Source organism: Kitasatospora sp. NPDC059599, assembly GCF_042735125.1.
Classification (GTDB): Bacteria; Actinomycetota; Actinomycetes; order Streptomycetales; family Streptomycetaceae; genus Kitasatospora.
Genome location: NZ_JBHWCL010000030.1, coordinates 4,777 through 60,909 on the forward strand (window position 1 = coordinate 4,777; position 56,133 = coordinate 60,909).

Sequence of the window (56,133 nt, forward strand, 5' to 3'; positions counted from 1 at the left end):
CCTGCCCGACCCGGGCGGGGGGGGGGGCGACCGCGGGGCGGGGGCCGCCCGCGGCGCGGAGCGGGGGGCGGGCCGTCCCGTCCCCTGTGCGGAACGGACCGCCGCCGACTCCCCGAACTCCCGTGCTGCTTCGGCTGCTTCGGTTACTTCGGTTACTTCAGCAGGAAGTCGTACACGGCCTGCCGTCCGGCCGGGTTCGCCGCCCGGGTCTGCACCGAGTGCGCCGCCCCGGGCACGATCACGATCTGCGGGTCGTGCGCCGACTCGGCCTGCTGGTACAGCCATTCGTTGGGCGTGGACAGGTCCCGGTCGCCGCCGAGCAGCAGCACCGGCACGTTCGGCAGCTTGCGGTGCGCCGGCGGTGTCGGCGGGACCTGCTCGCGCGGCCAGTCCAGGCAGACCAGCAGGCTGCCGAGGCCGGTCGCGGTCGCCGGGTCGTACGGCCAGGTCTGTTCGGCGGTCAGCCGCTGCCGGGTGCGCTCCAGCGCCGTCGCGCGTCCCGCGACCGGGGTGTCGGTGGTGCCCCACGGGAAGTGCGAGTCGGCGCACACCGTGGCGGCGTGCAGTCCCTGGCTGAGCAGGTTCGCGGGGGCGGCGTCGCCCTGGTGGACGGTGTCGATGAAGGCCTGGAGTTTGGCTGGCTGCCCGGCGGCGGCCTCGTGCAGGGCCTGCGCGACACCGCCGTAGTTCGGGTCGGTGAACTCGTAGCTGGTGAGGGCGTCCAGGATCTGCGCCCCGTTGCCGTACTGCCGGACGGTGGCGGCGAGGTCGGCGGCCGGGTCGGTGGTGCAGCCGGTGGCCTGGCAGGCGGCGCGCAGGACGCGGGCGCTGGCGGGCAGTGCGGCCAGGTCCAAGGGGTCGTAACCCTGTTGCGGCACCACCGAGTCGAGCACCAGCCTGGCCACGTGCGCCGGGTGGGCGAGGGCGTAGCGTTCGGCGACGAAGGTGCCGTAGGAGACGCCGTCCAGGGTGAGGCGCCGGTCGCCGAGGGCGCGGCGCAGCAGGTCGATGTCGGCGACGGTGTCCGCGGTGCCGTAGTGGCGGGCGTTCGGGCCGAGGGTGGCGGCGCAGTCGGCGATGGACTGCTTGCGGGGCGCGGAGAGGTCGGAGGAGCCCATGTCCTCCTGGAGGCCCGGGCATTGGAGCGCGCCGCCTCCGGTGCCGCGCTGGTCGTACATGACCAGGCGGTAGTCCTTCAGGACGGGCTCCATCTTGCCCGCGATCCGCTTCATCAGCGGGACACCGGGCTGGCCGGGGCCGCCGGTGAGGAACAGCAGGTCGCCCTTGGGGGCCTTGGTGTTGCCGGTGACGGCCACCGCGAGGTCGAGGGTGCCGGGGGTGGCGCCGCTGTGGTCGAGCGGGACGGTGAGGGTCCCGCAGGTGAACTCGGGTGCGTCCGGGCAGGGCGCCTGCCCGGTGATCCCGCCGCCGGGTCCGGCCTGGTCGGCCGCGGCAACGACATCGGCGGCGGGGCCGCCGGAGGCGACGGCGGGGGTGGCCAGGGTGGTTCCGGCGACCACCGCGACGGCACCCAGCAGGGCGGCGAAACGGCCGCGCGTGCTCGTCATGTTCGTCCTTCCGCTCGCACCGCGTCCGTACTGACGCGGTCACGGAAGTAGCCTGCGCCCCGGGAGACTTCGATGGCGAGCACGGGCACCGGGATTCGTCCAGGGTCGAATCCTGGTCCCCCGGAAGGCGGACGAAACCGCCCCGATCGGTCGTGGCCGGAACGGCCAGGGCGCGGACCGCCTCGTACGGGCAGCGGCTCGACCCGGGCCCGCGGCGGACCGCCTCGTACGGGCAGCGGCTCGCTTCCCGCGCGCCGCGGCGCGGTCCGTCACGCCAGCACGCGCGGAAGGACCACCCGCACCCAGTCCTCCGGCCGCGACAGGTGCGGGGCGTGGCCGCCGCCCGGGTACAGGTGCCGCTCCGCCTTCGGCAGCGCGAGGTCGATGAGGTCGAGCACCTCGCCGAACATCGGCGCGCTGTCGTCGCTCTGCGTGAGCAGCGCCGGGTCGGTGAAGCGAGCCAGTCCGGTGAGGTCGAGGTCGAGCGCGTCCGGGTCGCGCAGTTCGTCCAGGTAGGTGGGCGCGTTGCGGATGTAGGTGTGCCGGATGGGCGCGGGCAACTGCTCCCACGCGCCCGGTCCGTAGGCGAGGCTGTCCACGTACAGTTCGGCGGCCGCGGCCGACTCGGCCTGCTCCAGCAACTCCCGGACGGCGGCGATCCGGTCGGCGAAGGCCGTGCCGATCGGGCGCAGGTCGGGGTCGGCGAGCAGGATGCCGGTGCCGGGCGGCTCGTGCACGGCGATCCCCCGGAGCAGGTCGGGAATGGCGGAGGCGAGCCGGAGGGTGACCAGCGCGCCGTAGGAGTCGCCGTAGACGAAGGCCGGGGCGAGGCCGAGCTCCCGGATCAGCCCGGCCAGGTCGGCCGCGTCCTCGTACACCGAACCCTGGGTGAGCGGGTCCTCGCTGCGGCTGTGCCCCCGGCGGTCGTAGACGACGGTGGTGGCGGACTCCGCCAGGCCCGGAACCACCCGCGCCCAGGAGTCCCCGTCGCTCCACGAGCCGTGCACCAGGACGACGCCGGGTCCCTCGCCGCGGACCTCGTAGTGCAGCGCCACCCCGTTCACCCTGATCTCGGCCATCACGAGCCTCCCGATCTCTGCGGTGCTCCCCCACCAGCCTGACACAACCGCCTGGAAGGCTCAGATCCGCCGGTCCGGGCGGCTGCGGTACCCCGCCACCGGGCCTCCGGGAGGTGCGCGGGGGCCGTGATGCGGGCCGTCATGCAGGCCGTCATGCAGGCCGTCAAGACGGCAGAACCCAGGACCGGGCCGAGGACCGGGACGGGACCGGGACGGGACCGGGGCCGAACCCGGGGTCCGGCCGAGGACCGGGGCGGGATCGGGCCGAAGATCATCCTCACGCGTGATCCCGCCGCCCGGCGACCGTGCCAGGCTCGACGCATGCACTACGCCGTACGCCGGATCGCCGCCGAGGAATGGCGGGAACTCCGCGAGATCACCCTGGAGGCGCTCCGGGACTCCCCCGACGCCTTCAGCCTGTCCTACGCCGACGCGGCCGCCCGCCCCGACGGCTACTGGCAGCAGCACGCCGCCGCCGAGGCCACCTCCGGGGACTGCGCCACCTTCACGGTCCGTGACGACCACGGCGCCGTGGTCGGGATCGCCGGCGTCGAACCCATCCCGCACGTCCCCGACACCGCGCACGTCCACGCCGTCTACGTCGCCCCGGCGCACCGCGGTGCCGCCGGCCCCGCCGCCGACCTGGTGAACGCAACCATCCGCCACGCGCGCGACCACATCGACGTGCGGTGGCTGACCCTCGGCGTCAACGAGAGCAACGGGCGCGCGCTGGCCTTCTACCGGCGGCTCGGCTTCGAGGACACCGGCAAGGTGATCCCCTACGTCCGGAACCCGGCCGAGAAGGTCTTCATCCTGGGCTATCCGGGCTTCCGCGACGCCCCCCGGTAGGACGGGCCGCAGCCGCACTCCCGGCCGCTGCGCGTGCGGGTGCGGGTGCGGGTCCGGGTACGGGTCCGGGTGCGCGTGCGGGTGCGGGTCCGGGTGCGCGGGCTCGTGCGGGCGCGGGTGCGGCCCGTGCGGGTGGCGACGGAACGTCCGACGCTCAGCCCATCCCGCGCACCGGCGGCTCGTCCCGGGTGCCGTCCTCCGCCACCACCGTGAACCGCCCGGGCCCCGACGCCGACAGGTCGACCGGGTACAGCGACGCCGTCCCGTTCACGTCCATCTCCGCGCTCCGCCGTCCCGTCGCGGTGTCGACCCGGGTGATCCTGGTGCGGGTCATCGCCCACACTGCCGTCCCGTCCACCACCAGGCCGGTGACCTGGTCGTCCAGCCCCGCCGTCCAGCGCTGCCCGCCGTCCACGAGCGAGTAGGCCACCAGCCGCCCGGTCGCGCTGCGACTCGGGTGCTTGCCGCCGCTGATGCTGACGTCCCCGGGCTTCTCCCCCGGCACGATGAACAGGTCCCCCACGACCACCCCGCCGAACAGCGGCCGGGCATCGAACTCGTCGAAGGCGTGCAGCCCGCCCAGCATGACGTCCAGGTCGTACTCCTCCCCGGAGACCGGGATCGACGCCCGCGGCCGCCCGGCCCGGTCGTAGCTGAGCACGGCGTGCGTCCCGCGCTCGCCCTGGGCGTCCACCCACACCGCGAGCGGGTCGACCGACACCACCGCGAGGTTCTTCAGCCCGCCCTCCACCGGCAGCGCGATCCGCGACCGTTCCTGCCCGTCCGCGGCCACCAGCGACCGCAGGACCGGCGGCGCCTCGCCGCACTGCGCCACCGCCACCACATCCGCCGCCCCGCCCGCGACCTGCAGCGGGGAGCAGCCGGCGTCGACCGCGGTGCGCCACACGGCCCCGCCGTCGGTCAGCCGCACCGCCCGCCAGCCGCCCTTCTCCTGCAGGACGGCCTGCTGTCCGGCGACGACGACCACGTCCGGTGCGGCCGCGTCCCCGTCCCGGGCGGGCGCGTCGACGGCGGCGGTCCAGCCCTCACGGCCGTCGACGAGGTCGAGCGCGGTCACCGCCGCGCAGGGCTTGTCGTGCGGCGAGTGGCCGATCAGCCCGACGCCGCCGGTCGCGGCACCGTCCTGCCCGGCCCCGGGTTGTCCCGCCCCGGGTTGTCCCGCCCCGGGCTGTCCCGCCCCGCCCGGCCCGGTCCCGCCCTGCCCGATCCCCCGGCTCATCGCGCACACCGAGTCGTTCCCCGGCGGCGACCAGCGCCAGACGACGGCGCCGGTGCCACTGCGGTACGCCACCACCAGATCCGGCCGGACCCGCACGACCAGGCCTCCCGCCGTCCAACTGCCCAGCGCGCGGGTCGTGGACGGGCGGTCCAGTGGCGCCTTCCAGGAGTCGTTGAGGCCGTCACCGGCGAAGAGGACGAATATTCCGAACCCCAGCAGTGCCCCCAGGGCTGCCGACGGAAGCCCGCGCCGGGGGTGGATCAGTGCCCAGACGAAGCCCGCACCGCACGGCATCAGCCCGAGGATGCTGATGATGCCCATATAGGCGAGGCTGTCGCCGCCGAACCCGTTCCCGGGCCCGAACAGCACCGCCAGCCCCATGGTCGCGAACATGGCTCCCAGCACACCGCCGGAGACCACCATCCAGGTCTCCTTGTTCCAGGCGGACCTGACACCCCACCCCGCCCGGACCACGCTGTCCTCGGGCCCAACGGCCATGCCGGTCTCTCCCCTGCGACGCGCCGCCCACCGCGACAGAACGACGATCACCGGATCGTCGCAGAGCCCCACCATGATCCGAAACAAAGAGCAGGGAAAACCCCGGCCATCACCTGCACATGAGAGGCGCGGAATCAGGCGTTCGTCACGAATCCTCCTGCGGTCCCGGCGCCGGACCAGCACGGGCCAATCGTGGCCCTTCACTTCCATCCGCTTCCGTCCACATCCGCCACTCCCCCCATCCCCACCACCCCGGCCCCGCCGACCACCCCAGCCTCTCCGGCCACCGCGGCCCCGCCGTCGCCCCGAACCCCGTCCCGCCGACCGGGTCCGCGCCGGGTCCACGGCTTACCGCTCCCCCTCCGGCTAAACTGTCGCGCTCCACCGCCGAGGGGAGTCACCGATGAGCGACCCCGCCCAGCCCGACCGCGGCAACACCGGCGACAGCAGGGACACCGGCAACACCGGGGACAGCAGGGACAGCGGGGACACTGCGCCGGAGCAGCCCGCAGCCCCCACCCGAACCACCCTCGACGCCCCGACCGTCCGCGCCCTGCTCCAGGAACAGCACCCGGACCTCGCCGCACTCCCGCTGCACCCGGTCACCGGCGGCTGGGACAACCAACTCTGGCGGCTCGGCGACGAGTTCGCCGTCCGGGTGCCGTGCACCGGGCGCGCGTCGGAACTGCTGCGCAAGGAACTGCACTGGCTCCCCCGACTCGCCCCCGACCTCCCGCTCCCGGTCCCCCGGCCGTTGCGGGCGGGCACGCCGTCCGAGCGCTTCCCCCGCCCGTGGGCCGTCACCACCTGGATCCCGGGCGAGCCGAGCGACCGCGCCGCCATCACCCGCCCCGCGCACGCCGCCGACACCCTGGCCCGCTTCCTCCTGGCCCTGCACCGCCCCGCCCCGGCCGACGCCCCGCCCGGCACCGGCCGCGGCACGCCCCTCGCCGAGGAACAAGACCTGTTCGACCACCGGATCCGGATCCTCGGACCCGCCGGCCTCGCCGCCGACTCCCCATCGGTCCGGTCACTGTGGAAGGACGCGAGCTCCGCGCCCGAGTACCGGGGCCCGCGGCTCTGGCTGCACGGCGACCTGCACCCCGCCAACGTCGTGGTCACCGACGGCACCCTCTCCGGCGTGCTCGACTTCGGGGACCTCTCCACCGGCGACCCGGCCGCCGACCTCGCCGCCGCCTGGGTCCTCCTGCCCGTCGGCTCGGCAACGCGGCTCTTCGACGCCTACGGCCCCGTCGACCGGGCGACGGTCCGCCGGGCCCGCGGCCGGGCGCTGCTCTGCGCCCTCTCGCTGATCTCCGTCGGCCTGGCCTGGGAGCGCGGCCTGCCCGGCGGTCAGCCGACCTGGGGTCCGGCGGGCAGGGCGGCACTGGAGCGCGTCCTGGCGTCCGCCTGACGGGCACCCGACCGCCGGCCGGCCCCACCGCCGACCCGCCGCGGACCCGCCGACCCGCTCACCGGCCCGCCGCCCGCCGCCCGCCGCCCGCCGCCCGCCGCCCGCCGGGGATCACACCAACAGCCTTGGTCGACAGCCCAGTTGAGGACGGGGAAGGCTCGACCCGCGACGCGGATCCGCCGCACCCCGGCCCCTTGATCACCCGACCGGGTGAGCCTCGCCACCCGGCAGTACGCGCCCGCAGGGGCGGCTCGTTCTGTTGTACGTGACTCCCCTGCTCCTCACACCTGCGCCATCACCCGTGCACGGCGTCGCACCGAGGCTCCCGTGGCCGTGGCCGTGATCGGCCGGGCGACGGCGGCGGTGATCTCCCTGGCGATCCTGCTCGTCCCGACGGCGGTCACACCGGGCGGCGAACGGTCGCCCGAGATCGGAGCCGGCCGGTGGGCGGGGACGTGGTGGAGGTCGTGGACACCTGGACCTCACCGCTCGGCACCCGCCGGGCCCAGGTCATGGTGACGCCCACCCGGGTCACCGGCTGGGTGCCGTGGTCCCTGCTCGCGCACCGCGACCCGTCACCGGAACCGTAGAATCCGACCGTCCACACCAGGGAGGATCACGCGTGTTCCGAGCGCACCGTCCGCGCACACCAGAGCTGACCCCGCGACAGGGGGACGAGCCGGTCAACGGCGTCGCCCTGCTGCTGCCCGGCGGGTTCCTCCGCAGCCGCCGGGGGCCGTTGAAGGTCGCCGAGCTGGGCCTGCGGGAGCTGGCCGGCGAGCTCACCGAACGCGGCCGGCCGCACGGCCTCGCCGTGCACCTGCTGCGCTACCGCTACAGCGGCTGGAACGGCGACGACGCCGACACCGCCGTCGACACCCACTGGGCGCTCGACGAACTCGCCCGGCGGTACGACGGCGCACCGGTGGTCCTGATCGGCAACTCGCTCGGCGGACGCGCCGCCTTCTGGTGCGCCGGTCACCCCTCCGTCGCCGGCGTCGCCGGAATCGCCCCCTGGCTGCCCAGCGGCGACCCGGTCGACCAGTTGGCCGGACGCCGGGTGCTGATCGTCCACGGCACCGGCGACCGCAGCGCGGCCAACGCCACCCAGTCGCTGGAGTACGCGCTGCGCGCCCGGCCGGTCGTCCCGGACCTCGCCCGCTACGAGATCCCGGGCGCCAACCACTACCTGATTCGCGAGACCCGCGCCGTCAGCGCCCTCACCACCGCCTTCACCCTCGCCACGCTCGCGGCCGAACCCGCCGCACTCGCCACCGGCGCTGTCTGCACCCGCCTCCCGGTACGGGTGTAGCGCGCTCGGAGACCCCTCCCCGGTCGGGGCACCGCCCGGTGCACCGACCGGGCTCCGCGACCCGTACCCGGACGGGGCGCACGGCGGCACGCGGCCCCTGCGGGGCGCACGGCGGACGGACTCGGTCGTTCGCCGGGTCCCGGGGGTGTGGGCCCCGGGAACGGGCCCCTCGCGAAGGGTGTTCCCGGGCACGGGTTCTCCGGACACGAGTTCTCCGGACACGGGTTCTCCGGACACGGATTCCCTCGGCTCAGGGGTGCCCATCGGCAGGGCAGCCCGGTGACGTTCCCCCTGATTCCTGCCGATCGGCACATGCACGATCGAGGCCCGGGCGACCACTCTTGGAGTCACCGAACGGCGGCCGTCCGAGCCGCCGGAGAAGGGAGTCTCCACCGTGGTCCGCATCCGCGCCGCCCACAGGCAATCGGCCCGGCGTCACATCCGTGCGGCCCGCCGGGGGTCGCGCCACCCCGCCGCCATCGCGCTCATCCGCCCGTCACCTCACCGTCCACCCCAGCCCCGCGCCTCACGGCCCCGCGCCTCACGGCCGCACGGCCCTCCGGCAGCGTCACACCCACGCCGCCCGCCGCCCGCCTTCCCCGTCACCCGCACCCCCGTCAGTCGCACACCGGCCCGGCCGCAGGCAGGCCGGGGTTGACGCGGGCCTGCTCGGCGAGCAGGTCGGCGAAGGCCACGGTGAGTGGGTCGGGGCGGGTGCGGGTGTAGGCGGTGAGGGTCCGGCGGATCGGCGGGTCCGGGCGGAGCACGACGCCGTCGAAGTGCGCCGGGACGATGTTGGCGGGCACCAGGGCCGGGCCGAGGCCGGCCGCGGCCAGCAGCGGTGCGGCGGAGGTCTGTTCGGCGCGGACGGCCGCCCGGGGGTGGAAGCCGGCCCGGGCCGCGACACGGTCGAGCAGGTCGGCGAGGCCGTTGTCGGGGGCGTAGTGGACCCAGGCGCGGTCGGCGAGTCCGGCCAGCGCGACCGTACCGGTGGGGCTGTCGGCCAGCGGGTCGTCGGCGGGCAGGACGACGGCGAACTCCTCGACGCCGAGTTCGCGGATCGGACCGTCCCAGTCGGCCGGCCCGGGTCCGATGGCGACGTCGGCGTGGCCGGCGGCCATCGCGGCCTGGAGGCGGTCGGCGTGCGGGTACTCGCGCAGCCGGATCCGGACACCGGGGTGCCGTCGGCGCCAGACGCGCAGGACGGGCGGCAGGATGCCGAGGCTGACGGAGTAGATGGCCGCGACCTCCAGCTCGCCCTCCTCCAGTCCGGCCGTACGCCGGGCCACCGTGTGCAGGCGGTCGGCCTCGGCGAGCGCGGCACGGGCGTGCGGCAGGACCGCCCGGCCCATCGGGGTGAGCCGCACGGAGCGCGGCAGGCGTTCGAGCAGCGGTCCGCCGACGGCCTTCTCCAGGGCCCGCATCTGGTGGGAGAGCGCGGGCTGGGTGACGTGCAGTTGCTCGGCCGCACGGGTGAAGGAGCCGGTGTCGACCACCGTGACCAGGTACTGGAACTGCCGAAGCGTTGCCATGAACGGATTTTATCGCTGCCGTAGAAAACAAGCCTTGGACTCATCACACCAGCTCAGGAGAGGGTCGTGGTGTGGCCGCAACAGTACGCGACAGGCGGCCGATCCCCCCTCTGCCACCAAGGAGCACCCTCATGTCCGATGACAGTTCTCTCAAGGGCCGACGCCTCGTCGTGGTCGGCGCGGGTTCGCACACCGGGCGGGCACTCGCCAAGGCCGCTTCGGCCGCCGGTGCCGAGCTCGTGCTGGCCGGTCCGGACCCGCGCAAGCTGGAGTGGACGGCCGGTGAGCTGTCCGGGCCGTCCGAGGTGCTCGCGGTCGACCTGGCGGACGAGCGGTCGATCGCCGAACTCGCGGCCCGGGTCGGCCGGTTCGACCACCTGGTGTCCACCGCCGCGATGCCGGCCAACGGCCCGCTGCGGGACCTCGACGCAGCCGATGTACAGCGGGCGTTCTCGGCGAAGGTGATCGGGCCGATGCTGCTGGCCAAGCACCTGGCCGACCGGGTCTCCGGGAGCGGCTCGTTCACGTTCTTCTCCGGTGTGGCCGCCTGGCGTCCGGCGCCCGGCCGCACGGTGATGGCCACGACCAACGGCGCGCTCGCCTTCCTGGTGCAGGCGCTGGCGGTGGAGATCGCGCCGGTCCGGGTCAACGCGGTGTCCCCCGGCATCGTCGACACCGGTTCCTGGGACGGCCTCGGTGCCGACAAGGAGGCGTTCCTGCGGGGCGTCGCCGAGCGCAATCCGGCCCGTCGCGTGGGCAGCACCGAGGACCTGGTCAGGGCCGTGCGCTACGCGATCGACAACCCGTACGTCACCGGCACCGTGCTGCACGTCGACGGGGGCGGTCGCCTTGTCTGAGACCCGACCCCGGGGAGCGGTCCGTCCCCGCGCCCTGACCCGCACCGCCGCCGTCGCCGCCGCGCTGGCCGCACTGGCGGGCGGCACCGCCGCGGCCGCGCCCGTCCACGACGCCGGGCGCCACCCCGTCCCGCACGCCTGGCCGGAGCGCCTGGTCGACCGCTCACCCGGTCTGGTCCAGCCGAAGGCGCTCACGGTGGACCGTTCGATCGGCGCCCGGCGCGCGGCACAGGAGGTCCACCTGGCCCAGCAGTTGTACACGTTCTGGAACACCGGACAGCAGCAGTACCTGGACGCGGCGATCAGTCCGCGGTTCCGGGACAACACCCTGCCTCCGGGCCGTCCGCAGGGCCCGGCGGGCCCGGCGCTCGCCTCGCGCACCTTCCGCACCGCCGTTCCGGACCTGACCTGCGAGCTGTCCGACGTCCTGGTCACCGGTGACGAGATCACCGCGAGGCTGGTCTTCCGCGGCCACTTCACCGGAACCTTCGACGGTGTCCACGGCCGCGGCCAGGCCGTCGAGTTCAACGCCATCGACATCCTGCACGTCGGCACCGACCGGATCGTCGAGGACTGGCACATCGAGGACAACACCGCCCTGCTCGCCCAACTGGGCGTCCACGGCTGAGGTCCGTCGCCAAGCCGAGGGGCCGCCGACCGCCGACGCCCGGAAATCACGTTGGCGGTCGGCGACCCCTCCTGCCTATCGTCGGGGGATGACCACCCGAACCTTCCGCATCATGGTGCGTGGCGTCTTCGACGGCCTCACCGACGGGCAGCGCGCCGAGCTCCTCGCCGCCGCGCCCGAGCACGACGTCCTGCACGCGGCCTTCACCCGCGAAGGCCACCTCAGCTACGACCTCTCCGCGCGGGCCGCCTTCACCTTCCGCTTCCTCGACGGCGGCGAGGCCGAGGAGGACATCCTGGAGGCCACCGAGCGGGCCGAGCAGGCAGCGCGCGACTGGCTGGCCGAGCGCGGCTACGGCCACAAGAACCTCCGCTCCCAGGCCGAGGACCTCTCCCAGGCACCCCTCGGCAAACGACAGCGCCGCGCCGCCGGCACCGCCCACTGACCGACCGGCCCCCTCCCCCTCCCCCACCTCCTTGACGACTCTTCGCCGAGCTATGCTTGAGTGGTCAAGGAGGTGGCAAATGACAGAGCCGACAGCACGACCGGCATCAGCGCCGGCGACCGCACCGACCACCGAGCCGTCAGCGGAGCCGACGACGGCGCCATCAGGTCCGGTCCCGGGCGCCGACCCGCTGGAGACCGCCCTACGACTGGTCCGCGCCCAGGCAGCCGTGGTCAAGCGGTTCGACGCGAGCCTCAGCAGCCTGCACGGCGTCAGCCTCTCCGACTTCACCGTGCTGCTGCACCTCGCCCAGGCCCCCGGCGCCCGGATGCGCCGGGTCGACCTCGCCGACGCCCTCGGCCTCACCGCCTCCGGCGTGACCCGCGGCCTCGCGCCGCTGGAGCGGATCGGCCTGGTCACCCGCGAGACCGCGGCCCGCGACGCACGGGTCGCGTACGCCGCTCTCACCCCGACCGGCCGCGAGCGGCTCGCCGAGATGCTGCACACCGCCCGCCAGGTCGCCGCCGACCACTTCGCGGCCGAACGGTGGAGCCCCCAGGACCTCGGCCACCTGTCGGCCCTGCTCACCCGGGCCGGCGGCACCGCCCCCGGCACGCGGCTCGGCTGACCGGCTCGGGTGACCGGCTCGGGTGACCGGCTTGACTGAGCGGCACACCACCCGGCCCGCCTCCGAGCGCCCGGAACGGCCCCCGACACCCCACCGGACACCCCGCGCCCTACGCTGAACCAGCACCGCCCGCACCGCCCGCACCGCCGCGAAGGGCACCGCCATGACCCACACCCCCGGCACCCCGCCCGGCCGGGAGCCCGCCCTCGCCGACACCCAGCGCGCGCACTGGCAGCGGACCCACGCCGACAACCCCGGGATGTACGGCGAGCATCCCTCCGCCCCCGCCCGGTACGCCGCCGAGGCCTTCGCCACCGCCGGCGCCCGCGAGGTGCTGGAGCTCGGCGCCGGGCACGGCCGCGACGCGCTCCACTTCGCCCGCGCGGGCTTCCCCGTGCCGGCCACCGACTTCAGCCCGACCGGCCTGCAGCAACTGCGCACCGCCGCCGCGGACCAGGGCCTGGCCGACCGGCTCGCCGTCACCGCCCACGACGCCCGCGACCCGCTGCCCCTCCCCGACGCCTCCGTCGACGCGGTCTTCGCGCACATGCTGCTCTGCATGGCGCTCTCGACCCGGGAGATCGAGGCACTCGTCGCCGAGGTCCGCCGCGTCCTGCGCCCCGACGGCGCCTTCGTCCACACCGTCCGGCACACCGGCGACGCCCACTGCGGCGCCGGCACCGGCCACGGCGACGACGTCTGGGAACACGGCGGCTTCGCCGTCCACTTCTTCTCCCGCGAGCTGGTGGACGCGCTCGCCGCAGGCCGGCACCTCACCGACGTCCACCCCTTCGACGAGGGCGAGCTGCCCCGCCGCCTCTGGCGCATCACCCAGGAGACCCCGCGATGACCGCCCCCGACCGCACCGCCCCCACGACCGACCCGACCGACCCGAACGCCCCGAACGACCCCGCCGACCCGAACACGCCGGTCGCCACCACCCCCGACCTCACCGTCGACGGCACCGGCCTGCTCTGCGTCCAGCTCCTGCTCCGCCTGCGCGCCCGGATCGCGCACCTCCCGGCCGGCGCGGTGGTCCACATCCACACCACCGACCCCGCCGCCCCGCTCGACCTGCCCGCCTGGTGCCACCTCACCGGCCACGAGTACCTCGGCCGGATCCCGTACGAGGCCACCGACCACGAGGTGTACGGGCTACGTCTCACCTCCGCCCCGGTCGTCACCCGCCCCGACCGCCCCTGGCACCCGGCTCCCGCCCCCACCGACTGACCCGTCCCTCGCCCCATCGACCGGCATCCGACCGGAGGCCCCGGACGCGAACCCCCGGCCGCGAACCCCCCGACGCGCAACCCCCAGCCGCGAGCCCCGCACGAAGACCCCGCACGCCCGCCCGGACCCCCGTCGCAGACTTCCCTCGTGCCCGCGCCCACCCACCGGTCCCCGCCTCGGGACCCACCCGATGCCCGCCTCCTCCCGCTCACCTGCGACGACCTCGGTCCGGACGAGTCCGTCAACCTCGCCGTGATCGACGCCGTCCGGACCGGCATCGCCGCCGTCCGGACCGGCATCGACGCCTCCGGCAGCCTGATGACCCCGTGCGCCGCCGCCCCGCACGCGCTCCGCCTGCTGCGGCAGCACCCGGAGGTGCCGTTCGGCGTCCAGCTCACGCCGGTCTGCGAGGCACCGCATCTGCGCTGGGGCCCGCTGTCCGCCTGCGACCAGGTGCCGTCCCTGCTCACCGACGACGGCGGGTTCTTCGCCCCCACGCCCGCCGGACGGGCCGAACTGCCCGCCCGCGCCCGGCTCGACCACGTCGAGCGCGAGTTCCGCGCCCGCATCGACGCGGCGGCGGCCGGCCTCTCCCCGACCCACCTCGACTTCCACTGCCTCACCGGCGGCGGCCGTGAGACATCCTCACCCTCGCCCTCGCCCTCGCCCTCAGCGGCGAGTACGGCCTGGCGGTACGGGTCCGGCAGCCGCCCCCGCCGGGCCGACTGCGCGAGCAAGGACTTCCCGTCGTGGACCACGCCTTCCTCGACGGCTTCACCGTCCCGCTGAACGACAAGCCCGCCCACTACGCCCGCCTGCTCGCCGCCCTGCGCCCGGGTCTGACCGAATGGGCGCTGCACCCCACCCTGGCCGGCCCGAACCCCGCCGCCCCGAACGACGGTTGGCGGGTCCGTCGCACCGACGACGACTTCCTGGTCTCCCCCGGTGCCCGCCGCCTCGTCGCCTCGTCGCCGAGCACGGCATCACGGTCCTCGACCACCGCCCGCTGCGGGACGCCTGGCAACGGGCCCGAGAACGGCTCACACCCGACTTCCCTCCGCCCCCCGGTGTGCCGCGATGATGGACCACGAACAGCCGAGGACCACAGGGAGGTTGACCACCATGGACCTGACCCTCCACTGCCACTGGCGCGACCTGAACGGCCCGTGGGCACTGACCGTCAGCCACAACGGCCGCGAGTGGCAGCTGTTCGCCGGCACACCCGTCGGATCCGAGTCGCTCCCCTTCGCCGGCCCGGACGAGGTCCGCCGGCTCGCCCAGGCGCTGCTGGACCTGCCCGCCGAACCCGAACCGTACGAATGCGAATGGCAGCTCTCGCAGACCGAAGTCATCCACGACAAACGCGAGTTCACCCACTACGCCACCTTCGCCGTCGGCCTCGACCCCAGCGACGGTCACCGCCCGTACCTCGCCTACCAGTCCTACTTCCACTGGGGGCAGACCACCGCGCTGGGCCTGGAGGTGATCTGCGAGGACCCGCCGGTCGACGACCTCCGCGCCCAGGCCCACGCCTTCCTCACCGGGCTCCCGGGCCCCGCCCGCCCCCAGCGGTAGCAACCGCCCCCGGCACCGGAGCGGGCGCCCGAGCACACACCCACGCCGACGGGCACCGGTTCACGCCACCGCGCGCCGCGCCCAGTCCACCTCCGCCGCCCGACTCTCCGGCGCGGGCCACCCGTTGACCACCGCCAGGAGTTCCAGGTAGCGCTCCCGCCGGGGGTCCGCCATCGCCGCCAGTCGATCGGCCAGCCGGCCACGCACCGCTCCGGCGTCTCCCGGCACCGTCCCCGCGGATCGCTGCACCATCCCCGCGTAGCGCTCCACCAGGGCCGCGACCGCCTCCGCCGCCTCCGGCGACCCCGGATCCACCCCCGCCGCGACCGCGGGCCCGACCGACTCCCGTACCGCGACTGCGAGTCCGGGTCGCGGCGGACCGGAACCGGCCTCCGCCGCTTCCCCCTCCGCGAGCCCGCGCAGCAGTTCCCGGAACCCGTCGTCCCCCGCCAGCTGCGCCACCTCCACCCAGGCCTCGACCTGGTCGGCCGTCGGTTCCTCCGGCAGCTCCGGCGTCAGCGAGCGCGCCACGCCGACGAACAGGCCCTCCCCCGGCCCGGCACCACCCGGCCCGACATCGCCAGACCCGCCGAACACCCCCGTCAGGAACTCCCCGATCAGACGGTTCCGTTCGTCCTCCGACAACTGCGCCAACCGGTGCACGAGCGTCAACTCCTCGGGTGTCGACCCGCGCCGGGCCACCGCCCGCAGGACCGCCTGCCGCACCCGCAGCAGCCGGATCCGGACGTCGAGCGCATCGGCGTGCGCCGCGGCGACCGCGGGCAGGGTGAGTTCGCGCTCCAGCACCGTCCGGATCACGGGCAGTCCGAGCCCGAGTTCCCGCAGGGTGCGGACCAGGTCCAGGCGCGCGACGGCGTCGACGCCGTACCGCCGGTGGCCGGCCGGGTTGCGGCCGGTCGGCGACACGATCCCCCGGTCCGAGTAGAAGCGGACGGCCTTGACCGTCAGCCCCGTCCGTCGGGCCGGCTCACCGATGGTGTACGTCGCGTCGCCGTTCATGGCCGCCACTCTGCCGCCTCCCCCTACGGGAGGTGCAAGCACCCAGGACCGAGCGCACCACCCACGGAACCCCACGCGGAACCGCCCACGCAGAACCACCCACGCGGAGCGGCCCACGCAGAACCACCCACGCGGAACCACCCACGCGGAACCACCCGCGCGGGACGGCCCGCCGAAACTGCCCGATCAGGCCGTCCGACGCAACAGCGCCAGGTACATCGCGTCCGTCCCGTGCAGGTGCGGCCAGAGCTGCACGTCCGGGCCGTCGCCGAGCGCGGGGACGCCGGGCAGCAGCGGGCGCGCGTCGATCCACTCGACCCGGCCGCCTTCGGCCCGCAGCACGTCGTCCACGACGGCCCGGGTCTCCGCGAGGTGCGGCGAGCAGGTGGCGTAGCCGACCACACCGCCGACCCGGGTGGCTCCGATCGCCGAGCGCAGCAGGTCCCGCTGGAGCGGGCCGAAGGCCGCGACGTCGGCGGGCCGGCGCCGCCAGCGCGCCTCGGGGCGGCGGCGCAGCGCTCCCAGGCCGGAGCACGGCACGTCGACCAGCACCCGGTCGAAGCTGTCCGCCTGCCAGGCGGGACGGGTGCCGTCCGCCGCGATCACCGTGTACGGGCCGGGGTTGCCCTGCAGTGCCCGCGCCACCAGTCGGGCCCGGTGCGGCTGCTTCTCGCTCGCGACCAGCGCCGCCCCGCGCTCGGCGGCCAGCGCGCCGAGCAGCGCGGCCTTGCCGCCGGGGCCGGCGCAGCCGTCCAGCCAGATCCGGTCCGGGCCGTCCAGCGGGGCGCTCGCCAGGGCGAGTGCGACCAGCTGGCTGCCTTCGTCCTGCACGCCGGCCCGGTTCTCCTGCACGGCTGCGATCGAGCCCGGGTCGCCGCCCTCGGCGAGCCGCAGTGCGAACGGCGACCAGCGCCCCTGCTCGGCCTCGGGCAGCGCCTCGGCCAGCTCGCCGACGGTGGCCCGTCCGGGCCGGGCGACGAGGGTGACCTCGGGCCGCTCGTTGTCGGCGCGGAGCAGTTCCTCGATCGCGGTGCGTCCGGAGGCGTCCGGCTGCCAGCGGCCGAGGGAGTCCCAGAGCGCGGAGACCACCCAGCGCGGGTGCGAGTGGACGACGGCCAGGTGGTCCTCGGCGTCCTTGTCGTACGGCGGGGCGACCCGCTGGATCCAGGCGTCCAGGTCGTGGGCGCTGATCCGGCGCAGCACGGCGTTGACGAACTTCGCCTTGCCGTCGCCGAGCACGACCCGGGCGAGTTCGACGGTCGCCGAGACGGCCGCGTGGCTGGGGATCCGGGTGGTGAGCAGCTGGTGGGCGCCGAGCGAGAGCACGTCCAGGACCGGCGGGTCGACCTTGCCGAGCGGCCGGTCGATGCAGGCCGCGATGATCGCGTCGTAGGTGCCCTGCAGGCGCAGCGTGCCGTAGACGAGTTCGGTGGCGAGCGCGGCGTCGCGCCGGTCCATGCCCTTCTGCTCGGCCTCGCGGAGCAGCGAGGGCAGGATCAGGTTGGCGTACGCGTCCCGCTCGTCGACGGCGCGCAGCGCGCGGAACGCGACGATCCGGGCCGGGTCCTTCTTCGGACGGCGGTGCGGGCGGGGCGCGCGCTGGGCGCCGGGGGTGCTGCTGGGCGTGCTCATTGTGTGTGCCTCAAGGTGCTGCGGGGGTTATCGACGGTCAACGATATCCCCTGCGGGACGTGCCGCCCGAAGCCTCCTCCGCGCCGCGACCCGGGTGGAGCCCCCCGCGGGAGGGGGCTCCACGAACGCGTAGGGGTACGGGTACGGGTCCGGCTGCGCACGGACGGTCCTTTCGGACGGTGCGTCAGCTCGTCTGGCAGAGGGCGAGCGCCTTGGCTCCGTCCACGCCCACCGCGACGACCTCCCAGGTGTTGCTCTGGTCGGCCGAGGGGGCGTTCCGGGACACCAGCACCGACGGTGCCGCACCGGTGCCGGCATCGACCTGGACGGGCCCCAGGTCGAAGCCTCCCGAGATCAGGAGGGTGTTCTGCGGGCAGGTGGCGGAGGAGAGCGTGCCCGAGGCGGCCGGCTCGCCGGAAACCACCGTGGTGGTCGAGGCGCCGGCCGGAGGAGCGGTCGCCAGTCCATAGGTGGCGGTCACCAGTAGTGCACCGGCCATGGCGGTCCAGATACGCGGGCTCGTCCAGGCGAGTCGGGCCATTGGGATCAGCCTTCCTGGTGAGGAATCCCCCACTCGGACCAAGGTAGGTCCACCCGCCGCGGCTCGCGCGGCGAGCCGCACCTCGCCCGGACGCTCAGCCCTCGGAGCCGGTCCCGAACCGCTCCCCGGCCTCCAGCCGGGCACCGCGGGCCCAGTCCGCCGCCCGCATCTCCTTCTTGCCCTGGGGACGGACCTCGCCCAGCTCGACGTCATGGCTGCCGGTCCCGACCCGCACGCTGTTCTTGCCGGCCATCGCCACCTCGCCGGGCGCCAGCTCGGCCGACTCCGGCAGCAGCTTCACCGGCCCGGTGACCTTCAGCCGCTCGCCCCGGAACTCCGTCCACGCCCCCGGCGCCGGCGCGCAGCCGCGCACCACCCGGTCGACCCGCAGCGCGGGGTGGTTCCAGTCGATCCGCGCGTCCTCGACGCTGATCTTCGGCGCGAGCGTGATGCCGTCGGCCGGCTGCGGCACGGCGTGCAGAGAACCGTCCTCGATGCCGTCCATGGTGGCGGTGAGCAGCCGCGCGCCGGAGCGCGAGAGCCGGGTGAGCAGTTCGCCGCTGGTGTCGGCCGGGCGGATCTCCTCGGTGATCACGCCGTAGACCGGGCCGGAGTCCAGGCCCTGCTCGATCAGGAAGGTGGACGCCCCGGTGACCTCGTCGCCCGCCAGCACCGCGTGCTGGACCGGGGCCGCGCCGCGCCACGAGGGCAGCAGCGAGAAGTGCAGGTTGACCCAGCCGTGCTTGGGGATCTCCAGGGTGCCGGGGCGCAGCAGCGCGCCGTAGGCGACCACCGGGCAGCAGTCGGGGGCGAGTTCGGTGAGCCGGGCGACGAACTCCGGGTCGCTGGGCTTCGCCGGCTTGAGGACCTCGATCCCGGCCTCCTCGGCGCGCTGGGCGACGGGGCTGGCGACCAGCTTGCGTCCGCGCCCGGCGGGGGCGTCGGGGCGGGTGACCACCGCGACGACTTCGTGCCGGTCGGAAGCGAGCAGGGCGTCCAGGGCGGGAACGGCGACCTCGGGGGTGCCGGCGAAGACGAGACGCATCAAGTGCCTTTCTGCAAAAGGGAGTTCGGGAAGCCGGACGGGAGGGTCAGCGCGCGGCGCCGAAGGTGCTGTGCGGGGAGACCTTGACGACGGGCGCCGGTCCGGCACCCCAGTCCGCCTCCCGGATCGCCTTCAGCGCGGCCTTGCGCTGCTCACGGTCGAGCCGGTCGATGAAGATGATGCCGTCCAGGTGGTCGGTCTCGTGCTGGATGCACCGGGCGAGCAGCTGGGTGCCCTCCACGGTCACCGGCTCGCCGTGCATGGTGAAGCCCCTGGCCACCACGCCGTGGGCGCGCTTGGTGTCGTAGCGCAGGCCGGGCAGCGAGAGGCAACCCTCGGGGCCCTCCTGCTCGTCCTCGCTGAGCGACAGGTCCGGGTTGATCAGGTGCCCGGTGACGCCGTCCACGTGGTACGTGAACACCCGCAGGGAGACGCCGAGTTGGGGCGCGGCAAGGCCGGCGCCGGGGGCGTTCATCATGGTCTCGGTGAGGTCGCGGACCAGGTTGCGCAGTTCCTTGTCGAACACGGTCACCGGCTGGGCGGTGGCCCGCAGGACGGGGTCTCCGAAGAGGCGGATCGGCTGGATCGCCACGGGGTACGGGCTCCTGTCCGTCGAGGTGTCGGGCGTCCGGGAGGACTGCGGGCAACGGCTGTTCCCGCCAAGTCTATGCAACGCGCCGGGCCCTCCCCCCATGCCCTCGGAGCCGCCGGAACCGCACTGGCATAACCCGACTCTGCCGAGCGGCGTTACCCCGGCCCCCGATTCGGCGTTGGTCAAGAGAGATTGACCAGGGCCGGGCGCACGGGACACCGCGCCCCGGCCGAGCTGAACCGTACGGAAGGTGGCACGTAGGCCATGGCCGAGCAGATCAACCACGACGCCCGCGCGCGGGCGAGCCTGCACCTGCTGGTACGGGACATCGAGCGGGTGAGGCGCCAGGTCGACGCGCTGCGGACGCTCACCGCCCAACTGGGCAACGTGTACCGGCCGCGCCGCCCCAGCACCTCCGCCGGCTTCGTGGTGTACGGGCGGGCGCCGGCGCCGACCGTGCGCCTGGCGCAGGAGTTGCGGGAGAGCGTGGAGACCCTGGTGGCGGCCGCGGTGGAGTTCGACCGGGCGCTGGGCTTCTCCTGGGACTCGGTCGGCTCCGCCCTCGGGGTCACCAAGCAGGCCGTGCACCGCCGCTACGGCATGCGCCGCCCGACCAGCGAGCTCCTGGCCGCCGGTGGCGCCGTCCCGGGCCCGAGCCGCCCGGACCGCTCCGAGGACCTGCCCGCCGCGCCCACCGGCGGCCTGGCCGCGACGGTCCCGGCGGCCCGCCAGGGCGGACTGGACCGCAGCAGCCTGGAGCGCGCCGCCATGGAGCGCGGCGCGCTGGACCGCGCCCCCGTCGACCGCACCCCCATCGACCGCATCGACCACATCGACCGATCCGGCATCGACCGCACGACGCTCGACCGCAGCACCACCGTCGACCGCACCGGCATCCCGCTGCGCGGCTGACCCCACCCCACGACGCGCCACCGCACACCGCACGAACGACCGGCCGCCCCGGGGCGGGGTGGCCCACTCACCCCGCCCCCCACCACCGCCCATCCGCCCGGCCCGCCACCACCCAGCTGCCCGGCCCGGCCCGGCCGCCCGGCTCACCCCCACCGCTCCTCGGCCGAAGAGCCACCCGACCGACCCCGACCGACCCCGCACGTCGCCCGACCGACCCCGCACCCTCATCCGACCGGCCGGCCGGCCCCCCAGCTCACCCGATGTCCGTCGGATCCATCCGCACCCGCACCGGCTCCGCCGTCCGCAGCGCGATCCGCGCGATCTGCGCCGCCTTGAGCGCCGCCGCCAGCGCCGCCCCCTGCCCGGGCGCCACCCGCAGCAGCGCGCGCTCCTGTTCCTCCCCCCGCAGCGCCGCCGCCGGCACCGGCCCGAGCACGTCGGCCCCCTCCGGCAGCCGGATCAGCCCCAGCAGGTCGGCGACCGCCGCCGGGCTCCCGCTGACCGAGGCCATCCGCGACACCGGCGGGAAGTGCAGCTGCGCCCGTTCGTCCCGCTCCAGCCCGGCGTGCCCCATCGGGTCCCAGCGCACCAGCGCCTGGACCGGACGGGCCGACGGCTCGGCGACCACGACCACCGCGCCGCCCTCCGCCGAGGACCGCACCAGCGCGGCGGCGGCCAGCCAGAGCCGCAGCGTCTCCTCGCCGGCCCGCAGGTCCGGCCGGCTCAGCAGCGCCCACCCGTCCAGCAGCAACGCCGCCCCGTACCCTGCACCACCCTCGACCACCGGCTCGGCGCCCGGGGTCGAGATCACCAGCGAGGGCTCGTCGGGCACGGTCGCCAGCACCGCCTCCCGCCCGGAGGTGCGGACCGGGATCCGCGGGAAGGCCTTGCCGAGTTCCTCCGCGGTGCGCCGGGCACCGATCACCTGGGCCCGCAGCCGGAACGACCCGCACTCGGGACAGTGCCAGTCCTTCTCCGCCTCGCCGCACCAGCCGCAGGTCAGCGCGGCGTCCGCCGAGGGCGCTTCCAACGGCCCCTCGCACCGCCGGCACCGCGCCGGGGTGCGGCAGCGCCCGCAGGCCAGCCGGGGCACGTAGCCGCGCCGGGGCACCTGGATGAGCACCGGGTGCCCGGCCGCGAGTGCCTCCCGGGCGGCGTCCCAGGCCACCGAGGGCAGCCGGGCGGCCTGCGCGGCCGCGTCGCGGTGCTGGTCCTGGTCGGTGACGGTCCGCACCCTCGGCGCGACCTGCCGCACCGTTTCCCGGTCGGCGACGAGCGGGCGCGCCCAGCCGGTGCTGACCAGCTGCGCGCCCTCGACGGTCACCGCGTGCCCGCCGAGCAGCACGGCCGCGCCCTCCTCGGCGGCGCGCAGCAGCGCCACCTCCCGGACGTGCGGGTGCGGGGAGCGCGGGTCGCTGTGGCTGCCGTCCCCGTCCGACCAGACGACGACCAGCCCGAGGTCGCGCACCGGCGCGAACATGGTCGCGCGGGTGCCGATGGCGGCGTGCACCGAGCCGCGGCTCACCGCGAGCCAGCGCTTGTACCGCTCGCGCGGGCCGAGGTCGGCTTCCAGGGCCGTGTGCATCCCGGGGCCGAGCAGTTCGGTCAGTGCCTGGTCGACCCGGGCCACCGAGCGCCCGTCCGGCAGCACGACCAGCGCCCCGCGCCCGCCCGCCAGCGTCGCCGCGACCGCCCGCGCGATCTCGTACGGCCAGCCGGGCCCGGGCAGCGCCGCCCACACCGCGCGCGGCGCACCGCCGCCGGCCAGCGCCGCCAGGAAGTCGGGGCCGGCCGGGTAGCGCTGCCAGCTGCCGGGGGCGGGGACGGCCGGGCGGGGCAGCGGCGGCGGCGAGGGCTCGGCCTCCGCCTTGGCGTGCCGGGGCGGGACGGCCAGCTGCAGCACGTCGGCGAGCGTCCCGGCGTACCGGTCGGCGACGGTCCGGCAGAGCCGGAGCAGTTGCGGGGTGAGCACGGGTTCGGGCGACAGCACCTGTGCCAGCGGGGCGAGCGGCCCGGCGAAGTCGCTCTTCTCCAGCCGGGCGACGATGAACCCGTCGTGCAGTTCCCCGCCCTCGCGCTGCCCCTTCACCACGCGCGCGCCGAACCGCACCCGGACCCGGACGCCCGGCTGGGCCTCCTCGGCCATGCTCTCCGGCACGGCGTAGTCGAAGAACTTGTCGATGGTGAGCACGCCCTTGTCCACCACGACCCGGGCCACCGGCAGGTGCTCGGCCCGCTTCGCGCCGCGCCAGCTGCGCGGCTTGGCCCGCTTGACCGTCTCCCGGATGAACGCCAGCTGCTCCGGCTCGGCGGCCCCGTTGTCCCCTGTGCTGCTCATCGCCACCAAGTACTACCAGGTCACACCGACAACGCGCACACACCCGGGCACACGCCCACGCCCACACGCACACACGCCCACACAGCCGGACGCCCGCCGCAGCGGCGCCCACCCGTCCCCCGCCCACCGGACGCACGAAGCGGCGCCCACCCCCGTTCGGGGGCGGGCGCCGCCTGGAGTGCTGGGGACGTCAGTCCTGCACGGCAGCCTTCAGCTGCTCCACCCGGTCGGTGCGCTCCCAGGTGAAGTCCGGCAGCTCACGGCCGAAGTGGCCGTACGCGGCGGTCTGGGAGTAGATCGGGCGCAGCAGGTCCAGGTCGCGGATGATCGCGGCCGGACGCAGGTCGAAGACCTCGGAGACGGCCTTCTGGATGGAGAGGACCGGCACGGTCTCGGTGCCGAAGGTCTCCACGAACAGGCCGACCGGCTCGGCCTTGCCGATCGCGTACGCGACCTGCACCTCGGCGCGGCTGGCGAGGCCGGCGGCGACGATGTTCTTCGCCACCCAGCGCATCGCGTACGCGGCCGAGCGGTCCACCTTGGACGGGTCCTTGCCGGAGAAGGCGCCGCCGCCGTGGCGGGCCATGCCGCCGTAGGTGTCGATGATGATCTTGCGGCCGGTGAGGCCGGCGTCGCCCATCGGGCCGCCGATCTCGAAGCGGCCGGTCGGGTTGACCAGCAGGCGGTAGCCCTCGGTGGTCAGCTTGATGCCCTGCTCGGCCAGCGCCTTCAGCTCCGGCTCGACCACGAACTCCCGGATGTCCGGGGTGAGCAGCGACTCCAGGTCGATGTCACTGGCGTGCTGGGTCGACACGACCACGGTGTCCAGGCGGACGGCCTTGTCGCCGTCGTACTCGATGGTGACCTGGGTCTTGCCGTCGGGGCGCAGGTACGGGATGGTCCCGTTCTTGCGGACCTCGGTGAGCCGGCGCGAGAGCCGGTGGGCCAGGGTGATCGGCAGCGGCATGAGCTCGGGCGTCTCGTCGGACGCGTAGCCGAACATCAGGCCTTGGTCGCCGGCGCCCTGCTTGTCCAGGTCGTCCTCATCACCCTCGACGCGGGCCTCGTACGCCGTGTCCACGCCCTGCGCGATGTCGGGCGACTGCGCACCGATGGACACCGAGACGCCGCAGGAGGCGCCGTCGAAGCCCTTCTTGGAGCTGTCGTAGCCGATCTCCAGGATCTTGTCCCGGACGAGCTGGGCGATCGGCGCGTACGCCTTGGTGGTCACCTCGCCGGCCACGTGCACCTGGCCGGTGGTGATGAGCGTCTCCACGGCGACCCGGGAGGTCGGGTCCTCGCGCAGGAGGGCGTCAAGGATGGTGTCGCTGATCTGGTCAGCGATCTTGTCGGGGTGGCCCTCGGTGACGGACTCCGACGTGAACAGGCGGCGAGACACAGCGCTCCCTGGGGTTGCAGCGGCTGCTGACTGAAGTTCCCGTGACCGGTGAACTCCGGAAAGACTTGATTCCTGGAGTCTAACGGTCTGCTTCCGCCGAACGTCACCCACTTCAGCATTTCTCGAGCGCCACGCAGCGCCTTCCGATCAGTTGCCGCCCGTTTCCAGCCCCTTTGCGACCAGGTCCCAGATCACGTCCGCGAGCGCCTCCTTCGGGCCCACCGGAACGGCGGTCTCACTGCCGTCCGAGCCCAGGACGACGGCCTCGTTGACGTCCGTACCGAAGGCCTTGCCGTTGCCGACCTCGTTCACGACGAGCAGGTCACAACCCTTGCGGGCGAGCTTCGCGCGGCCGTTGGCGAGCACGTCGTCGGTCTCCGCCGCGAAACCCACGACCAGTTGGCCCGAACGGGGTCGGTGGGCCGACAGCTCGGCCAGAATGTCGGGATTGCGGACCAGCGCCACCGGGGCCTGCTCGACCCCCTCGACCTTCTTGATCTTGCCGGTCGCGTACTCGGCGGGCCGGAAGTCGGCCACCGCCGCGGCCATCACCACGGCGTCCGCGTCCGCGACCGCCTTCAGCGCGGCCTCGCGCAGTTCCAGCGCGGTCGAGACGTGCACCACGTCCACCCCGGCCGGATCCGGCAGCTCGGCGTTGGCCGAGAGCAGCGTCACCCTGGCCCCGCGCGCCGCGGCCGTGACCGCGAGCGCGTAGCCCTGCTTGCCCGAGGAGCGGTTGCCCAGGTAGCGCACCGGGTCCAGCGGTTCCCGGGTGCCGCCGGCCGAGACCACCACGTGCCGGCCCGCCAGGTCGTGCGGCACCGCCCCGCCGCGGCGCAGCACCGCCCGGCAGGCGTCGAAGATCGCGGACGGCTCCGGCAGCCGCCCCTTGCCGGTGTCCTTGCCGGTGAGGCGGCCGACGGCCGGCTCCAGCACGATCACGCCGCGGCGGCGCAGCGTGGCGACGTTGTCCCGGGTGGCCGGGTGCTCCCACATCTCGGTGTGCATGGCGGGCGCCACCACGACCGGGCAGCGGGCGGTGAGCAGCGTGTTGGTGAGCAGGTCGTCGGCGAGGCCGTGGGCGGCCTTGGCGATCAGGTCGGCGGTGGCCGGGGCGACCACGACCAGGTCGGCCTGCTGCCCGATCCGCACGTGCGGCACCTCGTGCACGCGCTCCCAGGTCTCGGTGGCGGCCGGGCGACCGGACAGTGCGGCCCAGGTCGCCTCGCCGACGAAGTGCAGCGCGGCGTCGGTGGGCACCACGGTGACCTGGTGGCCGGACTCGGTGAACCGGCGCAGCAGCTCGCACGCCTTGTACGCGGCGATCCCGCCGCTCACACCGAGGACCACGCGGGGGGCGTCCGCACCAGCGTTCATCTACCGGCCTTTCTCCGCTTCGGGAACCCGCCCACCCTACGACCCCTCAGCTCCCGCCCGCGCGGCACCCCACCCCGACGGCCCGCACGGCTCCCCACCCCGATGACCCGCGCGGCTCCCCACCCCGACGACAGGGGCACCCCACACCGGCGCATCCGGGCGGCTCCCCACGCCGACGCATCCCGGAGACGACGACGGGAGGGCCCGGCGGAAACGATTCCGCCGGGCCCTCCCGGAAAAACAGCGGCTGACTCAGGCAGCCTCGATCGCCTCGGCGGTCAGCATGCCCGCGTTGATCTCGCGCAGCGCGATCGACAGCGGCTTCTCGTGCACGTGGGTGTCGACCAGCGGGCCGACGTACTCCAGCAGGCCCTCACCGAGCTGCGAGTAGTACGCGTTGATCTGGCGCGCGCGCTTGGCGGCGTAGATCACGAGGCTGTACTTCGAGTCGGTGGCCTCGAGCAGCTCGTCGATCGGCGGGTTGATGATGCCCTCGGGCGCGGTCATGGAAGAGGACACGCGAAAACCTTCCGAAAGGGTGGAAAAGACAGACAGGTCAGGCTACACCGAGCAAGGCTAGCAGTTCGGCCGCTACCTGCTCGACGGAGGTGTTGACAAGGGTCGTGTCGAACTCGGGCTCGGCGGCGAGCTCGATCTTGGCGGCGTCGAGCCGCTTCTCGATCACGTCCTGCGACTCGGTGCCCCGGCCGGTGAGCCGGCGGACCAGCTCGTCCCAGCTCGGCGGAGCCAGGAACACCAGCTGCGCCTCGGGCATCGACTCGCGCACCTGCCGAGCACCCTGCAGGTCGATCTCCAGGAGCACGGGTTCGCCGCGCTCCAGCTTCTCCAGCACGGCCGCGCGCGGGGTGCCGTAGCGGTTCCCGGCGAACTCGGCCCATTCCAGCAGCTCGCCGTTGGCGATCAGCTTGTCGAACTCGTCGTTGTCGACGAAGTGGTACTGGACCCCGTTCTTCTCGCCGGGCCTCGGGTGGCGGGTCGTCGCCGACACCGAGAGCCAGACCTCGGGGTGCATCTTCCTCATATGAGCGACGACCGTGCTCTTGCCGACCCCCGAGGGGCCGGAGAGCACGGTCAGCCGCGGACGCTCACTCATGCACCGATTATCCCGGATCGCGGAGGATGACGGGACCACCGGGGCACGGTCAGGCGGCACCCCCGCCGAACTCCCGCTCCAGGGAGGCGATCTGGTTGGTGCCGAGACCCCGGACACGCCGGCTCTCGCTGATGCCGAGGCGCTCCATGATCTGCTTGGCACGAACCTTGCCGACGCCCGGAAGGGACTCCAGCAGGGCCGAGACCTTCATCTTGCCGATGACGTCGTTGTCGGCCTTGCCGGCCTTGATCACCTCGTGCAGGGAGGCGCCGGAGTGCTTGAGCCGGTTCTTCACCTCGGCGCGCTCCCGGCGAGCCTCGGCGGCCTTGGCAAGCGCGGCGGTGCGCTGTTCAGGGGTAAGGGGCGGAAGAGCCACGCCGTTCACCTCAGGGTGTGGATGGAAGGGATTGAGCTATGACTGGTTTGGTACCCAGGACACCGCCCGCAAGAGGAACCACAAGGCCCTGACCTGCGGAAGCCACGAAATTCGCGGCTCTCCGATGACCTATCGCCGGACACTACCCGTATTGCGGCGCCACGTCAGGAAAAGAACACGAAAAGTCCTGGTCAGCCAAGGCCGACCAGGACTTTCCAGGGCAAAATGACCGCGATTGCGAAACTTTGACGGGGTCTGTGTGACGGCGCTCACGTCGCCCGCGCGACGCCGCCACCGTCCTGCGGACACTCCACAGGGTCACCGACCGGCTACCGGCGGGGCGCCTTCCGCAACCCGCCGGACACTCCGGGGTGCTTGACGGCCGTCCGTTTCCCGCTCCCGAACGCGCCCGCCCGGTGCACCGGAGGACGTCCCTCCGGCGTCCGTCCGCGCGCCGGACGGACGCCGTCCCGCCTACTTGACGGCGTCCGCGAACTCCCCGACGAAGCGCTCCGCCGCCTCGCGCAGCGCGGCCACCGAGGGGCCGTGCTTGAGCACGTCCCGGCTGACGCTCGGCACCACGTTGGTCACCGCGGCGCCGAACACCCGCGGCAGGTCCGCCATGGTCGCGCCCTGGGCGCCGATCCCCGGGGCGAGCAGCGGGCCGTTGATGGCCAGGTCCACGCCCGCGTCGGCCAGCGTCGCGCCGACCACCGCGCCGAAGGAGCCCAGCGGCACGGCACCCGCGTTCTCGGCCGCCAGCTGCCGCAGCACCGAGGCCGCGACCGGCTCGCCGTCCGCGCCCACCGCGCGCTGCACCTCGGCGCCCTCCGGGTTGGAGGTGAGCGCCAGCGCGAACACGCCGCAGCCCTGCTCCCGGGCCAGGTCCAGGGCCGGGCGCAGCGAGCCGAAGCCGAGGTACGGGCTGACCGTGACGGCGTCCGAGAACAGCGGGCTGCCGGGCGACAGGAACGCCTCGGCGTAGGCCGCCATGGTGGAGCCGATGTCACCGCGCTTGGCGTCCATCAGGACCAGCGCACCGGCGGCCCGGGCCTCCTCGACGGACTTCTCCAGCACCGCGACGCCCCGGCTGCCGAAGCGCTCGAAGAAGGCGGCCTGCGGCTTGAGCACGGCCACCCGGTCGGCCAGCGCCTCGACCACGGTGCGGCTGAAGGTCTCCAGGCCGGCCAGGTCGTCGCCGAGTCCCCAGGACGCCAGCAGGGAGGCGTGCGGGTCGATGCCGACGCAGAGCTGGCCGCGGGTGTCGAGGGCCTGGCGCAGCCGGGCGCCGAACGGGGCGAGGGTCATGTCGTCACTTTCCGAGAGGTCCGAGAGGTCCGAGGGAGTCGAGGAGGCCGAGCGCTCCGACCGGGCCGAGGGGTCCGCGGAGCCGAGGGAGCCGGGGCGTGCGGGATGCGTCCGGGGTGGTGCGGCGGTCACGAGCTGCGCACGGCGCTGCCGACCGCCGAGGCGAGGTCGCGGAAGCCCGCGGCCCGGATCCGGGCGGACAGGCCCTTGTGGATCCGCCGGCACCAGAACGGGCCCTCGTAGATGAAGGCGCTGTAGCCCTGGACCAGGTCGGCGCCGTGGACGATCCGCTGCCAGGCGTCCTCGGCGGTCTCGATGCCGCCGACCGAGACCAGGGTCAGCCGGCCCCCGGTCCGGGCGCGCAGCCGCTGCAGGACCTCCAGGGCGCGGGCCTTGAGCGGGGCCCCGGACAGGCCGCCCATGCCGATCTCCTCGACCCGGCCGGCGTCGGTGAGGAGGCCGTCGCGGCCGATCGTGGTGTTGGTGGCGATGATGCCGTCCAGGCCCAGTTCCAGGGCGAGGTCGGCGACCGCGTCGACGTCCTCGTCGGCCAGGTCGGGGGCGATCTTGACCAGCAGCGGCACGTGGTGCGCGGTGGTGCGGTCGGCGGCCTCGCGGACGGCGGCGAGCAGCGGGCGCAGGTGGTCGACGGCCTGGAGGTTGCGCAGCCCGGGGGTGTTCGGCGAGCTGACGTTGACCACCAGGTAGTCGGCGTACTTGGCCAGCCGCTCGGTGGACTTGACGTAGTCGGCGACCGCGTCGGCCTCCTCGACGACCTTGGTCTTGCCGATGTTGACACCGATCACCGGGGTGGAGCTGGTGTGCGGGCGGGCGGCGAGGCGGGCGGCGACCCGGGCGGAGCCCTGGTTGTTGAAGCCCATCCGGTTGATCAGCGCGCGGTCCTCGACCAGGCGGAACAGCCGGGGCGCCGGGTTGCCGGGCTGGGGCTCGCCGGTGATGGTGCCGATCTCGACGTAGTCGAAGCCGAGCATGGCCAGGCCGTCGATGCCGACGCCGTTCTTGTCGAAGCCGGCCGCGAGGCCGAACGGGCCGGGCAGGTCGAGGCCGAGGGCGCGAGTGCGCAGGGCGCGGTCGCGCGGGGCGAGCGCCAGCCGCACCAGGCTGCGCAGGCCCGGCACCGAGGAGGCGAGACGGATCCAGAAGAAGGCAAGGTGGTGGGCCTTCTCGGGGTCCATCTTCTTGAAGACGAGGTCGAACAGGATCTTGTACAAGGGGGGTCAACTCCCGGGGCGACGAGCGGAATCGGGGCGCGGGCGCAGCCCGTCGAAGGAAGGGCGGTGGCCGATGACGGGCGGGCACAGGAGTGGGGGGCACCCGACTGGCTTCGGTGCCCCCCACTGCGGTGGTGCTACTTGCGGCCGGCGTTGATCAGCTCGGCGTGCTCCTGGAGCGACATCACCCCGACCTCGTCGCGCAGCAGCCGGTCGATGCCCTGGACGGCCGCGCCCATCGCCTGGACGGTGGTCAGGCAGGGCACCGCGCGGGCCACGGCCGCGGTGCGGATCTCGTAGCCGTCGAGGCGGCCACCGGTGCCGTACGGCGTGTTGATGATGAGGTCGACCTCACCGTCGTGGATCAGCTGGACGATGGTCCTCTCGCCGTTCGGGCCCTCGCCCTCGCTGTGCTTGCGCACCAGCGTGGACGGGATGCCGCCGCGCTGCAGCACCTCGGCGGTGCCGGCCGTGGCGAGCACCTCGAAGCCGAGGCTGACCAGCGCGCGGGCCGGGAAGACCAGGTTGCGCTTGTCGCGGTTGGCAACCGAGACGAAGACCTTGCCCTTGGTCGGCAGCGCGCCGTAGGCGCCGGCCTGGGCCTTGGCGTAGGCCGTGCCGAAGACCTTGTCGATGCCCATGACCTCGCCGGTCGAGCGCATCTCCGGGCCGAGCACGGTGTCCACGCCGCGGCCGTGCACGTCGCGGAAGCGGCTCCACGGCATCACGGCCTCCTTGACCGCGATCGGCGCGTCGGCGGGCAGCGTGCCGCCGTCGCCCTCGGCCGGGAGCAGGCCCTCGGCGCGCAGCTCGGCGATGGTCGCGCCGAGCGAGACCCGGGCGGCGGCCTTGGCCAGCGGCACGGCGGTCGCCTTGGAGGTGAACGGGACGGTCCGGGAGGCGCGCGGGTTGGCCTCCAGGACGTACAGGATGTCGCCGGAGAGGGCGAACTGGATGTTGATCAGACCGCGCACCCCGACGCCGCGCGCGATGGCCTCGGTGGAGGTGCGCAGGCGCTTGATGTCGTGGCCGCCGAGGGTGATCGGGGGCAGCGCGCAGGCGGAGTCGCCGGAGTGGATGCCGGCCTCCTCGATGTGCTCCATGACGCCGCCGAGGTAGAGCTCGGTGCCGTCGTAGAGCGCGTCGACGTCGATCTCGACCGCGTCGTCCAGGAAGCGGTCGATGAGCACCGGGTGCTCGGAGATCAGACCGGCGTGCCGCTCCAGGTAGGAGGCGAGCGAGGCCTCGTCGTAGACGATCTCCATGCCGCGGCCGCCGAGCACGTAGGACGGGCGGGCGAGGACCGGGTAGCCGATCTCGTCCGCGATCGCCTTGGCCTCCTCGAAGGAGAAGGCGGTGCCGTGCTTGGGCGCGGGCAGGCCGGCGTCGCGCAGGACGCGGCCGAAGGCGCCGCGCTCCTCGGCGAGGTCGATCGCCTCGGGCTGGGTGCCGACGATCGGCACGCCGTTGTCCTTGAGCGCCTGCGCCAGGCCCAGCGGGGTCTGGCCGCCGAGCTGGACGATCACGCCGGCGAGCGGGCCGGCCTGCTGCTCGGCGTGGACGATCTCCAGCACGTCCTCCAGGGTGAGCGGCTCGAAGTAGAGCCGGTCGGAGGTGTCGTAGTCGGTGGAGACGGTCTCCGGGTTGCAGTTGACCATGACGGTCTCGTACCCGGCCTCGGCGAGCGCGAAGGACGCGTGCACGCAGGAGTAGTCGAACTCGATGCCCTGGCCGATGCGGTTCGGGCCGGAGCCCAGGATGATCACGGCGGGCTTGGTGCGGGGGGCGACCTCGTTCTCCTCGTCGTAGGACGAGTAGAAGTACGGGGTCTTGGCGGCGAACTCGGCGGCGCAGGTGTCGACGGTCTTGAAGACCGGGCGGACGCCGAGCGCGTGGCGCACCTCGCGGACCACGTCCGGCTTCAGGCCGCGGATCTCGCCGACCTGCTGGTCGGAGAAGCCGTGGCGCTTGGCGTGGCGCAGCAGCTCGGGGGTGAGCTCGGCGGCCTCGGCCAGCTCGCCGGCGATCTCGTCGAGCAGGAAGAGCTGGTCGACGAACCACGGGTCGATCTTGGTGGCCTCGAACACCTCCTCCGGGGTGGCGCCGGCCCGGATCGCCTCCATGACGGTGTTGATCCGGCCGTCGGTCGGCACGACCGCCTTGGCCAGCAGAGCGGTCTTGTCGCCCACCGGGCCGGTCCAGGAGAACTGGGAGCCCTTCTTCTCCAGCGAGCGCAGCGCCTTCTGCAGCGCCTCGGGGAAGTTGCGGCCGAGGGCCATGGCCTCGCCGACCGACTTCATGGTGGTGGTCAGCGTGGCGTCGGCGCTCGGGAACTTCTCGAACGCGAACCGCGGCACCTTGACCACGACGTAGTCGAGGGTCGGCTCGAAGGAGGCCGGGGTCTCCTCGGTGATGTCGTTGGGGATCTCGTCCAGGGTGTAGCCGACGGCCAGCTTGGCGGCGATCTTGGCGATCGGGAAGCCGGTGGCCTTGGAGGCGAGCGCCGAGGAGCGCGAGACGCGCGGGTTCATCTCGATGACGATGACCCGGCCGTCGTCGGGGTTGACGGCGAACTGGATGTTGCAGCCGCCGGTGTCGACGCCGACCTCGCGGATGACGGCGATGCCGACGTCGCGCAGGATCTGGTACTCGCGGTCGGTGAGGGTCATCGCCGGGGCGACGGTGATCGAGTCACCGGTGTGCACGCCCATCGGGTCGAAGTTCTCGATGGAGCAGACGACCACGACGTTGTCGTTCTTGTCGCGCATCAGCTCCAGCTCGTACTCCTTCCAGCCGAGGATGGACTCCTCCAGGAGCACCTCGGTGGTCGGCGAGAGGGTCAGGCCCTGGCCGGCGATGCGGCGCAGGTCCTCCTCGTCGTGGGCGAAGCCGGAGCCGGCGCCGCCCATGGTGAAGGAGGGGCGGACGACGACCGGGTAGCCGCCGAGCGTGTCGACGCCGGCCAGCACCTCGTCCATGGTGTGGCAGATGACCGAACGGGCGGACTCGCCGTGGCCGATCTTGGCGTTGACGGCCTCGACGACGCCCTTGAAGAGCTCGCGGTCCTCGCCCTTGTTGATCGACTCGACCTTGGCGCCGATGAGCTCGACGTTGTACTTGGCGAGCACGCCGTTGGCGTCCAGCGAGATCGCGGTGTTCAGCGCGGTCTGCCCGCCCAGGGTCGGCAGCAGCGCGTCGGGGCGCTCCTTGGCGATGATCTTCTCGACGAACTCCGGGGTGATCGGCTCGACGTAGGTGGCGTCGGCGATCTCCGGGTCGGTCATGATCGTGGCCGGGTTGGAGTTGACCAGCACGACCCGCAGGCCCTCGGCCTTGAGGACCCGGCAGGCCTGCGTGCCCGAGTAGTCGAACTCTGCGGCCTGGCCGATCACGATCGGGCCGGAGCCGATGACCAGGACGGACTTGATGTCGGTGCGCTTAGGCACGCTGGCCCTCCATGAGCTTCACGAAACGGTCGAAGAGGTAGGCCGCGTCGTGCGGGCCGGCAGCAGCTTCGGGGTGGTACTGCACGCTGAAGGCGGGGACGTCGAGCGCCTGCAGGCCCTCGACCACGTCGTCGTTCAGGCAGACGTGGGAGACCTCGACCCGCCCGTAGGGGGTGTCGCTCACCTTGTCCAGCGGGGCGTTCACGGCGAAGCCGTGGTTGTGGGCGGTCACCTCGACCTTGCCGGTGGTGCGGTCCTGCACCGGCTGGTTGATGCCGCGGTGGCCGTACTTGAGCTTGTAGGTGCCGAAGCCCAGGGCGCGGCCGAGGATCTGGTTGCCGAAGCAGATCCCGAAGAACGGGGTCTTGCGCTCCAGCACGCCCTGCGCGACGGCGACCTGGTGGTCGGCGGTGGCCGGGTCGCCCGGGCCGTTGGAGAAGAAGACGCCGTCCGGCTCGACCGCGTAGACGTCCTCCAGGGTGGCGTTGGCCGGCAGCACGTGCACCTCGATGCCGCGCTCGGCCATCCGCTGCGGGGTCATCGCCTTGATGCCGAGGTCCAGCGCGGCCACGGTGAAGCGCTTCTCACCGATCGCGGGCACCACGTACGGCTCGGTGGTGGCGACCTCGGCGCACAGGTCGGCGCCCTTCATCTCGGGCGACTGCTGCACCCGGGCGAGCAGGGCGGCCTGGTCGGCCAGTGCCTCGCCGGAGAAGATGCCGCAGCGCATCGCGCCCCGCTCGCGCAGGTGGCGGGTCAGCGCGCGGGTGTCGATGCCGCTGATGCCGACGACGCCCTGGTTGACCAGTTCCTCGTCGAGCGAGCGGCGGGAGCGCCAGTTGGAGGCGACCCGGGCGGGGTCGCGCACGACGTAGCCGGCGACCCAGATCTGCTTGGACTCGTCGTCCTCGTCGTTCCAGCCGGTGTTGCCGATCTGCGGGGCGGTCATCACGACGACCTGGCGGTGGTACGACGGGTCGGTCAGGGTCTCCTGGTAGCCGGACATGCCGGTGTTGAAGACGGCCTCGCCGAAGGTCTCGCCGGTGGCGCCGTAGGCCTGGCCGCGGAAGGTCCGGCCGTCCTCCAGGACGAGCACGGCGGGGACGCGTTCCCGCCGTTGGCGCTGCGTGGTGGGGGCAGGTGCGGTCATTGCGCGGCCTCTTCCGTCATCTTCGTCTGCGTGCGTGTTGCGAGGTGGGTGACCGCCTCGACCCAGGCGGCGTGCTCGTCGGGGTGGTCGGCCCGGAAGCCGGAGTCCAGCTCGATCGTTTCGGTGGGGGTCCCCCCGGCCGAAGGCCGGGTGAGCGTCCAGGTGACGACGAGCAGCCCGGACGGGACGACCTTGCCGGCGATCCCGGAGTCGGTGCGGGCACCGGTCAGGTGCGCCGCCGGGATCCAGAAGTCGACGTCACCGGGGCGGCGGATCAGCAGGCCGTCCTCGCCGAGGGTGAGGTCGGCCCGGCTGCGGGTGCCCAGGCCGTGCGCGACGACCCGGTCGAGCCAGTTCCCGGCGGTGGTCGTGCCGTGGTAGCGGCCGCTGGTCTCCAGGATGGTGCGCCCGGCGCGATCCGGCACGGCGGGCAACGGCGGGATGCCGGACTGCAGGGTGCGGCGCCAGTTCCAGCCCTGGCGCATCAGCCAGTAGACGAGGCCGATCACGATCAGCAGGCCGATCGACCAGCCGATGTACCCGGGCCAGTTGGTGACCTTCGCCTGCTCCTTGGCGAGCGTGGCGTAGTCCATCACGCGTCGCCGTCCTGCTCGACCGGCTCGCCGGCCAGCACGGTGGCGCGCCCGCGCAGGAAGGTGGCGTGCACCCGTCCGGGCAGGTCGAGGCCCTTGTAAGGCGTGTTTCGGCTACGGGTGGCGAAGGTGTCCGGGTTCACGGCACCACGGTACGCGGGATCGAACAGCACCAGGTTCGCGGGCTCACCCACCGAGATCGGCCGGCCGTGCCCGGTGAGACGGCCGATCCGGGCCGGACGGTGCGACATCCGGTCGGCGACGCCCTCCCAGTTCAGCAGGCCGGTCTCGACCATGGTCTGCTGGACGACCGACAGCGCGGTCTCCAGGCCGACCATGCCCATCGCGGCCACGGCCCACTCGCAGTCCTTGTCCTCGGCCGGGTGCGGCGCGTGGTCGGTGGCGACGGCGTCGATGGTGCCGTCGGCGAGCGCCTTGCGCAGCGCCTGGACGTCCTCGGCGGTGCGCAGCGGCGGGTTCACCTTGTACACCGGGTCGTAGGAGCGGACCAGCTCGTCGGTGAGCAGCAGGTGGTGCGGGGTGACCTCGGCGGTGACGTCCCAGCCCTTGGCCTTGGCCCAGCGGATGATCTCGACCGAACCGGCCGTGGAGACGTGGCAGACGTGCAGCCGGGAGCCGACGTGCGCGGCGAGCAGCACGTCGCGGGCGATGATCGACTCCTCGGCGACGGCCGGCCAGCCGCCGAGCCCGAGCTCGCCGGAGACCTGGCCCTCGTTCATCTGGGCGCCCTCGGTCAGCCGCGGCTCCTGGGCGTGCTGGGCGACGACGCCGTCGAAGGCCTTGACGTACTCCAGGGCGCGGCGCATCAGCACCGCGTCGTCCACGCACTTGCCGTCGTCGGAGAAGACCCGCACGCCGGCCGCGGACTCGTGCATCGCGCCCAGCTCGGCGAGCTTCTTGCCCTCCAGGCCGACGGTGACGGCGCCGACCGGCTGCACGTCGCAGTAGCCGGCCTCCTGGCCGAGCCGCCAGACCTGCTCGACCACCCCGGCGGTGTCGGCCACCGGGGTGGTGTTGGCCATCGCGTGCACGGCGGTGAAGCCGCCCATCGCGGCGGCCCGGGTGCCGGTGAGCACGGTCTCGGCGTCCTCGCGGCCGGGCTCGCGCAGGTGGGTGTGCAGGTCGACCAGGCCGGGGAGCGCGACCAGACCGGTGGCGTCGATCTCGATGTCCGCCTCGACCGCCAGGCCGGTGCCGATCTCCTTGACCACGCCGTCGGCGAGGAGGAGGTCCTGCGGGGCGCCGCCGAGGATCTTGGCGTTGCGGATCAGGTAGGTGGTCACTGAGCGGTCTCCACGGTCTCGGTACGGGGGGCGTCGGCGGGGGCGTCGGCGGGGGTGGCTCCGCCGAGCAGCAGGTAGAGCACGGCCATCCGGACGGAGACGCCGTTGGCGACCTGCTCGACCGCGGTGCAGCGCGGCGAGTCGGCGACCTCGGCGGTGATCTCCATGCCGCGGACCATCGGGCCGGGGTGCATCACGATCGCGTGCTCGGGCAGCCGGGCCAGCCGGTGGCCGTTCATGCCGTAGCGGCGGCTGTACTCGCGCTCGGTCGGGAAGAACGCGGCGTTCATCCGCTCGCGCTGGACCCGCAGCATCATCAGCGCGTCCGTCTTGGGCAGCACCGCGTCGAGGTCGTAGCTGATCTCGCAGGGCCACCCGGCTGCGCCGGTTTCGGGATTGGGTTCGATGCCGATCGGCAGCAGCGTCGGCGGGGCGACGAAGGTGACCTGGGCACCGAGGGTGTTCAGCAGATGGACGTTGGAGCGGGCGACCCGGCTGTGCAGGACGTCGCCGACGATCGTCACCCGGCGGCCCGCGAGGTCGTGGCCGGAGCCCGGGTTGAGGTGGCGGCGCATGGTGAAGGCGTCGAGCAGCGCCTGGGTGGGGTGCTCGTGGGTGCCGTCACCGGCGTTGATCACACTGCCGTGCAGCCAGTCGGACTGGGCCAGCCGGGCCGGTGCGCCCGAGGCGTGGTGGCGGATGACCACCGCGTCGGCGCCCATGGCCTGCAGGGTCAGCGCGGTGTCCTTGAGGCTCTCGCCCTTGGAGACCGAGGAGCCCTTGGCGGAGAAGTTGATGACGTCGGCCGAGAGGCGCTTCTCGGCGACCTCGAAGGAGGTCTTCGTCCGGGTGGAGTCCTCGAAGAAGAGGTTGACGACGGTGCGGCCGCGGAGCGTGGGCAGCTTCTTGACGGCCCGCCCGGAGAGCTGGGCCAGCTCCTCGGCGGTGTCCAGGATCAGCAGCGCGTCGTCGCGGCTGAGATCGGCGGCGGAGACGAGGTGGCGCTTCACGCGGGTTACTCCGGGAGGTGCGGTTCGGACGGCTTGGCGGCCATGGCCTGTGACGAGCGCGCGGCGAAGTCGCGGTCCCCGACCAGGACGGCGTCCACGCCGTCGGCGTCGGAGAGGCGCACCTGAACGGCCTCGCGCAGCGAGGTGGGGAGGTTCTTGCCCACGTAGTCCGCGCGGATCGGCAGCTCGCGGTGGCCGCGGTCGACCAGGACGGCGAGCTGGACGGCGCGCGGCCGGCCGATGTCGTTCAGCGCGTCGAGCGCGGCGCGGATGGTGCGGCCGGAGAAGAGCACGTCGTCGACGAGGATGACGAGCTTGCCGTCGATGCCGTCGGAGGGGATCTCGGTGTGCTCCAGGGCGCGGGCGGGCTTCAGCCGCAGGTCGTCCCGGTACATGGTGATGTCCAGGGTGCCCAGCGGGATGTCGCGCCCGGTGATCTGGGCCAGCCGGCCGTGCAGGCGGCGGGCGAGGTGGACACCCCTGGTGTGGATGCCGAGCAGCACGACGTCCTCCGCGCCCTTGGCGCGCTCGACGATCTCGTGCGCTATCCGGGTGATGACCCGGGCGATGTCCGTGCCGTCCAGCACTTGGTGCGGCGGCCGCGGCGTCGTTTCCTGCGGCGTCGAATCTCGGTGTGCGGTCATGCCGAAGCGGACCTCCTTCCCCGCCTCACTGGACGGGCCTTAAAGGATGTCTGAATCACCCCCGCCGGGTCGGCGTGGGCTTCGGGTCATCCTAGCAGCGCCCCGGACGGCAAACAGAAGTCCATCATTCCGCTTCCGTCGGTTAACACCCCGGACGCGCCGACGATGCGGGCCATTCGCACGACTGCCCCATTCGGCTTGACGCAACTACCTTACTCTACGTAACCTCACAGTGAGTTACGAGACGGACGTCGAACCCACCGGTAACGACGTCGACATCGCCCGTGACCCACCACTGAACGCGAAGCAATCTCGTCCGGGGAGATCAATGTCCAGCGACTACGCGAAGCAACTCGGAGGCAAGCTCCGAGCGATCCGCACTCAGCAGGGGCTCTCCCTGCACGGTGTCGAGGAGAAGTCCCAGGGGCGCTGGAAGGCAGTCGTCGTAGGCTCGTACGAGCGCGGGGACCGTGCGGTCACCGTGCAGCGACTGGCCGAGCTGGCGGAGTTCTACGGCGTCCCGGTACAGGAGCTGCTGCCCGGCGGCACCCCCGGCGGCGCGGCCGAGCCGCCGCCGCGCCTGGTCCTCGACCTGGAGAGACTGACCCAGGTCCCCTCCGAGAAGGCCGGCCCGCTGCAGCGCTACGCGGCGACCATCCAGAGCCAGCGCGGCGACTACAACGGCAAGGTGCTGTCGATCCGCCAGGACGACCTGCGCACCCTGGCGGTCATCTACGACCAGTCGCCGTCGATCCTCACCGAGCAGCTGATCTCCTGGGGCGTGCTGAACCCCGACGCGCGCCGTGCGGTGCGCGAGGAGGACGCGAGCTGAGGCTCACCGCACCGGCTCCCGCCAGCGGATCCTTGTGCGTGCCGGCACTCGTCCCACCAGTGCCGGCAAGCAGAAACGTCACGGCGCGGCACCCCAGACCGGGGGGCCGCGCCGCGGTGTTCCCGGGCGCAGCGGGCCCTCCCCCGGCGCGGCGCGCCACGTGTCAGCAGACCGTGCCCAGGCTGTAGCCGGGCTGCGCGGCGACCCCGTCCAGCCGGACCGGCCGGTCCGCCGGCGCCCAGTCCTGCCCACTGCTCGACCAGGCCCAGGAGGCCGGCAGGTACTCCCCGCAGGAGGCGGCCGAGCCCTGCGAACCGTGCAGCACCGCGACGCCCGGCAGCTCCAGGGCCAGCCCGGCGCACAGCACCGCGCAGACCAGCTCCAGGTCCTCGTCGTTGATCCGCACCACGCCGTCCTCCCACTGCAGCACCCGCGCGGCCGCGGTCAGCCTGCCGCCGGGCGCGTCCACCCGCAGGCGCAGCTCGTACACGCCGGCGCCCGCCCCGACCAGCATCCGGCGGAACACCTCGCCCCCGCGCTGGTAGGCGGCGCGCACCCAGCGGGCGTGGTCCTCGTCGCGCTCGCCCGCGCCGCCGTACAGGCCGCCGTCGAGCAGCAGGTCGGCGTGGCAGAGCGTCAGCCCGTTCTCCCGGGCCCGGACCAGGCGCGGCACGAAGTCCCCGGCCGGCTCCTCGCCCTGGTAGGCGAGCAGTTGGGTCTGCAGCGCCGGGTTGACCAGGTAGCGGTCGCGGGCGGCGGGCTCGGCCGGGTCCAGCCCGTTGAGCAGGCAGAACTCCTCGAAGTCCTGCGGGTGGAACATCCGCGCCCGGACGGTCTCGAAGCGCTCCAGCGCGTCCGCCAGCAGCTCGGCGGTGTCGGCCAGGTAGCGCTCGTAGTCGGGGGCGTCGGAGATCCCCCAGGCGCGGGCCCGCGCGAAGTCCGCGGCGCTGGTCAGCACCCCGATGACGAACGCCTGGTCGGCGCCCTCGACGCCCTCGACGCCCTCGGCCCCGTCGGCCCCCTGCGGCCGGTGCGACGCCCGCACCGCGGGCCGCGAGCCGCCGGCGGTGCAGTCGGAGTTACGGCGGGCGCGGCCGTGGCGGCTACTCATCGGATGGCTCCTGGCTTCGGCGGGCGGCCGCCGGCGACGACGGCCGACGGGGGTGACGGTCGGCGGCGGGCTCGCCGCTGACCGCCTTCCTCCCCACCGCCCGCACGCCGCACACGTACGGCGTGTCACAGGAATGTAACCACCGGTAATAGGACCGGTGGCGCGGATCCCCCCGGACTACCGCGGCGCCCGGGCCAGCTGGCGGGACTGCGCGACCAGGCGGCCGGACTCGTCCCAGACCTCGGCGTCCTCCTCGAAGTACCCGCCGGCCAGGTTGCGGGTCGCGTGGGTGACGCGGAGCCAGCCCGGGGCGGGCTTGGCCCGCAGGTGGACGGTCAGCTCGACGGTCGGGGCCCAGCCGGGCATGCCGAGGTCGAAGGTGACCGGCGGCAGCGCGTCGGCGACCAGCAGGAGCAGCAGCGGGTCGGGTTCGCGGCCGTCGGCGAGCCGGAACCAGCCCTGGATCCGCCCGTTGCCGGAGGGCTGCCCGAGCGCCCAGCCGACGGTGGCCGGGTCCAGCCGCAGGTCGAAGCGCTCCAGCAGGGCGGCCTCGGCGATCAGTTCCTTCGGCGCGTGCTCCACGCCGATGCACTGCTCCGGCGGCGGGAGCTGCGGCGGCCGGGCACTGGTGCGCACCTCGCCGTCGGCGGCGGAGAGGTCGCCGTGGCTGGCCACCACGCGCAGCCGTTCGACGCCGTCCTGGCTGAGCGAGGCGGTGCCGGTGGAGAGCCCGCGGCCGGTGCGCAGCACCTCGGTGCGGACGGTGGCCGGGCCGGGGGTGGAGGCGGACAGGTAGTAACCGCTGATCGACACCGGGTCCGGGTGCGACTCGTGCTCCAGCGACAGCGCGTGTCCGGCCACCGCGAGCAGCAGCCCGCCGTTGACCCCGCCGCCGATCTGCCAGCCGGCGCCCAGCTCGGCCTCGTAGCGGCCGGCCTCCTCGGGGTGTCTGGTCAGGGCGATGCCCCGGTCGAACTCGCTGCGGATCGCGGTGGTCATGGGGGAGGACCTGCCTTTTCGCACGGGGCGTCGAACACCAAGTTACTGACGAGTAGGCCACACCCTACGCCGATCGGGCCGACCGCGCGACGGCCGGGGAACGCCGAACGGCCGCCGGACCCGGCATGCGGGTCCGACGGCCGTTCGCGGAGCACGACCGGTTATCGGCGGATGCTCGGCTTCAGCTCCAGGAAACGGGCGAGCATGCCGTTGACGAAGGCCGGGGAGTCGTCCGTGGAGTACTCCTTGGCGATCTCGACGGCCTCGTCCAGGACGACCGCGTCCGGGACGCCGTCCTCCCAGATCAGCTCGTACGCGCCGAGTCGCAGGACGTTGCGGTCCACGATCGGCATCCGGTCGAGGGTCCAGCCCACCGCGTACTGCGAGATCAGGTCGTCGATCCGACGGGCGTGCTGGACGTACCCCTCGATCAGCTCCATGGTGTACTCGCCGACCTGCGGGGTGCCCTCCTCGGGCTTCGGCTCGCGGGCGCGGGCCACCCAGTCGGCGAGGACCCGCTGCGGGTCGACCCCGCGGTGGTCGGCCTCGAAGAGGATCTGGAAGGCCCGGGTGCGGGCCTTGCTACGTGCGGCCGACACGGACTTACTTCACCCGGCCGAGGTAGCTGCCGTCGCGGGTGTCGACCTTGACCTTCTCACCGGTGGTGACGAAGAGCGGCACCTGGATCTCGGCGCCGGTCTCCAGCGTGGCCGGCTTGGTGCCGCCAGTGGAGCGGTCGCCCTGGACGCCCGGCTCGGTCTCGGCGATGGTCAGCTCGACGGAGGTCGGGAGCTCGATGTAGAGCACCGAACCCTCGTTCTGCGCGACGAGGGCCTCGAAGCCCTCCAGCAGGTACTTGGCGGCGTCGCCGACGACGGCCGGCTCGATGGTGAGCTGGTCGTAGGTGTCCATGTCCATGAACACGAAGTTCTCGCCGTCCTTGTACGAGAACTGCATGCCGCGCTTGTCGACGTTGGCGGTCTCGACCTTGGTGCCGGCGTTGAAGGTCTTGTCGACGACCTTGCCCGTCAGGACCTCCTTGAGCTTGGTCCGAACGAAGGCCGGGCCCTTGCCGGGCTTGACGTGCTGGAACTCGACGACGGACCAGAGCTTGCCGCCCTCCAGCTTGAGGACCATGCCGTTCTTGAGATCGTTCGTGGAAGCCACGGGCGCACTTACTCCTGGATATAGCTGTCAAGGAACCAAGGGGTGCGTCCTGCCGCCGACGGCCGACTGGAGGCCGCGGTCACAGGGCGAGGAGCTCCTTGGTGGTGATGGTGAGCAGCTCGGGCCCGCCCTCTTCGAGGGGGCGCACGACGAGCGTGTCCTCGATCCGGACGCCGCCCTTGCCCGGGAGGTGGACCCCTGGGCCGACGGTGACCGGCACGCGGCTGTCCAGTTTACCCATGTCCGACGGACCGAGGCGCGGTGCCTCCCGGATCTCCAGCCCGATGCCGTGACCCACCGGGTGCGGCGAGCCCTCGGTGTGGCCCGCCGCCTCCAGGACCTGCCGGGCGGCCCGGTCGGGTACGCACTGCTCCACGCCTGGTCCGAGCGCCTCCCGACCGGCCCGCTGGGCCCGGAAGACCAGCCGGTGCAGCTCCACCTGCCAGGGCGCGGGAGCGGCGCCGATCACGAAGGTGCGGGCGGTGGACACGCCGTAGCCGCGGTACTGGGCCCCCATCACCACGGTCAGGAAGTCGCCCTCCTCCACCCGGCGGTCGGTCGGCTGGTGGGCGGCCTGGCCGGAGTGGCTGCCGGTGCCGACCGACACCGGGAAGGCGGCCCGGTCGGCCCCGTGGTCGATCATCCGGCGCTCCAGCTCCATGGCCAGGTGCCGCTCGGTGCGGCCGACCAGGATCGACTCCAGCAGCTCGCCGAGCGCCTGGTCGGCGATCTCGGCGGCGATCCGCAGATCGGCGATCTCGTGCTCGTCCTTGACCACCCGCAGCCGCTCGACCACCTGCCCGAGGTCGACCAGCCGGGCCCGCTCGGCCAGGCCCGCCACCGTCCGGTGCCGGCTGACGGTCAGGTCGTGCTCCTCGACCGCGAGGCCCTCGACCCCGAAGCTGCTCGCCGCGGCGGCGGCGGCCAGCGCGGTGTCCGCCCCGGCCGCCACCGGCAGCCGGGTCACGTCGGGGACGATCAGGTGCTCCCCCGTGTCGTCCGGCGGCAGGTCGTCGGGCAGCGCCAGCAGCGCCCGCTCCCTGGTCAGCAGCAGCGTCGCCCCGCAGGGCGCGCAGCCCGTCAGATACCGCACGTTCGCCGCCCGGGTGATCAGCGCCGCATCGGCCCCGGCCGCACTGCAGTGCTCCCTCACCCGCTCCCGCCGCCCCGCGTACGCATCCGCCATGCGTCGAGCCTACGAACCCCCGGCCCGAACCGCCCGCCGAGCACCCCCGACGGAACCCCCGGAGCCCCCGACGCGCCCCCGTACCACCACCGGTTTCCCGCCACCCGGCACGGTCGGGCCGCCACGGGCCGCCGCCGCTGCGCCTCCCCCGGGTCGATCAGCCCCCGGCGGTAGGCCGGGACCAGGTTCTGCGGCACGAGCAGCTCGCGGCCGTCGATCGTGACCGGGACCGGCTTCGGGGGCGTCGCCCTTCACCGGGCGCGACGGTGCCGGGTGTTGCTGCGGGAGGTCCCGCGCTCGGGCACGGCCATCGGAAGCTCCTGGTCCTCGTGGTCGACGTCCTCGATGCCGGCCGCGTCCAGGGGGTCGGGCCGCTCCTTCGGCGGGGCTGTTCGTTTGCGCATGATGTCGGGGCTCCTTCAGTGGAGGGGGGCGAGCAGGTCCCGGAAGGCGTCGGGCAGGGTCTTCCAACCGGCCTCACCGGCGATGAGTTCGACGTCGGTGAGCAGGCAGGCGTCGAGCAGCGCGGTGATCCCGTCGACGTCCAGCCCCTCCGCGGTGAAGCAGAGCTGCTGGACCTGGTCGCCGTGCAGCGGGTGCCAGTCGAGGGCGGCCGCCGCCCGCCGGGCGGGCGGGTAGAACTCCCAGGCCGCGTCGGACAGGGTGGCGAGCCAGGGCCCGCACTCCTCGACGGCGAGGTTGGCCCCGGCCGCGTCCCAGGCCAGCATCAGGTCCGGGCGGTTGGCCAGCCAGAAGCGGCCGCGGCTGCGCTGCGCCGCCGGGACGAGCTGGTGCAGAGCCTCGTGGAACCGCTCCGGGTGCAGCGGCCGGCGGCGTTCCCACACCAGGGTGGTGACGCCCGCCTCGTCGCGTTCCTGCGGCAGCAGGGCGATGGCCGGGTTGACCCGGTCGCGGGCGGCGGCGACGTCGAAGCCGCCGAGTGCGGCCCGGGTGAGGGCGCCGGTGCCGAGCCGGACGACCCGGGCGGTGGGGTGGAGCTGACGCAGCAGTGCGAGCCCCGGAGCGTGCGCCGTGGCTCGCGGAACGGCGAGGGTGCCGGCGTACTCGATCTGGTGGGCCAACGCTTCCGCACGGGTCCGCTCGTCCCGTTCGGCGGTGTGTTCGCCGTGTTCCGCCAGGTCGTCGGGGACGGAGAGTTCGCCGATCAGCCGGTCCGGAGCGACGGCGGTGACGACGCCCGCGAGTTCGACGGCGTCCGCGAGGCGCCGCCCGCCGGATTCTCCGCCGGCGATCACCTCGACGGCCGGGTGCGGGTCGCTGCCGCCCCACAGTTCGACGACGGCGAGCCCGTGGCGGCCTTCGTCGGCGATCCCCAGCAGCCGGGGCAGCAGGTCCTCGCGCAGGGCGCAGCACGGGCAGTCGTTCGTCAACGGCGCGTCGTCCGCGTCGAACACCCCCCGGGCGTCGCGCAGTTCCCGGTGGACGAGGCCGAGCGAGGCGTCCCGCAGGTCGTGCCGCAGCACCACCGCCTCCACCGCGTCCGCGGTCAGCTCGTCGACGGCCGCGCGTCGTTCCTCGGCGTGCAGCCCGGCGACGACGACCACGGGCAGCTTGATCCGCTCCGGGGCGTCCACCGGGCTCACCGGCTCGCCTTCCGGACGCCCGGCAGGTGGCCGGCGTGGGCGTGCGCGCGCAGGTTGACCCGGGAGAGGCCGAAGGCGCGCAGGTAGCCGCGGGGGCGGCCGTCCACGGCGTCGCGGTTGCGGACCCGGGTCGCGCCGGCGTCGCGCGGCCGGCGGGCGAGTTCGGCCCGCGCGGCGGCGCGCTCGGCCGGGTCGGCGCCGGGGTGGGCGATGATCCGCTTGAGCTCGGCCCGGCGTTCGGCGTACCGGTCGACGACGGCGCGCCGCTGCTCGTTCTTGGCGATCTTGCTCTGCTCGGCCATCAGACCCTCTCCCCCCGGGCCCGGATCCGGGCGACGGCGGCTTCGATGCCGATCGTGTCGACGGTGCGGATGCCCTTGGCGCTCAGCGTGAGCCGCACGTACCGGCCCTCACCGGGCAGCCAGTAGCGCTTGCGCTGGACGTTGGGGTCGAAGCGGCGGCGGGTGCGGCGGTGCGAGTGCGAGATCGCGTTGCCGAAGCCGGGCCGGCGGCCGGTGAGCCGGCAGTGGGCGGACATGGGTGCTCCCTGGCGTCCGGGAATGATCGGGACGGCGCAAACGCTACACCAGATGAAAATGACTTCCATTTCGGTGTACGGTCTCGACCGAACACCCCGGACCCAGGAGGACACCCGTGGCCCGCAGCGAACTGCGCCCCGTCATCAAGCTCCGCTCCACCGCCGGCACCGGCTTCACGTACGTGACCCGCAAGAACCGCCGCAACGATCCGGACCGGATGGTCCTGCGCAAGTACGACCCGGTCGCGGGCCGGCACGTCGACTTCCGCGAGGAGCGCTGACCCCGCACGCACGAACGGCGCCTCCCCGAGTGGGGAGGCGCCGTTCGGCACCGCGCGGTGGGCCCCTCAGCTCACTGCTCCTGCGGCGTCCAGCGCTTCTCGACCTTGGCGAGCTTCCAGTACCCGATCGCCACCGCCCAGACCACCACGAACAGCCCCGCGATCGCGTAGCCGACGTTGTCCAGCGAGATCTCCGCGATCCAGCCGCTCACCGGGTCGGTCAGGTCGAACTTCTCGTGCAGCACGCCGACCAGCTCGATGGTGCCGATGATGAAGGCCACCGCGATCGACAGCCCCGTGATGGTCAGGTTGTAGTACACCTTCCGCACCGGGTTGGAGAAGGCCCACTGGTACGCGAAGTTCATGAACGTCCCGTCCAGGGTGTCGAACAGGCTCATCCCGGCCGCGAACAGCAGCGGCAGGCAGACGATCGCGTACCAGGGCAGCCCGGCGGCCGCGCCCGAACCCGCCATCACCATCAGGGTGACCTCGGTGGCGGTGTCGAAGCCCAGGCCCAGCACCATGCCGACCGGGAACATCTGCCCGGGGCGGGTGATCGAACGGGTCGCCCGGTTCAGCACCCGGGCCATGAAGCCGCGGGAGTCGAGGTGCGCCTCCAGCTCCGCCTCGTCGTACTGCCCGGCCCGCATCGCGCGGAACACCTTGACGATGCCGAGCAGCGCCGCCAGGTTGAGCGCGCCGATCAGGTAGAGGAACACCCCGGAGGTGGTCGTCCCGACCACGCCGAGCCACTTGTGGGTGGTCGACTCGTCGTCCATCAGCGTGTTCGCCAGCTGGGCGCCGCCCGCCACCAGGGCGGCCATGATGACCACCATCGAGGAGTGCCCCAGCGCGAACCAGAATCCCACCGAGACCGGCCGCTTGCCGTCCGCCATCAGCTTGCGGGTGGTGTTGTCGATCACCGCGATGTGGTCGGCGTCGAACGCGTGCCGCATCCCGAGGGTGTACGCGGTGATGCCCAGGCCCACCCCGAAGACCTGGGTGCCGACCGCGTACCGCTCGGGCGCCACCAGGAACACGAGCGTCCCGAAGGCCACCACGTGCATGGCCAGGATCACCCCCATCAACCCGGCCGTACGGACGGTGTCCTCGCGTTTCCACCGGAAGGCGGGCAACACGGACGGCGCCGCTTTCGCGTCCGCCGCGGCGGTTTCGGGCAGGGTCATCTCAGGATCACGCTCCAACACCTCGTGGAATCACTTCGTGAAGTGCCGTGGCCGGTCTCCTGGCTTACGGGACATCCGGGTCCGCCTTCCCGAGTGCGCGAGGCACCCAGTGGCTTCGTGGACACGGACCGAATTCCGTCGAGGACGAAGGAACTCACCCGATCACAGTGGCGAGGGCCGCTCCGGACTGGGACCCCTGAGGGTCCGTCACCGGTCTTCCCGAGCACCACGGCGGGCTACACCGTAGGGGTCGCGCCCCGACCCATGCAAGGCTGCGCACCTGCGCAGGTGTCCAGGATCACAGGCCCCCGCCTGCAAGAATGTCCGCATGCATCTCGTACCGGCCGACCGCGCGGGCCACCGCACCATCGACGGGCACCGGGTCTGCGAGGCCATCGCCGCGATCGGCGACACCGCGCACGTCCGGTCCTGGGCCGAGCGCTTCTCCCTGCTCGCCGACCCCGGACGGCTCGCCCTGCTGCTCGCCCTGCACCGGGCCGGCCCGCTCGCCGTCACCGACCTCGCGGTCGCCACCGGCATGCGCGACCCCGCCGTCTCCCAGGCCCTGCGGCTGCTCCGCACGGCCGGCGTCGTCACCGGCGACAAGGACGGCCGCGTGGTGCGCTACCGGCTCGTGGACGAGGACATGCGCCCCCTCCTCGACGAATGCGCCGCCGGCGAGCACCACGAGCCCACCGCCGCCGCGGGCTGACCGACACTCGGGGAACAGCCGTCGGGCCGGGCCACCGGATGAGTACGATCATGGTGTGCCGTCCCACCCCCACGCCTGGCCCGCCGACCGCTGGAACACCCGACCGGTCAGGGCACGCGTGCTGGCGGTCGCCCGCACCCTCACCTCCGCCACCCGCGTCCTCGACGTCCTCACCCTCCTCAACCCGGACGGCATCGACCGGTACTTCACCGTCAACCCCGGCTCCGCCTTCGCCGACCGCGCCCTGGACGACTACCTGCACGGCCTGCCCGGCTTCACCGTGCTCGACTGGCAGGACGCCCTCCGGCACCACTTCGACCTCGCCGTCGCCTGCGCCGTCCACTCCTCCATGCACCACCTGGACGCCCGGCTCGTCGTCCTCCCGCACGGCGCCGGCTACAACCGCCTGGTGACCGAGTCCACCGGCGACACGACCAGCTCCGCAGGCCTCTCGCGCAACGAACTCACCCACGGCGGAGAGGTGTTCGTGGACGTCCTCGGCCTCTCCCACCCCGAACAGCTGGACCGCCTGCGGACCTCCTGCCCCGAAGCGCTGGACGTCGCCCGGGTCGTCGGCGACCCGTGCCTCGACCGGATGCTGCGCAGCCTGCGCTCCCGGGACGCCTACCGGGCCGCGCTCGGCGCCGTCGACGGCCGACGGCTCGTCGTCGTCAACTCCACCTGGAGCGAGCACTCGTTATTCGGCCGCCGCCCCGACCTGCCCCAGCGGCTGGTCCGCCGGCTGCCCGCCGACGAGTACACGGTCGCCGTCGTCCTGCACCCCAACATCTGGAGCCGGCACGACCCCGAGGCGCTGCTCGACACCGCCCGCCGGATGGGCCTGCGGCTGATCCCGCCGCACCAGGGCTGGCAGGCCGCGCTGGTCGCCGCCGACTGCCTGATCGGCGACCACGGCTCGGTATCCGTCTACGGCGCCGCGCTGGAACGACCCACCGTGCTCGTCGCCACCGGCGCCGCCGAACTCGACCCGCGCTCCCCCGGCTACGCCTTCGGCCAGACCGCCCCCGTGCTCGACCCCGACGGCGACCTCGCCGCCCAACTCGCCCGGGCCCTGCGGGAGCAGGACCCGGACACCCTGCGCCCGCTCACCGACCGCTCGCTGAGCCGGCGCGGCCGGTCCGCCGCGCTGCTGCGCCCCCTGCTCTACTCCTTCCTGGAGCACCTGGACGAACCCGGGGACGAACCGCTCCTGCCGCCCTACCCCAAGCCCGTCCCGCACCCCGGCACCACCGACGGACCCACCGCGTACGACGTCGAGGGCGGGAGCGAGGGCACCGAGGTCAGTCTGCGGCGCTACCCCGTCGACCCGGCCGACCACACCCCGCGCGGCTTCCACGCGCTCACCGACGAACACCCGGGCGACGCCCTGCGCTACACCGCGGAGGTGCTGGCCCGCACCGAGGTCCACGCCGAACTCCCCGCTCCCCGCTGGCTCGCCGACTCGGCCGCGGAACTCCCCGGCCTCGCCGTCGCGGTGGCCGCGCTCGGCCCGGCCCGGCACCTGCTCCGGCTGCGCAGCGGTCTGCTGCTGGAGGCCCGCGCCGAACCGGACTGGGGCGGCCCCGACCCGGGCATCGACCCGCTGCTGCTCGGCTCCGCCGTGGCCTGCTGGCTCGCCGACGGCGGCGACCCGGCCGAACTCCCCCGACAGGGACTCACCGTCCGCACCGGCGAGCACCGCACCCGGCTCTCGTTCAGCACCGCGCCCCAGGGCCCGCCTCCCTAGGGTCCGTCCGCACGCTCCCGTCCGCTCACTCCCGTCGTCACGCTCCCGTCGTCACGCTCCCGTCGTCCGCCCGGAGGGCGGGCCGGGCGGCGTTGGGGTGCGTGCATCGCAAGCCGAAGGCCGGGGAGCGTCGCCCCGCAGTCGCGGTGTGAGGACGGACCCTAGAGCTGACCCGCCAGTTCCCGCAGCCGGGCCCGGCTGCGCCCGGCCAACTCGGCATCGCCCAGCTCCTCCGCCAGGGCCACCAACAGGGTGTGCGCCTGCGCCTCCTTCACGTACTGGCTCCGCTCCCCGGCCCGCCGGGCGCAGTCACCGGCGTGCACGACGGCGAGGTCCGGTCGCCCCAGCGCGCGGTGGGCCCGGGCGCGGACCAGCGGCAGTTTCATCAGCATGTCGTGGTCGTCGGTGTCCGCGGCCCGCGCGCCGGCGCGGTCCAGGACGTCCAGCGCCTCCGGGGCGCGGCCGTCGGCGATCAGCGCCTGTGCCAGGTTGTAGCTCTGGACGATCTCACCGTGGTCGTCGCCCCGGTTCTCCGCCAGGGCCAGCGTGAACCGCTCCACCGCGTCGCCGGGGCGGCCGTCGGCCAGGCACAGCAGGCCGTCCGTCTCGTGCAGTACGCCCACCACGCGGCGGTCCGCCACCAGCGGCAGCTGCTCCGCGGCCAGCGCCAACTGCTCGGCGGCAAGCCGGTACTCCTTGCGCTCGAAGTGGGCGCGGGCGAGCTGGTTGCGCATCCGGACCACGGCGGCCGGCTGGTTGTCCCACTGGGCCGACTCGACGCCGAGCCGGTGGGTGGCGATCCAGTCCTCGTAGAGCTTGCGGCCGTGGTACAGCGGCCAGAGCGACTCACAGAGCCGCCACACCTCGCCGTGCCACCGCTGCCGGGCGGCCTCCTCCACCACGGCGCGCAGGTTGGCCCGTTCGGCGTGCAGCCACTCCAGGGCGGCCGCACCGGAGGCGAACCCGGGCAGCTCCTCGCCGCTCTCCTCCTGCAGTCGCAGCCTGGCCCCCATCGCCCGGTCGGCCAGTGCGGCCCGGCCCCGGTAGTAGGCCACCACCCGGACGAGGAGTTCCGTCCGGCCGGGCAGCTCCCGGGTACGGCCGTAGGCGTGCAGCCGCACCACGTCGTGGGCGCGGAAGCGCGTTTCGACGTCGTCGTCCATCACCTCGTCGAGCAGGTGGACGGCGCGCAGTTCCTGCAGCGCCGCCCCGGCCCGCTCGACGCCCGCCGCACCCGCCGACTCGGCCGACACGAAGGGGCCGGGGTGCACGCCGATCAGCCGGTAGAGCGCCCGGCCGTGCGGCGACAACCGCTCGTGGACCAGGTCGTAGGTCGGGCCGAGGTCGTTCTCCTCGTCGTCCAGCATGGCCAACCTGCCCTCCCGGTCGTGCAGTTCGGCCACCACCCGGCCGACCGGCAGGTGGTCGCGGTCCAGCAGCTGGCTGCCGACGGCGTTCAGCGCCAGCGGCAGCCCGCCGCACAGCTCGACCAGCGCCGCCAACTCCCCGTCGGTGCCCCGCCCGGAACCCAGCCAGGCCCGGACCAGATCGGCACCGGCCGTCGCGCTCAGCGGACCGAGCTGTCGCACCTCGGCGCCGTCGGTGCGCAGCGCGGGCAGCCGCCGCCGGCTCGCGACCACCACCAGTCCGGTCGACGGGAGCAGGGCGCGCACCTCGGCGGCGTGCTCGACGTTGTCCAGGAAGAACAGGCACCGGCGCTCGGCGGTGACCGTGCGGAACATCGTGAATCGCTCCGCCTCCACCGCCGGGGGCTCCGTCCCGAGGGCGCGCAGGAAGCCGGCCAGCAGCGAGGGGAGGTCCACCCCGCCCTGGTGCCGGTAGGCCAGGAGGTCCGCGTAGAGGTCCCCGCCCGGGAAGCGCGCCCGGTGCTCCTCGGCGAACTTGGCGATCAGTTCGGTCTTCCCGACCCCGCCGAGCCCGGTGAACACCACGATCCCCAGCCCGCCGGCCTCGACCCGGCCCGACGCCGCGGTCAGCGCGGCGAGTTCCGGCTCCCGGTTGACGAAGGGCCCGTGCGGGGGCCGGACCTGACGAGGCCTCGGCGGCGGTTCGGCCTGGTGGAGGTGCACCGAGCCGATGGTGTCGGCCTGCACCACGTGGCCACCCACCGTTCCTGACACGGTGTTGGTCACCCGCCGATGCTCCATCTGCCCGCTCCCTCCGGCCGGTCGGCCCCAGCCTACGGGCTGGGCTCCGGCCCGGAGGGCGGATCGGGGTCTCAGGCTGCCTGGCAGGTCGGGCACCAGAAGAGGTTGCGCGCGGCGTGCTCCTCGGTCCGCACGTCCGTGCCGCAGACGTGGCAGGGCATCGCCGCCCGCCGGTAGACGTACACCTCGCCGCCGTGGTCGTCCACGCGGGGCGGGCGCCCCATCGCCTCCGGGGTGTGTTCGGGACGGACGGTGTCGATCCGGCCGACCGCGACGCCCTCGTGCATCAGGGCGACCAGGTCGAACCAGACGGCGTCCCATTCCTTCCGGGTGAGGTCGCGCCCGGCCCGGTGCGGGTCGATGCCGTGGCGGAACAGCACCTCGGCCCGGTAGACGTTGCCCACCCCGGCGAGCACCTTCTGGTCCATCAGCAGCGCGGCGACCGTCGTGCGGCTGGCCGCGATCCGGCGCCAGGCGGCCTCCGGGTCGGCGTCGGCGCGCAGCGGGTCGGGGCCGAGGCGGGCCGCGACCGCGGCCTTCCGGTCGTCGGCCACGAGGGCGCAGGTGTTGGGACCGCGCAGGTCGGCGTAGCCGTCCTCGCCCTCCAGTCGCAGCCGCACCAGGCCGACCGGCGCGGGCGCCGGGCCGGCGCCGAAGGTGAAGCCTCCGTAGAGCCCGAGGTGGACGTGCACCCAGGCGCCTTCCTCGAAGCCGAGGAAGAGGTGCTTGCCGATCGCCTCGGCACCGGTGAGCAGCTGCCCGTCGATCACCTTGGCCTCGTCGGCGAACCGGCCCTGCGGGCTGGAGACCCGGACGGGGCGTCCGCCGAAGGCCTTCCGGTTCTCGGCGGCGAGGCGGTGGATGATGTGGCCTTCCGGCACGGGCGTCAGCTCCCCGGGTTCGACAGGACGGGCCGCTGGGCGGGCCCGAGGACGCCTCCATCATCGCAGTCGGCACCGACACGCCCGCGGCCGCCCGAGTCGGCAGGCGACGGGGAGGCGGGGCGGGGGGTGACGGGGGGGGCGGCCGGGCGGGGGCTGTCGGCCGGGTCAGCGGACCGGCATGCCCGTCAGCCGGGCCAGGATCACACGGTCCAGCTCGGCGGCCGTCCCGGCGACGTCCAGGTACGAGTTGTCGATGATCGGCAGCCCGGAGTTGTACCAGCCGGCCATCCGCCCGTGGATGCGCGCGACTTCCTCGTCGCCGAGACGCCGGTTCCCGCTGCGCCGGGCGTTGCGGCCCAGCACCGAGTCCAGGCTGGGCAGCAGGACGACCGGGATCATGCCGGGGCCGATGTGCCGCTTCCAGCCGCCGAGGCCGATCGCCGGACGGTCCGGGAAAACGGCGTCGTCGATGATGCAGGAGATGCCGTTGGCCAGGTAGTTGCGGCAGGCGAAGCCACAGGTGCGGCGGGCCAGCCGGTACTGCGCCTCGGAGGCGTTGTTCCAGCCGGACTGCGGGTTGGCGAAGCCGGACTGCACCCATTCCCGTACGTCGTCCAGGCTGATGTGCGCGGTCGGGGTGGGCCGGCGCTCGGCCCAGTACCGGGCGACGGTGGTCTTGCCGGCGCCGGCGGGACCGATCAGCAGGACGGCGATCGGCCCGGTGGGCGCGTGCTGCCGCGGCGGGTGGGCGGGCAGCTGGACGGGCGTCCCGGACGGCAGGACGAAGTGCCCGGTCCCTCCGGCGGGTACCGGTGCGCTGGGCACCGGAGCGGCAAGCGGCACGGGCGCCGGGACCGGGACCGTCGCCTGGGCCTGGGCCTGGGCCGCGACGGGAGTCGGGGCCGGACCGGCGGTGGGCCCGGGCGCGAGCACCTGCGCGGGCCCGACCGCAGCGGGCGCGACGGGAGCGGGCCCGACCACAGCGGGCGCCGCAGAAGCAACAGGAGCAGGAGCAACGGGAGCCGCAGGAGCAACGGGAGCCGGAGCCACGGGCGCCGCAGGAGCAACGGGAGCCACAGGAGCCGGTGAACCGGTCGGCACGGGCCGGACCTGCGGCGGCGGCGGAACCGGCACCCCCGACGGGGCCGCTCCCGCACCGCCCCCCGGAGGCACCGGCGGAGCGGCGGGACGCGGCGGGACCTGCCCGCCTCCGGCGTACTGCGTCACGGCACCTCCCGACACGTTCTCAGCGGGGACACTACACGGCGGCCCGGCAGCGGGCACAGTCCGCAGCCGGGCCGTGGGTCCGGGCCCGTCGGGGACGGGCCCGGTCCTCAGCGCGAGGTGAGCCCCTCGGCGAGCGCCCGCAGCGCCAGCTCGTACGAGCCGAGCCCGAAGCCGGCGACGGTGCCGGAGGCCACCGCCGCGATCACCGAGGTGTGCCGGAAGGTCTCCCGGGCGTACGGGTTGGAGATGTGCACCTCGATCAGCGGCGCGGTGCGCTGCGCGGCGGCGTCGCGCATCGCGTACGAGTAGTGCGTGAACGCGCCCGGGTTGATCACCACGGGCACCTGTCCGTCGGCCGCCTCGTGCAGCCACTCCACCATCTGCTGCTCGGAGTTGGTCTCGTGCACCTCGACCTCGAAGCCGAACTCCTTGCCGAGGGCGGTGCAGCGTTCGACCAGGCCGGCGTAGGAGGTGGCGCCGTAGACGTCCGGCTCGCGGCTGCCGAGCCGGCCCAGGTTGGGGCCGTTGAGCACCATGACCCGGGTCACGCCGAGACCTCCGCGTAGGCGGCGACCAGCAGGGACGGGTCGGGGCCCTCCAGCACGGAGGTCTTGCCGAGGCCGTCGAGGACGATGAAGCGGATCAGGTCGCCGCGCGACTTCTTGTCGATCTTCATCGCGTCGAGCAGCTTCGGCCAGGCGTCCGCCCGGTAGCTCAGCGGCAGGCCGACCGAGGCCAGCACGCTGCGGTGCCGGTCGGCCGTCTCGTCGTCCAACCGCCCGGCCAGGCGGCCGAGTTCGGCGGCGAAGACCATGCCGATGGAGATCGCGGCACCGTGCCGCCACTTGTACCGCTCGTTGCGCTCGATGGCGTGGCCGAGGGTGTGACCGTAGTTGAGGATCTCGCGCTGACCGGATTCCTTGAGGTCTCCGGAGACCACATCGGCCTTGACCTGGATGGCGCGCCGGATCAGCTCGACGGTGTGCGGGCCGGCCGGGGTCTTGGCGCCCTCGGGGTCGGCCTCGATCAGGTCGAGGATGGCCGGGTCGGCGATGAAGCCGCACTTGATGACCTCGGCGAGGCCGGAGACGTAGTCGTGCTTGGGCACGGTCTCCAGGGTGCCCAGGTCGGCCAGCACGCCCACCGGCGGGTGGAAGGCGCCGACCATGTTCTTGCCCTCGGCGATGTTGATGCCGGTCTTGCCGCCGACGGCCGCGTCGACCATGCCGAGCAGCGTGGTGGGCATGGAGATCCACCGGACGCCGCGCAGCCAGGTGGCGGCGACGAAGCCGGCCAGGTCGGTGGTGGCGCCGCCGCCGAGGCCGACGATGACGTCGCTGCGGGTGAACCCGGTCTGCCCGAGGACCGACCAGCAGTACGCGGCGACCTCGACGCTCTTGGCGTCCTCGGCGTTGGGCACCTGCAGCGCGATCGCGTCGTAGCCCTCGCCGGCCAGGTCCTCGCGGATGGCGTCGGCGGTGGCGGACAGCGCCTCCGGGTGGATGATCGCGACCCGCTTGGCGCGGTTGCCGATGAGCGGCGCCAGCTCGCCGAGCAGCTGGTGCCCGATCAGCACGTCGTACGGGTCGTGACCGGCGCTGCCGTCGACGTGGATCCTGACGATGGGGTCAGTCATGGGGGGTCTTCAGCTCCAGTGCTTCCAGTACGGCGTCCGCGACCTGCTCGGGGGTGCGGCCTTCGGTGTCGACCACGGCGGTGGCGACCTCGAGGTAGAGGGGGCGGCGGGCCTCCATCAGCTCGCGCCAGCGGGCCCGCGGGTTGACCGCCAGCAGCGGGCGCGGGGCGTCCAGGCCGACCCGCTTGACCGCGTCGGCGAGAGGGACCTCCAGGAAGACCACCGGCAGCTCGCGCAGCAGCTCACGGGTGGCCTCGGCCATCACCGCGCCGCCGCCGAGCGCCAGCACCCCGTCGTGTCCGGTGGCGGCGGCGCGCACGGCCGCCACCTCCAGGGCGCGGAAGTGCGACTCGCCCTCGTCGATGAAGATCTCCGGGATGGGCTTGCCGGCCGTGGTCTCGATGTCGGCGTCGGTGTCCCGGAAGTCGGCGCCCAGGCGCTCGGCCAGGGCCCGCCCGACGGTGGACTTGCCACTGCCGGGCGGGCCGACCAGCACCACGACGGGTCGGGTCATCGGATGATCAGGTGGTCGAGGTAGCCCTGCACGTTGCGGCGGGTCTCGGTGACGTTGTCGCCGCCGAACTTCTCGTCGACCGCGTCGGCCAGCACCAGCGCGACCATCGCCTCGGCGACGATGCCCGCGGCGGGCACCGCGCAGACGTCCGAGCGCTGGTGGTGCGCCTTGGCCGGCTCGCCGGTGCGCACGTCCAGGGTCTGCAGCGCCCGCGGCACGGTGGCGATCGGCTTCATCGCGGCGCGCACCCGCAGGACCTCGCCGGTGGACAGGCCGCCCTCGGTACCGCCGGACCGGCCGGAGGTGCGCTTGACGCCCTCGGCGGTCGGGACGATCTCGTCGTGCGCCTGCGAGCCGGGGACCCGGGCCAGGTCGAAGCCGTCGCCGACCTCGACGCCCTTGATCGCCTGGATGCCCATCAGCGCGGCGGCCAGCCGCGCGTCCAGACGGCG

Annotated in this window: 56 protein-coding genes, 1 pseudogene and 1 riboswitch (1 of these 58 only partly in view); of the genes and pseudogenes, 17 read left to right on the forward strand and 40 right to left on the reverse strand. The window is 73.8% G+C overall.

What is annotated here, in order from left to right; translation table 11 throughout:
- Positions 1-152 precede the first annotated feature (152 nt).
- Both ACFV04_RS13545 and ACFV04_RS13550 read right to left on the reverse strand, forming a co-directional pair.
- Positions 153-1,568 (reverse strand): alpha/beta hydrolase, encoded by a 1,416-nt coding sequence (locus ACFV04_RS13545; RefSeq protein WP_380528983.1) that lies wholly within the window; start codon positions 1,566-1,568, stop codon positions 153-155.
- 269 nt (positions 1,569-1,837) lie between these two features.
- Positions 1,838-2,647, reverse strand: coding sequence for an alpha/beta fold hydrolase (locus tag ACFV04_RS13550; RefSeq protein ID WP_380338554.1), 810 nt, complete (start codon positions 2,645-2,647; stop codon positions 1,838-1,840).
- Between the two features lie 321 nt (positions 2,648-2,968).
- Between ACFV04_RS13550 and ACFV04_RS13555 the strand changes: the two genes are divergently transcribed.
- Positions 2,969-3,496, forward strand: coding sequence for a GNAT family N-acetyltransferase (locus ACFV04_RS13555; RefSeq protein WP_380338551.1), 528 nt, complete (start codon positions 2,969-2,971; stop codon positions 3,494-3,496).
- 154 nt (positions 3,497-3,650) lie between these two features.
- Here ACFV04_RS13555 and ACFV04_RS13560 read toward each other — a convergent pair whose 3' ends face one another.
- Positions 3,651-5,234, reverse strand: a complete 1,584-nt coding sequence (locus ACFV04_RS13560) for a PQQ-binding-like beta-propeller repeat protein (RefSeq protein WP_380528985.1) — start codon at positions 5,232-5,234, stop codon at positions 3,651-3,653.
- Positions 5,235-5,637: 403 nt separating this feature from the next.
- Between ACFV04_RS13560 and ACFV04_RS13565 the strand changes: the two genes are divergently transcribed.
- The 3 genes from ACFV04_RS13565 (at position 5,638) to ACFV04_RS13575 (ending at position 7,960) form a co-directional block, all read left to right on the forward strand.
- Complete coding sequence (locus tag ACFV04_RS13565) at positions 5,638-6,648, forward strand: aminoglycoside phosphotransferase family protein (RefSeq protein WP_380528987.1); 1,011 nt, start codon at positions 5,638-5,640, stop codon at positions 6,646-6,648.
- Between the two features lie 443 nt (positions 6,649-7,091).
- Positions 7,092-7,238, forward strand: coding sequence for a hypothetical protein (locus ACFV04_RS13570; RefSeq protein WP_380528988.1), 147 nt, complete (start codon positions 7,092-7,094; stop codon positions 7,236-7,238).
- Between the two features lie 32 nt (positions 7,239-7,270).
- Complete coding sequence (locus tag ACFV04_RS13575) at positions 7,271-7,960, forward strand: alpha/beta hydrolase (protein ID WP_380338542.1); 690 nt, start codon at positions 7,271-7,273, stop codon at positions 7,958-7,960.
- A gap of 617 nt (positions 7,961-8,577) precedes the next feature.
- On the opposite strand, the gene ACFV04_RS13580 is transcribed toward ACFV04_RS13575, so the two are convergent.
- The gene (locus ACFV04_RS13580) at positions 8,578-9,492 is read right to left on the reverse strand and encodes a LysR family transcriptional regulator (protein WP_380528990.1); all 915 of its coding nucleotides are present in this window, start codon (positions 9,490-9,492) and stop codon (positions 8,578-8,580) included.
- Positions 9,493-9,623: 131 nt separating this feature from the next.
- Between ACFV04_RS13580 and ACFV04_RS13585 the strand changes: the two genes are divergently transcribed.
- The 8 genes from ACFV04_RS13585 (at position 9,624) to ACFV04_RS13620 (ending at position 14,855) form a co-directional block, all read left to right on the forward strand.
- Positions 9,624-10,349 (forward strand): SDR family oxidoreductase, encoded by a 726-nt coding sequence (locus ACFV04_RS13585; protein ID WP_380338536.1) that lies wholly within the window; start codon positions 9,624-9,626, stop codon positions 10,347-10,349.
- Positions 10,342-10,977, forward strand: coding sequence for an ester cyclase (locus tag ACFV04_RS13590; protein ID WP_380528992.1), 636 nt, complete (start codon positions 10,342-10,344; stop codon positions 10,975-10,977). Before ACFV04_RS13585 ends, ACFV04_RS13590 begins: the two co-directional genes overlap by 8 nt.
- An 88-nt stretch (positions 10,978-11,065) precedes the next feature.
- Entirely contained in the window at positions 11,066-11,422 is a 357-nt protein-coding gene (locus ACFV04_RS13595) for a DUF6204 family protein (RefSeq protein ID WP_360261890.1), read from the forward strand.
- A 79-nt stretch (positions 11,423-11,501) separates the two neighbouring features.
- On the forward strand, positions 11,502-12,050 hold the full coding sequence (locus ACFV04_RS13600; RefSeq protein ID WP_380528995.1) for a MarR family transcriptional regulator: 549 nt from the start codon (positions 11,502-11,504) through the stop codon (positions 12,048-12,050).
- 163 nt (positions 12,051-12,213) lie between these two features.
- A complete protein-coding gene (locus ACFV04_RS13605; RefSeq protein ID WP_380528997.1) occupies positions 12,214-12,900 on the forward strand; it encodes a class I SAM-dependent methyltransferase in 687 nt (228 codons plus the stop codon).
- On the forward strand, positions 12,897-13,280 hold the full coding sequence (locus ACFV04_RS13610) for a sulfurtransferase TusA family protein (RefSeq protein WP_380528998.1): 384 nt from the start codon (positions 12,897-12,899) through the stop codon (positions 13,278-13,280). Before ACFV04_RS13605 ends, ACFV04_RS13610 begins: the two co-directional genes overlap by 4 nt.
- Before the next feature lie 147 nt (positions 13,281-13,427).
- Positions 13,428-14,069, forward strand: a complete 642-nt coding sequence (locus tag ACFV04_RS13615; RefSeq protein WP_380528999.1) for a ChbG/HpnK family deacetylase — start codon at positions 13,428-13,430, stop codon at positions 14,067-14,069.
- 333 nt (positions 14,070-14,402) lie between these two features.
- Complete coding sequence (locus tag ACFV04_RS13620) at positions 14,403-14,855, forward strand: hypothetical protein (protein ID WP_380529001.1); 453 nt, start codon at positions 14,403-14,405, stop codon at positions 14,853-14,855.
- Between the two features lie 60 nt (positions 14,856-14,915).
- Here ACFV04_RS13620 and ACFV04_RS13625 read toward each other — a convergent pair whose 3' ends face one another.
- The 5 genes from ACFV04_RS13625 to def form a co-directional block, all read right to left on the reverse strand.
- The gene (locus tag ACFV04_RS13625) at positions 14,916-15,875 is read right to left on the reverse strand and encodes a MerR family transcriptional regulator (RefSeq protein ID WP_380529003.1); all 960 of its coding nucleotides are present in this window, start codon (positions 15,873-15,875) and stop codon (positions 14,916-14,918) included.
- A gap of 186 nt (positions 15,876-16,061) precedes the next feature.
- Positions 16,062-17,507: an RsmB/NOP family class I SAM-dependent RNA methyltransferase gene (locus ACFV04_RS13630; protein WP_380529005.1), complete on the reverse strand. Its 1,446-nt coding sequence runs from the start codon at positions 17,505-17,507 to the stop codon at positions 16,062-16,064.
- 184 nt (positions 17,508-17,691) lie between these two features.
- The gene (locus tag ACFV04_RS13635; protein ID WP_380338507.1) at positions 17,692-18,006 is read right to left on the reverse strand and encodes a hypothetical protein; all 315 of its coding nucleotides are present in this window, start codon (positions 18,004-18,006) and stop codon (positions 17,692-17,694) included.
- A gap of 136 nt (positions 18,007-18,142) precedes the next feature.
- Positions 18,143-19,093, reverse strand: a complete 951-nt coding sequence (gene fmt, locus ACFV04_RS13640; RefSeq protein WP_380529007.1) for a methionyl-tRNA formyltransferase — start codon at positions 19,091-19,093, stop codon at positions 18,143-18,145.
- A 46-nt stretch (positions 19,094-19,139) separates the two neighbouring features.
- Positions 19,140-19,685, reverse strand: coding sequence for a peptide deformylase (gene def / locus ACFV04_RS13645; RefSeq protein ID WP_380338501.1), 546 nt, complete (start codon positions 19,683-19,685; stop codon positions 19,140-19,142).
- 264 nt (positions 19,686-19,949) lie between these two features.
- Here def and ACFV04_RS13650 point away from each other — a divergent pair, with 264 nt between their 5' ends.
- The gene (locus ACFV04_RS13650; protein WP_380338498.1) at positions 19,950-20,597 is read left to right on the forward strand and encodes a hypothetical protein; all 648 of its coding nucleotides are present in this window, start codon (positions 19,950-19,952) and stop codon (positions 20,595-20,597) included.
- A gap of 253 nt (positions 20,598-20,850) precedes the next feature.
- On the opposite strand, the gene ACFV04_RS13655 is transcribed toward ACFV04_RS13650, so the two are convergent.
- From ACFV04_RS13655 to pyrR, 14 genes are all read right to left on the reverse strand, one after another.
- Positions 20,851-22,935 carry a primosomal protein N' gene (locus ACFV04_RS13655; RefSeq protein ID WP_380529009.1) on the reverse strand — a complete coding sequence of 695 codons (2,085 nt, stop codon included), beginning with the start codon at positions 22,933-22,935 and terminating at the stop codon, positions 20,851-20,853.
- Between the two features lie 190 nt (positions 22,936-23,125).
- Positions 23,126-24,334: a methionine adenosyltransferase gene (gene metK, locus ACFV04_RS13660; protein WP_380338493.1), complete on the reverse strand. Its 1,209-nt coding sequence runs from the start codon at positions 24,332-24,334 to the stop codon at positions 23,126-23,128.
- A gap of 147 nt (positions 24,335-24,481) precedes the next feature.
- Positions 24,482-25,711, reverse strand: coding sequence for a bifunctional phosphopantothenoylcysteine decarboxylase/phosphopantothenate--cysteine ligase CoaBC (coaBC, locus tag ACFV04_RS13665; protein ID WP_360261902.1), 1,230 nt, complete (start codon positions 25,709-25,711; stop codon positions 24,482-24,484).
- A gap of 252 nt (positions 25,712-25,963) precedes the next feature.
- Complete coding sequence (gene rpoZ, locus ACFV04_RS13670) at positions 25,964-26,230, reverse strand: DNA-directed RNA polymerase subunit omega (RefSeq protein ID WP_030240625.1); 267 nt, start codon at positions 26,228-26,230, stop codon at positions 25,964-25,966.
- Positions 26,231-26,267: 37 nt separating this feature from the next.
- Positions 26,268-26,825 (reverse strand): guanylate kinase, encoded by a 558-nt coding sequence (gmk, locus tag ACFV04_RS13675; RefSeq protein ID WP_360261903.1) that lies wholly within the window; start codon positions 26,823-26,825, stop codon positions 26,268-26,270.
- A gap of 49 nt (positions 26,826-26,874) precedes the next feature.
- Positions 26,875-27,201: an integration host factor, actinobacterial type gene (gene mihF, locus ACFV04_RS13680; protein ID WP_030056187.1), complete on the reverse strand. Its 327-nt coding sequence runs from the start codon at positions 27,199-27,201 to the stop codon at positions 26,875-26,877.
- Between the two features lie 474 nt (positions 27,202-27,675).
- A complete protein-coding gene (gene pyrF / locus ACFV04_RS13685; protein ID WP_380338489.1) occupies positions 27,676-28,509 on the reverse strand; it encodes an orotidine-5'-phosphate decarboxylase in 834 nt (277 codons plus the stop codon).
- Between the two features lie 128 nt (positions 28,510-28,637).
- The gene (locus tag ACFV04_RS13690; protein WP_380338486.1) at positions 28,638-29,741 is read right to left on the reverse strand and encodes a quinone-dependent dihydroorotate dehydrogenase; all 1,104 of its coding nucleotides are present in this window, start codon (positions 29,739-29,741) and stop codon (positions 28,638-28,640) included.
- A gap of 137 nt (positions 29,742-29,878) precedes the next feature.
- Positions 29,879-33,187: a carbamoyl-phosphate synthase large subunit gene (gene carB / locus ACFV04_RS13695; protein WP_380338483.1), complete on the reverse strand. Its 3,309-nt coding sequence runs from the start codon at positions 33,185-33,187 to the stop codon at positions 29,879-29,881.
- The gene (gene carA / locus ACFV04_RS13700; RefSeq protein WP_360261907.1) at positions 33,180-34,337 is read right to left on the reverse strand and encodes a glutamine-hydrolyzing carbamoyl-phosphate synthase small subunit; all 1,158 of its coding nucleotides are present in this window, start codon (positions 34,335-34,337) and stop codon (positions 33,180-33,182) included. Before carA ends, carB begins: the two co-directional genes overlap by 8 nt.
- Positions 34,334-34,930, reverse strand: coding sequence for a hypothetical protein (locus ACFV04_RS13705; protein WP_380529013.1), 597 nt, complete (start codon positions 34,928-34,930; stop codon positions 34,334-34,336). The genes carA and ACFV04_RS13705 overlap by 4 nt, the downstream gene beginning before the upstream one ends.
- A complete protein-coding gene (locus ACFV04_RS13710; RefSeq protein ID WP_380338477.1) occupies positions 34,930-36,234 on the reverse strand; it encodes a dihydroorotase in 1,305 nt (434 codons plus the stop codon). The genes ACFV04_RS13705 and ACFV04_RS13710 overlap by 1 nt, the downstream gene beginning before the upstream one ends.
- Entirely contained in the window at positions 36,231-37,244 is a 1,014-nt protein-coding gene (locus ACFV04_RS13715) for an aspartate carbamoyltransferase catalytic subunit (protein ID WP_380529015.1), read from the reverse strand. Before ACFV04_RS13715 ends, ACFV04_RS13710 begins: the two co-directional genes overlap by 4 nt.
- Before the next feature lie 5 nt (positions 37,245-37,249).
- Positions 37,250-37,888 carry a bifunctional pyr operon transcriptional regulator/uracil phosphoribosyltransferase PyrR gene (pyrR, locus tag ACFV04_RS13720; protein ID WP_380338471.1) on the reverse strand — a complete coding sequence of 213 codons (639 nt, stop codon included), beginning with the start codon at positions 37,886-37,888 and terminating at the stop codon, positions 37,250-37,252.
- 328 nt (positions 37,889-38,216) lie between these two features.
- Between pyrR and ACFV04_RS13725 the strand changes: the two genes are divergently transcribed.
- On the forward strand, positions 38,217-38,720 hold the full coding sequence (locus tag ACFV04_RS13725) for a transcriptional regulator (protein WP_030056198.1): 504 nt from the start codon (positions 38,217-38,219) through the stop codon (positions 38,718-38,720).
- Between the two features lie 163 nt (positions 38,721-38,883).
- On the opposite strand, the gene ACFV04_RS13730 is transcribed toward ACFV04_RS13725, so the two are convergent.
- From ACFV04_RS13730 to rpmB, 9 genes and pseudogenes are all read right to left on the reverse strand, one after another.
- On the reverse strand, positions 38,884-39,831 hold the full coding sequence (locus ACFV04_RS13730) for a hypothetical protein (RefSeq protein WP_380338469.1): 948 nt from the start codon (positions 39,829-39,831) through the stop codon (positions 38,884-38,886).
- A 177-nt stretch (positions 39,832-40,008) separates the two neighbouring features.
- A complete protein-coding gene (locus ACFV04_RS13735) occupies positions 40,009-40,830 on the reverse strand; it encodes a thioesterase family protein (RefSeq protein WP_380338466.1) in 822 nt (273 codons plus the stop codon).
- A 161-nt stretch (positions 40,831-40,991) separates the two neighbouring features.
- A complete protein-coding gene (nusB, locus tag ACFV04_RS13740; RefSeq protein WP_360261913.1) occupies positions 40,992-41,429 on the reverse strand; it encodes a transcription antitermination factor NusB in 438 nt (145 codons plus the stop codon).
- 4 nt (positions 41,430-41,433) lie between these two features.
- On the reverse strand, positions 41,434-41,997 hold the full coding sequence (gene efp, locus ACFV04_RS13745) for an elongation factor P (RefSeq protein ID WP_360261914.1): 564 nt from the start codon (positions 41,995-41,997) through the stop codon (positions 41,434-41,436).
- A 79-nt stretch (positions 41,998-42,076) separates the two neighbouring features.
- Positions 42,077-43,183: a M24 family metallopeptidase gene (locus tag ACFV04_RS13750; protein WP_380529018.1), complete on the reverse strand. Its 1,107-nt coding sequence runs from the start codon at positions 43,181-43,183 to the stop codon at positions 42,077-42,079.
- A gap of 149 nt (positions 43,184-43,332) precedes the next feature.
- Positions 43,333-43,494 (reverse strand): annotated as a pseudogene (rpmF, locus tag ACFV04_RS13755) (50S ribosomal protein L32); the annotation flags it as partial.
- Between the two features lie 108 nt (positions 43,495-43,602).
- Entirely contained in the window at positions 43,603-44,787 is a 1,185-nt protein-coding gene (locus ACFV04_RS13760) for a CobW family GTP-binding protein (RefSeq protein ID WP_380529020.1), read from the reverse strand.
- Positions 44,784-45,089: a 30S ribosomal protein S14 gene (gene rpsN, locus ACFV04_RS13765; protein WP_380529022.1), complete on the reverse strand. Its 306-nt coding sequence runs from the start codon at positions 45,087-45,089 to the stop codon at positions 44,784-44,786. Before rpsN ends, ACFV04_RS13760 begins: the two co-directional genes overlap by 4 nt.
- Positions 45,089-45,325 (reverse strand): 50S ribosomal protein L28, encoded by a 237-nt coding sequence (gene rpmB / locus ACFV04_RS13770; RefSeq protein ID WP_380338453.1) that lies wholly within the window; start codon positions 45,323-45,325, stop codon positions 45,089-45,091. Before rpmB ends, rpsN begins: the two co-directional genes overlap by 1 nt.
- 116 nt (positions 45,326-45,441) lie before the next feature.
- On the opposite strand from rpmB, the gene rpmG reads away from it, so the two are divergent.
- On the forward strand, positions 45,442-45,606 hold the full coding sequence (rpmG, locus tag ACFV04_RS13775) for a 50S ribosomal protein L33 (protein ID WP_097238718.1): 165 nt from the start codon (positions 45,442-45,444) through the stop codon (positions 45,604-45,606).
- A gap of 71 nt (positions 45,607-45,677) precedes the next feature.
- Here rpmG and ACFV04_RS13780 read toward each other — a convergent pair whose 3' ends face one another.
- Complete coding sequence (locus ACFV04_RS13780) at positions 45,678-46,793, reverse strand: HoxN/HupN/NixA family nickel/cobalt transporter (protein WP_380338447.1); 1,116 nt, start codon at positions 46,791-46,793, stop codon at positions 45,678-45,680.
- A gap of 31 nt (positions 46,794-46,824) precedes the next feature.
- Positions 46,825-47,039: riboswitch (cobalamin riboswitch) on the reverse strand.
- Between the two features lie 82 nt (positions 47,040-47,121).
- Here ACFV04_RS13780 and ACFV04_RS13785 point away from each other — a divergent pair.
- Together ACFV04_RS13785 and ACFV04_RS13790 are read left to right on the forward strand one after the other, a co-directional pair.
- Positions 47,122-47,505 (forward strand): ArsR/SmtB family transcription factor, encoded by a 384-nt coding sequence (locus ACFV04_RS13785; protein ID WP_380338444.1) that lies wholly within the window; start codon positions 47,122-47,124, stop codon positions 47,503-47,505.
- Positions 47,506-47,560: 55 nt separating this feature from the next.
- Positions 47,561-49,252 carry a hypothetical protein gene (locus ACFV04_RS13790; protein WP_380529025.1) on the forward strand — a complete coding sequence of 564 codons (1,692 nt, stop codon included), beginning with the start codon at positions 47,561-47,563 and terminating at the stop codon, positions 49,250-49,252.
- Between the two features lie 161 nt (positions 49,253-49,413).
- Here ACFV04_RS13790 and ACFV04_RS13795 read toward each other — a convergent pair whose 3' ends face one another.
- From ACFV04_RS13795 to aroC, 7 genes are all read right to left on the reverse strand, one after another.
- Positions 49,414-51,405: an AAA family ATPase gene (locus ACFV04_RS13795; protein ID WP_380529027.1), complete on the reverse strand. Its 1,992-nt coding sequence runs from the start codon at positions 51,403-51,405 to the stop codon at positions 49,414-49,416.
- An 86-nt stretch (positions 51,406-51,491) separates the two neighbouring features.
- Positions 51,492-52,301, reverse strand: coding sequence for an Fpg/Nei family DNA glycosylase (locus tag ACFV04_RS13800; RefSeq protein WP_380338435.1), 810 nt, complete (start codon positions 52,299-52,301; stop codon positions 51,492-51,494).
- A gap of 168 nt (positions 52,302-52,469) precedes the next feature.
- Positions 52,470-53,477, reverse strand: coding sequence for an AAA family ATPase (locus ACFV04_RS13805; RefSeq protein WP_380529036.1), 1,008 nt, complete (start codon positions 53,475-53,477; stop codon positions 52,470-52,472).
- Positions 53,478-53,638: 161 nt separating this feature from the next.
- Positions 53,639-54,067, reverse strand: a complete 429-nt coding sequence (gene aroQ, locus ACFV04_RS13810; RefSeq protein WP_360261932.1) for a type II 3-dehydroquinate dehydratase — start codon at positions 54,065-54,067, stop codon at positions 53,639-53,641.
- A gap of 8 nt (positions 54,068-54,075) precedes the next feature.
- On the reverse strand, positions 54,076-55,167 hold the full coding sequence (gene aroB / locus ACFV04_RS13815; protein ID WP_380529029.1) for a 3-dehydroquinate synthase: 1,092 nt from the start codon (positions 55,165-55,167) through the stop codon (positions 54,076-54,078).
- Positions 55,160-55,681 (reverse strand): shikimate kinase, encoded by a 522-nt coding sequence (locus ACFV04_RS13820; RefSeq protein WP_380529031.1) that lies wholly within the window; start codon positions 55,679-55,681, stop codon positions 55,160-55,162. Before ACFV04_RS13820 ends, aroB begins: the two co-directional genes overlap by 8 nt.
- A protein-coding gene (gene aroC / locus ACFV04_RS13825) for a chorismate synthase (protein ID WP_360261925.1) crosses the window boundary here: on the reverse strand, positions 55,678-56,133 show its 3' end. 729 nt of this gene lie beyond the right edge of the window; only the last 456 of its 1,185 coding nucleotides appear in the window; its start codon lies beyond the right edge, outside the window; its stop codon occupies positions 55,678-55,680. The genes ACFV04_RS13820 and aroC overlap by 4 nt, the downstream gene beginning before the upstream one ends.

Coding starts and splice junctions, on each gene's coding strand:
- ACFV04_RS13780 (WP_380338447.1), bottom strand. CDS start 46,793: ATGACCCTGCCCGAAACCGCCGCGGCGGACGCGAAAGCGGCGCCGTCC.
- ACFV04_RS13730 (WP_380338469.1), bottom strand. CDS start 39,831: ATGAGTAGCCGCCACGGCCGCGCCCGCCGTAACTCCGACTGCACCGCC.
- aroB (WP_380529029.1), bottom strand. CDS start 55,167: ATGACTGACCCCATCGTCAGGATCCACGTCGACGGCAGCGCCGGTCAC.
- ACFV04_RS13750 (WP_380529018.1), bottom strand. CDS start 43,183: ATGGCGGATGCGTACGCGGGGCGGCGGGAGCGGGTGAGGGAGCACTGC.
- ACFV04_RS13820 (WP_380529031.1), bottom strand. CDS start 55,681: ATGACCCGACCCGTCGTGGTGCTGGTCGGCCCGCCCGGCAGTGGCAAG.
- pyrF (WP_380338489.1), bottom strand. CDS start 28,509: ATGACCCTCGCCCCGTTCGGCGCCCGGCTGCGCCAGGCCCTCGACACC.
- ACFV04_RS13625 (WP_380529003.1), bottom strand. CDS start 15,875: ATGAACGGCGACGCGACGTACACCATCGGTGAGCCGGCCCGACGGACG.
- ACFV04_RS13545 (WP_380528983.1), bottom strand. CDS start 1,568: ATGACGAGCACGCGCGGCCGTTTCGCCGCCCTGCTGGGTGCCGTCGCG.
- ACFV04_RS13605 (WP_380528997.1), top strand. CDS start 12,214: ATGACCCACACCCCCGGCACCCCGCCCGGCCGGGAGCCCGCCCTCGCC.
- fmt (WP_380529007.1), bottom strand. CDS start 19,093: ATGCGTCTCGTCTTCGCCGGCACCCCCGAGGTCGCCGTTCCCGCCCTG.
- rpsN (WP_380529022.1), bottom strand. CDS start 45,089: ATGGCCGAGCAGAGCAAGATCGCCAAGAACGAGCAGCGGCGCGCCGTC.
- rpmB (WP_380338453.1), bottom strand. CDS start 45,325: ATGTCCGCCCACTGCCGGCTCACCGGCCGCCGGCCCGGCTTCGGCAAC.
- ACFV04_RS13565 (WP_380528987.1), top strand. CDS start 5,638: ATGAGCGACCCCGCCCAGCCCGACCGCGGCAACACCGGCGACAGCAGG.
- pyrR (WP_380338471.1), bottom strand. CDS start 37,888: ATGACCGCACACCGAGATTCGACGCCGCAGGAAACGACGCCGCGGCCG.
- ACFV04_RS13655 (WP_380529009.1), bottom strand. CDS start 22,935: ATGAGCAGCACAGGGGACAACGGGGCCGCCGAGCCGGAGCAGCTGGCG.
- ACFV04_RS13630 (WP_380529005.1), bottom strand. CDS start 17,507: ATGAGCACGCCCAGCAGCACCCCCGGCGCCCAGCGCGCGCCCCGCCCG.
- ACFV04_RS13550 (WP_380338554.1), bottom strand. CDS start 2,647: ATGGCCGAGATCAGGGTGAACGGGGTGGCGCTGCACTACGAGGTCCGC.
- ACFV04_RS13705 (WP_380529013.1), bottom strand. CDS start 34,930: ATGGACTACGCCACGCTCGCCAAGGAGCAGGCGAAGGTCACCAACTGG.
- ACFV04_RS13725 (WP_030056198.1), top strand. CDS start 38,217: ATGTCCAGCGACTACGCGAAGCAACTCGGAGGCAAGCTCCGAGCGATC.
- ACFV04_RS13580 (WP_380528990.1), bottom strand. CDS start 9,492: ATGGCAACGCTTCGGCAGTTCCAGTACCTGGTCACGGTGGTCGACACC.
- gmk (WP_360261903.1), bottom strand. CDS start 26,825: ATGAGTGAGCGTCCGCGGCTGACCGTGCTCTCCGGCCCCTCGGGGGTC.
- ACFV04_RS13635 (WP_380338507.1), bottom strand. CDS start 18,006: ATGGCCGGTGCACTACTGGTGACCGCCACCTATGGACTGGCGACCGCT.
- ACFV04_RS13650 (WP_380338498.1), top strand. CDS start 19,950: ATGGCCGAGCAGATCAACCACGACGCCCGCGCGCGGGCGAGCCTGCAC.
- ACFV04_RS13610 (WP_380528998.1), top strand. CDS start 12,897: ATGACCGCCCCCGACCGCACCGCCCCCACGACCGACCCGACCGACCCG.
- ACFV04_RS13600 (WP_380528995.1), top strand. CDS start 11,502: ATGACAGAGCCGACAGCACGACCGGCATCAGCGCCGGCGACCGCACCG.
- ACFV04_RS13560 (WP_380528985.1), bottom strand. CDS start 5,234: ATGGCCGTTGGGCCCGAGGACAGCGTGGTCCGGGCGGGGTGGGGTGTC.
- ACFV04_RS13585 (WP_380338536.1), top strand. CDS start 9,624: ATGTCCGATGACAGTTCTCTCAAGGGCCGACGCCTCGTCGTGGTCGGC.
- carA (WP_360261907.1), bottom strand. CDS start 34,337: ATGACCGCACCTGCCCCCACCACGCAGCGCCAACGGCGGGAACGCGTC.
- ACFV04_RS13595 (WP_360261890.1), top strand. CDS start 11,066: ATGACCACCCGAACCTTCCGCATCATGGTGCGTGGCGTCTTCGACGGC.
- ACFV04_RS13735 (WP_380338466.1), bottom strand. CDS start 40,830: ATGACCACCGCGATCCGCAGCGAGTTCGACCGGGGCATCGCCCTGACC.
- aroQ (WP_360261932.1), bottom strand. CDS start 54,067: ATGGTGCTCAACGGCCCCAACCTGGGCCGGCTCGGCAGCCGCGAGCCG.
- ACFV04_RS13555 (WP_380338551.1), top strand. CDS start 2,969: ATGCACTACGCCGTACGCCGGATCGCCGCCGAGGAATGGCGGGAACTC.
- ACFV04_RS13620 (WP_380529001.1), top strand. CDS start 14,403: ATGGACCTGACCCTCCACTGCCACTGGCGCGACCTGAACGGCCCGTGG.
- coaBC (WP_360261902.1), bottom strand. CDS start 25,711: ATGAACGCTGGTGCGGACGCCCCCCGCGTGGTCCTCGGTGTGAGCGGC.
- ACFV04_RS13785 (WP_380338444.1), top strand. CDS start 47,122: ATGCATCTCGTACCGGCCGACCGCGCGGGCCACCGCACCATCGACGGG.